The following is a 55,932-nucleotide window of genomic DNA, read 5'->3' on the forward strand; positions in this document are numbered from 1 at the left end:
GTCGTTAGCTCAGTTGGTAGAGCAGTTGGCTTTTAACCAATTGGTCATAGGTTCAAGTCCTATACGACCCACCACTTCTCCTTTCCCCTTTTGTATCTCCCTTTATTTCTTCTTCTGTAAGTTCCAGCGTCGGCCCTGCTTGTATCCGTGGGCCAGCGTATCGCCCTAGCGATAGCTGACCTCGACAATCTCGAACCACTCCTCAATCCCATCCGGCTTCTTCAACCAGATCTCGTCACCGGCCTGCTTCTTCAGCATCAGCCGGGCCAGTGGGGAATCAACACTGATATATCCCTTGGCATCACCGATCTCGTCGGCACCGACAATGCGGTATTCGCGCTGCTCGCCCTGCTCATCCTCCAGTTTGACCCAGGCGCCGAAGAACACCGTACTCCTGTCGTCGGGGATGCGGTCGACCACATTGATAGTTTCCAGCCGCTTGGACAGGTAACGGATGCGGCGGTCGATCTCGCGCAGCTGCTTCTTGCCGTAGATATACTCGGCGTTCTCCGAGCGGTCGCCCTGGGCAGCCGCCTCCTTGACCGCCTGGGTCACTTCGGGGCGTTTCTCCTTCCACAGGTACTTCAGCTCGGCATTGAGCCGCTCATAGCCTTCAAGGGTGATATACGGGGCGCTTCGGGGCGCGGGCGGTCTCCAGCGTGACATCGCAACTTCCTGAATCCACTAAAATATTTAAAGAATATATCGGTTGGGCCGATAGGGGAAAGGTACTCGGGAGATGGCATGCAAACGGAACGAATTCTACAGCGCATAGAGACCTACACGGCAGATCTGCCGCAGGCGGTGCAGTCCTCCAATGGCGCCCGTTTTGCGATGCTGCTCAGCCTGATCGCCTCCAATCAGGAGCTGTACTCGCCGGTCAGGCAACCGGCCAGCGGGGATGGCAGCTTCGAGCTGTTACAGGAATCGCTCAGCTATCCGGATCCCAACGAGTTTTACACCGAGCTGGTCGTCGATCGGCTCAACCGTTCGGTCAATGCCGGCCAGCGTGGCGAGTACGCATACCTGATCAGCCATGTCGATACCCAGGCGCATACCCCGCGTCAGGGTAGAATCGCCTCCGACAGCTTCGAGCAGGTTGCGCTCGCCTCCAGCGGCCGTATGATGATCGATCTGATCGACCGCTCACGTCACTCGATCGAGGTGCATGCCTGAGTACAGGCTCGGTGAGCGTTAAGCCCGTTAGTCTCCGCCAAGGATCTTTCCATGTCCGTTAAAAATCAGTCCCGCGCCATGTTGCTCGGCGGTGCGGCCGTACTGCTCTGGTCCACCGTGGCGACGGCGTTCAAGCTCTCGCTGCAGTGGCTGTCGCCGCTGCAACTGCTTGGCTGGGCCAGCCTGTTTTCGACCCTGGTGCTGGCGGTTGCGGTCAGTTGGCAGCATCAGTGGGGGGCGCTGTTTGCTACGCTGAAGGCGCGACCGGTCTATTACCTGCTGCTTGGTGCGATCAACCCGGCGATCTATTACCTGGTGCTGTTTCGCGCCTACGATCTTCTTCCGGCGCAGCAGGCGCAGGCGATCAACTACACCTGGGCGCTGACGCTGTCGCTGCTGGCGGTACCGTTGCTCAAACAGCCACTGCGGAAACGGGATATGATCGCGCTGTGCGGCGGTTACCTGGGTGCGCTGATGATCGCCACCCGTGGCGATCTGCTGGCGCTGGACTTCGACAGCGGCGAAGGGGTGGCGCTGGCGATGATCAGCACCCTGTTCTGGGCTCTGTACTGGATCCTGAACGCGCGAGGCACGGCACCGGCCACGGTGATGCTGCTGATCTGTTTTCTGGTCGGTACGCCGCTGGTGTGGGCGCTGATGGCCTGGCAGGGCGAACTGATGCTGCCTGAACCCCGGGCGCTGCTGGGGGCGGCCTATGTCGGCCTGTTCGAGATGGGGGTCACCTTCATGCTTTGGCTCGGTGCCATGCGCAGTGCCGTGCATGTGAGCCGGGTCAGTAACCTGATCTTCCTGTCGCCGTTTCTGTCGCTGGTGTTTATCCGCTATCTGCTGGAGGAGCCGATCGCACCGGCGACCTTTATCGGGCTGGCGTTGATCATCGCGGCGGTGGTCTATCAGCAGCGTGGAGAGAGGGAGGCGTAGGGGGCGGGGCCAGAAGGGGTAGTGCTTTCCGGGACACGCTGCAAGTACATCCCTGTAAGCTCGGCGCCGGCATTGACCGCCAAGGATGGCGGGAATGCCGAAAACGCAGGAGCATTTTTCGGCCCTGCCGGCGACGGTCCCGGAAAGCACTACCCCTCCCGGCCTTGGCGAGTCAGGAGGCTCAGAGCCAGCGCCGCCGCCGGAACAGCCAGATCTGTCCGGCGACCAGGATGCAGAGAAAGATCGAGAACAGCCCGAACGCATAGGGGGTGTCGGCGCCGGGTATGCCACCCACGTTGATCCCAAGCAGTCCGGTAAGAAAGCCCAGCGGCAGGAAGATCGCGGCGATCAGCGACAGGATATACATGCGCTGGTTGAGCTGGTCGGAGAGCTGGCTGATCAGCTCCTCCTGCGCCATGGCGGCGCGCTCGCGGATCATATCCAGATCTTCGATATGGCGCAGCAGACGGTCGCTGATTTCGCGCAGCAGCAGCTTCTGCTCGGCGCTGATCCAGGTCAGCCGCTCGCTCTGCAGCTGGTTGAACGCGTCGCGCTGAGGGCCGAAATAGCGGCGCAGGCGGATGGTCTGGCGGCGCAGGCCCGCTAACGACTGACGCAGCGTGGTATCGTGCTGCTCCAGTATATCCAGCTCCAGGGCGGAGAGGGTCTCCTCCGTTTCCTCGACCACGTCGCCCATCCGCATCACCAGACGATCGCTCAGCTCGATCAAAAACTCGGCTGTATCCTGTGGCGCGTTTCCGGCGCGGCAATCGGCGGCCAGGTTGGTGATCGATTGCAGCCGGCGCTTGCGAGTGGACACAATCAGCTTGGGCGTGACGTAGAGGCGAACCGAAACCATATCGTCGGGGTCGGCGCCCGGATTCAGGTTGACGCCGCGCAGGGCGATCAGCAGGCCATCGCCGATCTGGGTCGCGCGTGGGCGGGTGTTCTCGGTGAGCAGTGCTTCGGTGATCAGTTCCGGCAGTTCGGAGTCGTGCAGCAGCCAGTGCTGCGCGGAGGGGTCGGTGTAGTCCAGATGCAACCAGAGTATGCCCTGTTCCGGTGTCCAGGCTTGAATCTCGGCACCGCTTAGATCACGGGCGCCGCCCGTACCATCGAGCAGCAGGGCGTGCAGCGGATTCTCCGGATGGGTCATGGGGCCCGTCCTTCAGCTATTGGGCCACTGGATCTTTTCGGCAATGCCGTTCTCGACCCGCCACCACTCCTCTTCCTCGCTGTCGTTGCTCTCGGTCCAGCTTTCGGCGATGCAGCGGACCTGAGTATCGAGGGCTCTGGCGACTTCGTGGGCGCAATCGATATCCCGTGCCCAGGGGGTTTTGTCGGAGCGGAACCAGATGCTGATCCAGGCCTTGCCGACCGCTTTCTCGTGGATCATCACCGGGACGGTACAGCGATCGATACAGACCTCCAGCGCATGGGTGCCACCGACGCTGTTCAGCGTGCGCACCTCTTCGCAGCGCTCGCCGAGCCATTCAAGAATCGTCTCCAGTGGGCAGTTCTTGATATATACCTCGATATCGGGATGGCGCTGTTCACTCATGTTTTTTGTCCAGAAAGCTGAGGATGCGAAGTACGCTGAGGCTCAGATAGCCGAATGCAGCGAGTATGATACCGCCCCCGATCAGGATCAAGCCGGTCAAGGCGATGAGCTCGGCGTTCAGCCCGGGCGGGAGCAGGTACTGCCCGGCACCGACCAGGGTCAGGCCGAGCGCAAACAGGCTGAAGCCGGTCAGCAGCAGGGAGAAATTCTGCCTTGGGCTATTGGCACGTGTATGCAGCCAGTCACGTATACGCATAGTTTTTTGGGGCGGTCAGGTTGCCGTATCTGCTATGGGGCTCATCATATAGGAATCATATGGGACCCGAGTTTGTCCAACTGGTTCAGATTGCGTTGTCGTCCTGTCGACGACGGTAAACACCCAGTCGGATATCCGCATGGCAGTTTAGCTGCCCATGCTCGAGTATGGCAGCGTGTACGGCGGGTTTGATCCGCTGTCCGTGCGGGGTCATCGTCAGCAGATCATCGATCCCCTGGGCGCTGTCGATCTCGAAGTCGAAGGTCAGCGTCTCGGTACGCAGAGGCTCGAACAGACTGTCCAGCTCCGCGGTCGGATCGTATTCCCTCTGCCGTACCTCGTCGTAGATCAACTCGCGCAGTTCCATCAGGTGAGACGGTCCCGGCCAGACTACGATCAGCAGCCCGCCGGGCTTGAGCGCCCGGGCCATAGGGGCGGGCATGACGCGGCTGAACATCAGTGTCAGCGCATCCAGCGAGCCTTGTGGCAGCGGGATGTCGGCGCCGGTGGCGACCAGCCAGTCGATACTGTCGCTGCGTCTGCACGCGGCCTTGACCGCATGTTTGGAGATATCGAGTCCGGCGATCTGCGGGCTGAAACCGGCGGCGCTCAATGCTTCCTCGATCTGCACGGTGTAGTAGCCCTCGCCGCAGCCCAGATCGAGCAGGTGTGGATTCTGGATACCGGACAGCTCGGCGATCAGCAACTGATTGAGCTGTTCGGCGATCAGCCAGTAGTAGCCGGCGTCGAGAAAGCGGCGCCGGGCCTGGATCATCTCGCTGTTATCGCCCGGGTCCTTGGACTTCTTTCGTTGTGCCAGCAGCAGGTTCCAGTAGCCCTGGCGGGCGCGGTCGAAACTGTGGCCGGCGTCGCAGCGCAGGGATTTGACCTCGGTGTCGGCCTGCAGCAGGGCGTGGCAGACCGGGCAGCTCAGTTGCATCACGGGCTCAGTCCTTCGCCAACAGGCGGGCGAGGATGTTCTCGTACAGCGCCGACAGGGTGTCCAGATCGGTCACCTTCACCCGCTCATCGATCTTGTGGATCGTCGCGTTGACCGGGCCGAGCTCGACCACCTGGGCGCCGGTGGGGGCGATAAAGCGCCCGTCCGAGGTGCCGCCGGAGGTGGATAGTTCGGTTTCGAGACCGGTGATGGCGCGGATTGCACCTTGCGCTGCCTCAACCAAGCTGCCGGCGGCAGTGAGGAAGGGGTTGCCGGACAGGATCCAGTCGATATCCCACTCCAGGCCGTGGCGGTTGAGGATCTCGCAGACGCGCTGCTTCAGCCCTTCAGCGCTGCTCTCGGTGGAGAAGCGGAAGTTGAACGCCACCTCCACCTCGCCCGGTACCACGTTGGTGGCGCCGGTGCCGGCGTGGATATTGGAGATCTGGAAGCTGGTCGGCGGGAAGAATTCGTTGCCCTCGTCCCACACCGTGGCGGCCAGTTCGGCCAGCGCCGGGGCCGCCTCATGGATCGGGTTGCGTACCAGGTGCGGGTAGGCCACGTGGCCCTGGATGCCGCGCACCTTCAGCGTACCGCTCAGTGAGCCGCGACGGCCGTTCTTGATCACGTCGCCGATCTTGTCGGTGCTGGAGGGTTCGCCAACGATGCACCAGTCGATCTTCTCGTTGCGCGCTTCCAGATGGTCGATCACGCGGGTGGTGCCATTGATGAACGGCCCCTCCTCATCGGAGGTGATCAGCAGCGCGATGGAGCCCCGGTGGTTCGGGTGGTGCTCGATGAAACGCTCCAGGGCGGTCATGAACGCGGCGATACTGCCTTTCATGTCTGCCGCGCCGCGACCGTAGAGGTAACCCTCCTCGAGCGTCGGTTCGAACGGCGGGTGGCTCCACTTCTCGGCAGGCCCGGTGGGCACCACGTCGGTATGGCCGGCGAAGCAGAACAGCGGCCCCTCAGTGCCGCGACGTGCCCAGAGATTGGTCACCTCCTCGAACGGCAGCCGCTCGATATGAAAGCCGAGCTTCTCCAGGCGTTCGATCATCAGCTCCTGGCATCCGGCGTCCTCCGGGGTGACCGAGGGGCGGCGGATCAGTTCGCAGGTGAGTTCCAGGGTTTCCGAGCGTGTGGACATGTCAGATAGGGCCTCGCTGGAGGGGCGTGGCAGAGGCTACGCCCCATCCGGTTTAGTTATGCTTGTGCAGCTCTTCATTCAGCTCGATCGCGCTCTTGTTGGTTTTCACCTCGATGCGACCGTTCTGGGAGTTGCGGCGGAACAGCAGGTCGGTCTTGCCGGCCAGCTCGGACGCCTTGACCACGCCCACTTCCTGGTTCTGGTCATCCAGTACGGTGACCTTGGAGCCGCCGGTGACATAGAGGCCGGCTTCCAGCGTGCAGCGATCGCCCAGCGGAATGCCAAGACCGGCGTTGGCGCCGAGCAGGCAGTTCTCGCCCACCGAGATCACCACGTTGTTACCGCCGGACAGGGTGCCCATGGTGGAGGCGCCACCACCGATATCGGAGCCGTTGCCGACCACGACGCCAGCGGAGATGCGGCCTTCGACCATGCTCACGCCCAGGGTGCCGGCATTGAAGTTGATGAAGCCCTCGTGCATCACGGTGGTGCCTTCACCGACATGGGCGCCGAGGCGGATGCGGGAGGCATCGCCGATACGGGTACCGGTCGGGACCACGTAGTTGGCCATTTTCGGGAACTTGTCCACCGACAGCACATCCAGTACACGGCCCTGGGCGCGGGCGGCCAGTTGGCGACGGGGCAGATCTTCCAGGGCGATGGCGCCTTCGGAGGTCCAGGCCACGTTGGGCAGCAGGCCGAACATGCCGGTCAGGTTCAGGCCGTGCGGCTTGACCAGACGGTGGGAGAGCAGCGACAGCTTCAGGTACACCTCGGCGGTGCTGCCAGGCGCGGCGTCGGTTTCCAGGATGCAGAGCACCAGCGGCTGTTTGCTGCCTTCCAGTACTTCGGTGATGACGGCCTGATCTTCGGCACCGACGGAGAGGAAGGCCTCTTCGAGCTTTTTCAGCGCTGCCGCGTTGATCTCGATTGCCGCGTTGCCGCCGGTGTAATCCACCGCCTTGGACACGGCACCGATCAGCTTGTCGTCGGCAGCGAGCAGCGGTGCGTTGTAGTAGACCTCCAGCCAGTCACCGGCGCTGGATTTGGTTCCGACACCCAGGCCGAATGCGAAGTTTGCCATCTTGATATCCTCGTATCTCGTTTAACTGTTTATGCCACGCCGAACAGGGCGGCGTAGTCGTCAGCCTTGAAGCCGATACGGATCTCGCCGTTGTGCTCCAAAACCGGTCGTTTGATCAATGTGGGCTGCTCCACGAGCAGGGCACGCAACCCATCCTCATCCAGATTGTCGCGCTGCTCAGCGGGAAGTGCCCGCCAGGTGGTGCCGCGCTTGTTCAGAACGGTCTCCAGACCCAGCGCATCACACCAGCGATCCACCTGTGCCCGTTGCAGGCCATCCTTGCGAAAATCGTGAAACTCATACGCCTGACTGTTGGTTTCCAGCCATTTACGCGTTTTGCGTACCGTGTCGCAGTTGCTGATTCCGTACAGGGTAGTCATGAACTTTTTCCTTACAGCGATTCCACGTAGCGACGGATCCGCTCGGCGGCCTCGATCACCTCTGACACCGTGGCGACCAGCGCCATACGCACGAAACCGGCGCCGGGCAGGCGGCCGTCGGCCATCGGCCGCGACAGGTAGCGACCCGGCAGCACGGTCAGGTGCTGCTGCTCGAACAGGCCGCGGGTGAACTGGTCGTCATCGATCGGCGTTGGTGTCCACAGGTAGAAGCTGGCCTCCGGTGTCTTCACGTCGAGTACCGGCGACAATATCTTGATCGCGGCGTCGAACTTGTGCCGGTACTGGCTGCGGTTTTCCAGCACGTGATTCTCGTCGTTCCACGCGGCGATCGAGGCCAGCTGGTGCTGAATCTGCATCGCCCCGCCGTGGTAGGTGCGGTAGAGCAGGAACGGTTCGATCAACTCGGCGTCACCGGCGATAAAACCGGAGCGCAGACCGGGCAGGTTGGAGCGCTTGGACAGGCTGTGGAACACCACGCAGTTGCGGTAGTCGTGGCGACCCAGTTCGGCGCAGGCCTGCAGCAGCCCGACCGGCGGCTTGCTCTCGTCGAAGTAAAGCTCCGAGTAGCACTCATCGGAGGCGATGATGAAATCGTACTCGTCGGCCAGCGCGATCAGCTTCTTCAGCTGCGCCATGTTGTGTACCGCTCCGGTCGGATTGCCGGGAGAGCAGACGAACAGCAGCTGGGTGCGCTTCCAGACATCGGCCGGAATCGCATCATAGTCCGGGATAAACCCGTGTTCCGGCAGGCAGGGCAGATAGTAGGGCTCGGCGCCGGACAGGTAGGCGGCGCCCTCGTAGATCTGGTAGAAGGGGTCCGGCATCATCAACAGGGCGTCGGGGCTACGCTGGATCGCGGCTTGGGCGAAGGCGAAGATCGCCTCACGGGTGCCGTTGACCGGTAGTATGTGCCGTTCCGCACTGAGGCTGCCCGCTTGCAGCTTGAAGCGTCGGGTACACCAGTCCGCCATGCTTTGGCGCAGTTCAAGCATCCCCACCGTGGTGGGATAAACCGATACCTTGTCCAGACTATCGCGCAGCACATCAAGCACGAACGGCGGTGCCGGATGTTTCGGCTCGCCTATCCCCAATGAGATGTGTTCGAGAGCGGCCGGTGGCGTAACACCCTGCTTGAGCAGCGCGAGCTTTTCGAACGGGTAGGGCTGCAGGCGATCGAGATCGGGATTCATACGGCTCATGGATATGTCCTTCAGACTTTCCTTCTAACCCGCACCCGGCGTGCGGAAATGGCGGCGGTTTAACGCTAAATAGGGCCGCAAAGTATACCGGATGGCGGACCTTGGGCCAATTGGCGCAAAGGCCGGAGAGCGGCATCCACAGTCGGAAACACTGGCTTATACTCTGTCTAAGCTATCGAAAGGGAATAGAGATCATGCTGGAGAGCGGTATTCCACGCATCATCGGTCACCGCGGCGTACGCAAGCTGGCGCCGGAAAACTCGCTCAGCGGCGTGCGCGAGGCGGCGCGTCAGGGGGCGCGCTGGGTCGAGCTGGATGTCACCCTGCTCGGCGACGGCACGCCGGTGATCCACCACGATGATGATCTGGCCCGGTTGTGTGGCCGGCCACAGCCGCTGCGTAGCCTGAGCCTGGCGGATCTGCCGCGGATCGATATCGGCAGCCATTATCGTGATTCGCCGCCGGAGCCTTTGCCGACTCTGACCGAGATGCTGGCGCTGCTCGACGAGCTGGAGATGGGGCTGAATCTGGAGGTGAAGGATCACGGTGAGGACCCGCGCTATGTGATCCAGCAGATCGTACCGATTATCGAACGCTTCGATCCCGAGCGCCTGATCCTGTCCAGCTTCAGCAGCGAGCAGCTGCGTCAGTGCCAGCTGCTGCTGCCGGATCTGAGGCGGGGGCTTATCACCGCCCGCCTGCCACCGGACTGGCCGCTGCTGCTGGAGAATCTGGGGATCTACAGCGTGCACTATCGCTGGCAGGCGTTGCGGGACAAGGAGCTGGCACTGCTGACCGCCACCGGTCGACCGGTGATCTGCTGGACGGTGAACAACCGGATTGCGGGTGAGCGGCTGCTGAGGAAGGGGGTGACGGCGATCATTACCGATGATCCGCGGCCGTTTTCGCGGTTTCTCTGAGGATAGATTCAGGGTGGGGCGCCGTTGCCTCTTCTGTCTGACACGCCGTGAACCCATCCTTGGGGGCTCGCTGCCGCCATCCCTGGCGGCAGACGGTCAGCCAGAAGAGGCAACGACACCTCTCGACACTGTGCAGCCAATGTTAGGTCGTGCGGTTTAGCCCGGCCGTGTCAGCAGGTGCGGATCGAGCATCTGTTCCAGCTCCTCGCGGCTGAGGTCGGTCTCCTGCTCCACCACATCGATGATCGGCCGGCCTTCGGCATAGGCCTGCTTGGCCAGCGCAGCGGCTTTCTCGTAGCCGATCACCCGATTCAATGCCGTAACCAGGATCGGGTTGCGCGATAGCGCCTGTTCAATGCGATCTTGGCGCACGGTAAAGGGGTCGATCGCCTTGTCGGCCAGCGCGGTCGCAGCGTTGGCCAGTAGTGACAGGCTGTCGAGCAGGTTGTAGGCGATCACCGGCAGCATCACATTGAGCTGGAAGTTGGAGCGCTGGGCACTGAGCGCCACTGTGGTGTCGTTGCCGCACACCTGCATGCAGGTCATCAGTACCGCCTCGGGAATCACCGGGTTGACCTTGCCCGGCATGATCGACGATCCCGGCTGCAGCGGCTGCAGCTCGATCTCGCCGATCCCCGCCAGCGGGCCGGAGTTCATCCAGCGCAGGTCGTCGGCGATCTTGATCAGGGTGGTGGCACAGGTGCGCATCGCGGCGGAGAGTTCAAGTGCGGTGTCCTGGCTCGACAGTGCGGTGAAGAAGCTCTTCGCCGGCGTCAGTGTCATGCCGACCTGTGCGCTGAGATGGCGGCAGAACAGCCGCGAGAACGCCACCGGAGCGTTGATGCCGGTACCCACCGCAGTGCCGCCCTGGGCCAGTTGTGTCAGCCGCGATGTGGTCTGGTCCAGCCGCTCGATCGACGCGGCCAACTGGTGGTGCCAGCCGGTCAGCTCCTGCTCCAGGGTCAGCGGCATCGCATCCATCAGGTGGGTGCGTCCGGTCTTGACCACGTCATGTAGCGTCGACGCCTTGCGCCGGATGCGGTCATCCAGATGGCGCAGTGCCGGCAGCAGTCTCAGATGCAGCTCATTCAGCGCGCTCAGATGCAGTGCAGTGGGGATCACATCGTTGGAGCTCTGGCTCATGTTGATCTGATCGTTCGGGTGCAGCTTGAGTCTGGCGTCGCGCTCGACCAGGTGCGACAGCACCTCGTTCATGTTCATGTTGGTGCTGGTACCGGAGCCGGTCTGAAAAACATCCACCGGGAACTGGTCATAGAACTCGCCATCGATGATCCGCTTGGCGGCGGCGGCGATCGCCTTGGCGGCGTCGTTGTCGAGCAGGCCCAGCTCGGCGTTGGTCTTGGCGCAGGCGGACTTGATCTGGGCCAGGGCCTGGATGAACGCCGGTTGCAGACGACGCTCACTGATCTTGAAGTTGTCGACGGCGCGTTGGGTCTGGGCGCCGTAGAGCGCCTCGGCCGGTACTTCCACCGGGCCAAGGCTGTCGTGTTCGGTGCGTTTCATGCTGTCACCTGTGCAGTTCCCTATTCGGGTGCCGTGACCGCCTGATGCTCGATATGGGGCTTCAGGCCCAATCGTTCACGTACACCTTCCAGTATGGTCAACATCGACGGAACCACAACCAGGATCAGCAGGGTGCCGTAGGCCAGGCCGAACACGATGGAGGTGGCCATCGGGATCAGGAACTGCGCCTGCAGCGAGGTCTCGAACAGGATCGGGGTCAGCCCGCCGATGGTGGTCAGCGAGGTCAGCAGCACCGCGCGCAGGCGTTGGCAGGCGGCTTCGACCACCGCGTCGTGTACATTCATCCCCTGATGGCGCAACTGCTTGTAGAAGGTGATCAGCACGATGGAGTCGTTGATGACGATACCGGATAGGCCGAACAGGCCGAACAGCGACAACACCGTCAGCGTCTGCCCGGTGACGAAATGGCCGAGCAGGGCGCCGGTGATGCCGAGCGGAATCGCCAGCATCACCGCCAGCGGCCAGCTGTAGGAGGCGAACACCCAGGCCAGGATGATGTAGATCAGCGCCAGCGCGATCATCAGCCCCAGTTTCATGTCGGCGAGGGTCTCGCGCTGGTCGCGGTTCTTGCCCTCAAAGCTGGCGGTGACGCCGTAGCGGGCGCCGAGAGCGGGAATCACCTCCCGCTGCAGCGCCGCGATCACCTCGTTGGCGTTGGTCTGGTTCTCGTTCAGGTCGGCGGAGACGTTGATCGCCAGCTCGCCGTCGATCCGCTGCAGCGAGTCGAAGCCCTGCCGTGCCTGGAACTCGACCACGTTGGTCACCGGCGTCACACTGCCGTCGGGTAGCACGATCGGCAGGTGTTCCAGCGTGCTCATCAGGTTGCGTTCCCGCTCGGGCAGGATCACCCGCACCTTGATCTGGTCCTGACCCTCGTAGAACGACTGTACCTCGACGCCATCGAACGCCGCGCGCAGTTGGCGGCCTACCTGCTGCAGGCTCAGTGCGGCTGCCTCCCCGGCCGGAGTCAGGCTGTAGATCAGCTGCGAGGTGCCGAACGGCAGGTCGTCGTCCACATTGGACAGGCCGTTGTACGCCTTCAGCTCCCGCTGCAGCTGCAGAGAGGCGGCTTTCAACGAACTCAAGTCGTTGCCGGTGAGCTTGACCTCGATCGGTTTGCCCGGCGGTCCGCCCTGGGCCACGTCGATGGAGAAACGCTCGATGCCGGCCGGCAACTGGATTTGGGTCCGCCACTGGCGGATAAACTCGGAGGTGGGCATACCGCGGTCATCGGCGGGGTAAAGCTCCACCGACAGCAGGCCGAACTCGTCGCCGCTGGAGTTGCGCCGCTGATCGAACTGCGCCGTGCGCAACCGGGCCAGGCTCATCTTCACCTGGTTGCCGCCCAGCGCGGCGTCGGTTGCATACAGGCTGGCGCTGAGGTGGTCGATAAAGCGGGCCACGGTGTCGGCGTCGGTGCCGGCGACGAACTGGACGCTGGCGTCCATCGTGTCCTGCTCCACCGAGGGGAAGAAGGTGAACTTCATCCGTCCGCCGGCGACCAGGCCGACGCTGACGATCAGCAGGCCCAGCGCCAGCGACAGTACGGTCCAGCGCAGGCGGATTGCCCGTTCGATAAAGGGACGGAACAACCGGTCGCGGAAGTGGTTGAAGCCGCCGTCCAGGCGCTGGCGCAAACTGCTCGGGTGAACCGCATCGGTATTGCGCAGGGAGTGGAACAGGTGGCCGGGCAGAACCAGGAAGCACTCCACCAGCGAGGCGAGGATGACGCAGATCACCACGGTGGGGATGTCGGCCATGATGTTGCCGATGATACCGCCGATCAGCAGCAGCGGCAGGAAGGCGGCGATGGTGGTCAGCGACGAGGCGATCACCGGCGCTTTCATGCGCAGGGCGCCGCCGATGGCGGCGTGACGCGAAGCCTCGCCCATCTGGGCGTGGGTCAGGGTATCCTCGCCGACCACGATGGCGTCGTCGACGATGATCCCCAGCGCCATGATCAGGCCGAACAGCGAGATCATGTTGATGGTGCCGCCGATGGCATAGAGCACCGCCAGCGTGGCCATGAACGATACCGGGATGCCGACCGTGACCCAGAACGCGACCCGGCCGTTGAGGAACAGGAACAGCACCGCGACCACCAGCACCAGACCGCTGAGGCCGTTTTTCAGCAGCAGTTCGATACGGTCCTGGATCAGCTGCCAGCGCTCCTGATAGGGGATCAGCTGCAGACCGGCCGGCAGTTTCGGCCGTGCCTGCTCCAGCCAGCGGTGGAAGATCGCGGCGCCGACCAGGCTGTCGTCGTTCTCGGTGCGCTTGAGTTCGAGCAGGATCGCCGGCTGCCCCTGGTAGCTGAGCAACACCTGGTTGTCGGCGTCGCGGCGCTCGATCAGGGCGATATCGCCCAGGCGCAGCAGCTGGCCGTCACCGGAGGCAAGCAGCGGCAGCTGTTCGAACCCCTGCACGTCGCGCTGCTGACCCAGGCTGCGCAGCTGACGCGCGCCTTCGCCCTGGGCCGCGGTGCCGGCGGGCAGATCGACGCTGCGCTGCTGGATGTTGGCGACCACCTCGTTGAAGGTCATGCCCAGTTGGGTCAGCTGCTCGGGTGAGAGCTGAATCGCCAGCTCCTGCTCCGGCATGCCGACGAAATCTATCTTGCGGATCCCCTGTTTCAGCAGCTCCTGCTCGAACTGACGCGCCATGACGCGCAGCTCCTCGCGTGTGGCACGGTCGCTGGTCAGGATCAGGTCGGCGATCCCTTCATAGCGGGTGACCCGCTGCACCAGCGGCTCGTCCACATCATCGGGCAGCTCGCCGCGCACCGAGTCCACCTTCTGCTTCGCCTCGGACAGGGCGTAGTCCACGTCGGTGTCCTCGGTCAGCTCGATACGCACCGAGGCGGAGCCGTCGCGGGCGGTGGAGATCATCTCCTTGATGCCGTCCAGCGAGCGCAGCTCCTCCTCCAGCGGCAGCAGGATCGAGCGCTCCACATCCTCGGCGGTGGAGCCGCGCCAGGTGACGCTGACGGTGAGTACGTCCAGCTCGAAGGTAGGGAAGAACTGCACATTGAGCTTTTTCAGGCTGTAGAAGCCGCCGAGCAGCATCAGCACCATCAGCAGGTTGGCCGCGACCCGATGGGTGGTGAACAGCGTGATCATTCCGCTCAGCGGACCGGTGTCCCTCTGCTGCATGACCTACTCCGTGGCCTTTTTCACATCGACCAGAAGGCCGGCGATGGCGTTGGGCAACTGGGTGGTGATCACCTGCTGCCCCGCGGTCAGGGTTGCGCTGCGCACCAGCACCCTCGATTCGCCCCCGGTCGTGGTCAACTGGCCCACCCGCTCGACACTGACCGGGTCGAGCCGGGAGTCGATGACGCGGTAGATGCGGTCGGTACCGTAGAGGGCGGTAGGCGGCAGCGCAACCAGCGCCTCCTGCGGTGGCAACTGCAGTTGCAGGCGTAGCGAACGGCCAGGCTCCGGCGCGAGGGGCGGATCGACCAGGCGGAACAGGGCGTCGACGCCGGCCCTGCCGCTGCTGACGGTGGCGCCGAGCCGGTCGAGTTCAAGCCTGAGCGAAACACCGTCCAGGCTGGCGGAGGCTTGAATCCGCCCCGCGCCCTGCTGCATCGCCGGCCGCAACTGGCTCAGTAACCGCTCCGGTATCTGGGCGCGCACCTGCAGTTGCTCCAGCCCATAGAGATCGATCAGCGCGTCTCCGGCGCGGACACGGTCGCCCCGCGCTACATGCACGGCGGCGATGCGCGCGGCATAGGGTGCGCGGATCTCGGTCCGCTCAAGGTCCAGCTTCAGGCTGTCCAGCTGCGCGTCGATGCGCAGGCGTTCAGCTTGAAGCTGGGCCAGGCGGTTGGGGTGGTCGGCGATCGCTTCGTTCAGTGCATTCAGGTTCAACCGTTGCTGTTGCAGTGCGCTACGCGCGCTGTCGATCTGCTGCTGGCTGGCCATGTTGCGCTCAGCCAGGTTGGAGTAACGCGCCAGATCCTTCTCCTTCAGCGCCACCAGCTCCTGCTGCAGCCTGAGATCTTCGTTGTCGGCGCGGTAGCGCACCTGCTCGGCACTGATCTGGGCGTCGACACTGGCCAACTGCGCCTGCTGTTGGCGGATCTCGATCTCCACGTCGCGGCTGTCCAGGCGGGCCAGGAGCTGCCCCGGGCTCACCCTTTCACCCTCCTGGGCATGCAACTCGCTCAGATCCGCTTCCAGCACTGCACTCAGCGTCGCCATTTTCGGTGTTTCGATGGCGCCATACAGCTCCACTTCGGGGCGCAGTGGTGCCGGTGCGATGGTCTCGGCATGTACGTTCCAGCTGCGCTCCTCTATCGGTTGCGCCGGCGGTTGCGGGCGCGTTGCCTGCAGGGTGCGGAAGGTCAACACCGCCAGCAGGAAGATGAACAACGGAAGCAGCCACTTCATGTAGCGGAGAGTGAAGCGTTTAACAGACATTTTCACATCCTGTCGAGGTCGCTCGGATCCACAGCGTCTATATTAGAAACTTCTATATCTGGTCAGATTCTAACGGTGTGTGACAATGGATGTCGCGAAATTTGCAAAGCTTTACAAAGCTGTCTACAGAACAGCGTCTGAATCTTAGATACACAGGGGGTAGGCATGCGTCGAGGCGATATCGCGGTACTGGATTCCCAGGGGTTCCACCGCCTGCACTACAAGGAGTGGGGGAGTGCGGATAACGAACGGGTGCTGATCTGTGTCCACGGCCTGGCCCGTAACAGCCGTGACTTCGACGAGCTGGCACAGGCCCTCAGCCGCAACTACCGGGTGATCTGTCCCGATCTGCCCGGTCGTGGCGAGAGCGACTGGCTCGACAACCCGGAAGACTATGCGTTACCTCAGTATCTGCACGATATGGTAGCGCTGATCGCCCGTCTCGGTGTGAGCCAGGTGGACTGGGTCGGCACCTCGCTGGGCGGGCTGATCGGTATGGTGCTGGCGGCGCAGAAGGGAACACCGATCCGCCGGCTGGTGTTGAACGATATCGGCCCCTACGTACCGCGCACGGCGCTGGCACGGATCTGTGACTACCTGGGCGATCACCGCTTCAACTCCGAGGCCGAACTGGAGGGCTGGCTGCGCCAGACCTACACAGCCCTGGCCGGGCTAAACGATCAGCAGTGGAAACACCTGGCCAACCACGGCAAGCGACTGTGTGAAAATGATCAGTGGGGGCTGCACTACGATCCGGCAATTGCGCATAATGCGCGTAAGAGTGCCGAGACCGATCTCGATATCTGGCCGATATGGCAACAGGTAGGTTGCCCGCAAATGTTGCTGCATGGCGCCAGCTCCGATGTACTGGAGGCAGAGGTGGTGGAGCGGATGCGCGAAACAAGACCCGACCTGACCGTGCACGCGCTGCCGGGTATCGGCCACGCGCCGTCGCTGATGGAGAGCGACCAGATCGCGCTGGTGGTGGACTGGCTCAGAACCACGCAACCCCATTAACCTGGCGAACAGGAGAGCTATGAGCCTGCTGACCCGATGGCCCCATGAATACCTGTGTCTAACCGAAACCGAGCGGCGCAGGGCCGTTCAGGCGGTGGAGCAGGCGTTTGCATCCACCCTGGAATCGCTGCAGGTCGACATCGGCCTCAAGGAGCTGTTTGAGCAGATCTACGTGCCGCTGGCGGCCTGGCTGGTGGAGCGGCAACGGGGGCAGGTGCGGCCATTGGTGGTCGGCATCAACGGTGCGCAGGGGGCGGGCAAGTCCACCCTGTTCAACCTGCTTGAGGTGATTCTGGAGGAGGGGTTCGACCTCAGGGTGATCGGTTTTTCCATCGACGACCTGTACAAGACCCGAGCCGAGCGTGAGCGTCTGGCGCGGGAGATCCACCCGCTGATGACCACCCGCGGAGTACCCGGCACCCATGATGTGGAGCTCGGTATCGAGCTGCTTGATTCGCTGATCGATGCCGGCCCCGATACGCTGACCAAGATTCCGGTGTTCGATAAATCGATCGACGACCGCTGTCCGCCGACGGTGTGGCAGGAGTGGCTGGGACCGGTGGATATCATCGTGTTCGAGGGCTGGTGTGTCGGCGCGCTGCCGCAGCCGGAGCCGGCGTTGCAGGCGCCGGTCAATGCGCTGGAAGCGGAGGAGGACGCGGATGCGGTCTGGCGGCACCACGTCAACCGGCAGCTTGCCGGCCCCTATCAGCAGCTGTTCAGCCGCCTCGATCTGCTGTTGATGCTGAAGGTGCCGAGCATGCAGGCGGTATATGAGTGGCGAGCGTTGCAGGAGCAGAAGCTGGCCGAGCGGGTGCAGTATATCTACGATACCCAGCAGCCCACGGCCCACCTGCGGATCATGAACCCCTCCGAGATCAAACGCTTCATCGCTCACTACGAGCGGCTGACACGAGCGATGCTGGAGGAGTTGCCGGCGCGGGCCGACGTCTGCTTCCACCTCAATGAAAATCACAAAATCCGTGAAATTACGATCAATCCACTGCGCTCGCCCGCCCATGCAGTAAGGGCTTGAGCCCTCGGGTCAGATCGGCAGCAGCGCGGTTGAGGCGAAACCGACAACCACATTTTTGATCGCCCGGTTGGTCTTGTTGGCGACGATCTTCGCCATCATGTCCTGATAGGCGATCAGCTTGCCGAAGATCCGCTCGAAACTGAGGTTGCTGACGCCGGAATCTGCTATGCCGTTGGTGAGCAGGAACAGCTCGCCCTCGGGCGTGCGCAGGTTGTTCAGGCGCCAGGCCACCGCCTCCAGATTGCGGGCACTGTTATACAGCTTCTGCTGGTCGATCTCGTCGAGCAGGAAGAACTCGTTGCGGTAGCTGTAGGCGGCGTGCAGCATGCCGCTGATGCCGATCATCAGCGCAAATACCCGGTCGCCCTTGAACTCAGGGTCGAACACCAGCGGCATCGCGTCTACACCGTAGCGTGAGCCCAGCTCGGCATGATTGATCTGCCGTGGCGAATCCAGCAGCTGGTGCAGGCGGCGGTTCAGCGTCATGCCGGCAGGGGCCTTCTTCAGCTCGCGTGGGTTGCGTTTGTACAGCTTGATGGTCAGCTCGCGCACCAGCGCGTTGACCGCCAGGATATGCTGGTCGGTGACCATGTCGATATCGGACTTGGCCAGACTTTTCAGCTCAAACGGGCGCGCGCGTTCGTTGGTGGCGCATCCCTGCAGCAGCACCAGGGTCAGGGTGATCAGCAGTAGTCTCATCATGGTGTGTTTTTCCCGCTCACAGCCTGAATGATCGGTGTTTCCGCTTTCGGTTCGTCATGCAGCGCGAAGACGGCCCGTTCTTTGACACCCGGCGCATCCAGATCCTCCGTGATGAAGGAGACGCCGCCGCCGACCAGCGTTTCCAGGCTGGCCACATTGACGTCGACGCCGCTGAACAGGCCGCCCCTGGCCTTGATGCCGCTGTGGTTGAAGAAGCGGCTGGAGCGGCGTACCAGGGTTGCGTGGGAGGGTTGGATATGGGCATAGACCAGCACCCCGTCGCCGCGCAGGTTGATCTCGTAGCCGGTTACCCGGCCTACCGGTACTTCACGGTAGAGCACCGGGCTGCCGACGGCGATGGAGCCGAGTTGGTTGGCATGCAGTTCCACCGTCAGCCCCGGTTGTGGCCGATAGGCGGGCGCGCGACGCAGGGCGATAAAGGTATCGCCGGGCGCTCCGTCGCCAGGCAGCACCTCGACATGGTTGCCGAACAGCAGGTTGGAGGGGTTCTCGATCCCGCTCAGGCGAATGGTCGCCTCGCTGATCCAAAAGCGGGAGCCCTCCCGGGCCAAAAACTCCGCTTCACGGAACAGACTGGCACGGGCGATGCGCCCCCCACTGCTGTCGGCGATGCGGATAGTGTCGATGCGTCCCACCTGGGCACCGCGGTAACGAATAGGGGCACCGACCGCCAGATCGGCGCCGGGGGCAAAGTGGATCAGTATCCGGTGCACCTGCTCCCGGCTCGCCTGTTCGCTGGGGTAGAGATGGAACCGACTTGTTTTGGTTAACTTCTCGCCGCCGGTATCGGTTTCGAAGGCGATACCGCCTCTGATCAGCTGGGTTAGTGAGCCGGTCTGCACACTGACCCCGTCACGCAGGTTGGCCTTGGCGGTCACGCCCGAGTCAACCCAGAAGCGGCTGGCTGTGCTGACCAGATGGCGATAGGGAGCCTGGATCGAGATCCGGATCTCCACCCAGCGGCCATCCTCGGCCAACTGGTAGTGACGCACCTCGCCGACCTCGACGCCGCGATAGAGTACGGGAACACCTACCGCGATGGCTCCACGCGCCTCGGCATAGAGGCGGACACTGAGTTCGTCGCCGTTGTCGGTCAGTAGCCTGCCATCGTCGGTGGCCGCATCATAGTCGGCGTAGAGACTGAACTCGGGTTCGGCTTTTTGTAGTGGGGCCTGTTTGCCGCGAGGATTGAACAGGCTGATGCCGCCGCGCAGCAGCGTCTGCACGCTGCCGGTGTGTACCGAGATCCCCTCATCGAGATCGGCCTTGAACTCGATGCCGCTGCTGTTCCAGAACCGACTGCGGCTGCCGACCAGGTGACGGTAGCGCTCCTTGATCACCGCATGGATCAGCACTCTGTCGCCGTTGGTGCTCAGCTCATAGCCGGTGACGCTGCCGATCGGCAGTTGACGAAAGAGTACCGGGGAGCCGCGGCTGATAGAGCCCAGCGCATCGGCCGACAGGCGGATCGGCAGCCCCTCGCTGACCGGAGCCCGCGCCGGGGGCTCATCCAGGGCGTGGAAACTGAAGGTTTCGGCACCCTGCCCCGGTGCCAGTTCGATATGCTGGCCGCTGAGCAGCTCCTGCAGGCTGAAATCGGCCGAGGGCAGGCCGGGTTGTGCCAACCAGAACCGGGTTCCGGCGCGCAGCATGCTACGGGCGCGGGGGTCGATCAGCAGTTCGGCATGCAGCTCGCTGAAATCTTCAGTCAGTGACAGATCCCGTACCCGTCCGACCCGGACCCCCTGGCTGAGCACTTCGGTACCGACGCTGAGTCGGGTACTGCCGGGAAACACCAGTTGCACGGGCACGCCATCTTCGGCGGCTTCATAATCGGCGAACAGTGGGAACTGGTCACCATCCTCGGCGGCGGGGTTGTCGCGCGGTTCCGGGGTGTAGAAATGTACGCCGCCGGCGATGATCGTGGCCAATGACCCGATACGAATATCGATATCGGGCAGCTTACCCTTGATCTCCAGGCTGCCGGCGTTCCAAAAGCGGGAGTGTTTGCGCACCAGGTGGGCGTACAGCGGTTCGATGAACAGGTCGACCAGAATCTGGTCGCTGCTGCCGCTCAAGCGGTAATCCAGCACCTGGCCAACATCGATATCCCGGTAGTAGACCGGGGAGCCGCGATGGATCGAGGCGACGGAGTCGGCGTACAGGGTCAGATAGAGCCCCTCCCGGTCACGGGTAGCCGGAGGCGGCTCCTCCGCAGCGGTATAGCGGTAGGCGATCTCGCCCTCGCCTGGGCGAACGCCGATATAGTGGCCGGAGACCAGGGTTTCCAGGCCGCGGACCCCGGACAGGGAGATCTGGGGTTTGACCAACCAGAACAGCGTGCCTTCATGCAGCAGTGCCTGGGCGTTGGCGTTGATCTCGATCTCCGCGGTGACCGTCTGCAGATCCTCGTTCAGCGTCAGCGAACGCACCGTCCCGCTGGGCAGGCCGCGATAGATGACGCGGGTCTTGTTCACCTCCAGCCCCTCGGCGGAGTTGAATACCACCTCGATCATCACCCCGGCCTGGGAGTAGCTCTTGTATACCAGCCAGCCGGCGATCAGCGCTGCCAGCAGCGGCAGTATCCATACCGCCGACGGGCCTCGGTGTCGGCGAATCAGCGGTCTGACCGGGTCTGAGGCCGGGTGTTCAGGTTTCGGATCCAATGCTTGCCTCCTGCAGGTGACGATCCCAGATCAAACGAGTATCCAGCGTGTTGGCCGCGAGCATGGTAAAGACCACCACCCCGGCAAATGCCAGTGCACCGGTCTGGCCAACGATATAGGCGAGGTTACCAAACTGTACCAGCGCCACCAGTATGCCGACCACGAAGATATCCAGCATCGACCAGCGGCCGATCCAGTGCACGATGCGGAACATTACCATCTTCTGTTTCAGATTGGTGGCCTTGCCGAACTGAATCGCGATCAGCAGCGAGCCCAGCGCCAGGATCTTGCCGACCGGAATCAGAATGCTGGCCGCGAGTACCACGATGGCGATCCCCCAGAGTCCGTGCTTGGTCAGTTCGATCACGCCCCCCATGATGGTCGACGCGTCTCCCTGACTGCTCAGCATGGTGACCCGCATGATCGGTAGCAGGTTGGCCGGCAGCATCAGCAGCGCCGAGGTGATCAGCAACGCCCAGGTGCGGACCAGGGAGTTGGGTTCGCGGCTATGCAGCAGCGCGCCACAGCGTGGGCAGTGCTGCTCCTCCAGGGCCAGCGGCCAGAGGGCGGTACAGTCGTGGCAGCGCAGCAGGCCCTGTGCCAATGCACTGTGATGCCAGCTATTCATGCCTCGCCTCCGATGGACTCGGTTGGTGCCTGAGTTCATCGATCTGGTGCCAGAACAGGTCGGGATCCAGTTGCGAGGAACTCAGCGTGGTGACGGCGATCAACGCCCCCAGACTGTAGAGTCCGAGCCCGGGATGAACGTCGGCGATATCGACCAGCTTGACCACCGAGACCAGAACTGCGATCAGGTACACCTCCAGCATGCCCCACTGATCCAGGTGCTGGTAACTGCGCATCGCCAGCGGCAGCAGCGGCCAGCGTGCGCGCAGATGCAGGGCGGCGGACAGGTAGGTGAGCAGCAGCAGTTTGCATAGCGGCACCAGAATCGCAAACAGCAGGATCGTCAGCGCGACCAGGGCCAGTCCGTCCCGGTACATCACCATGGCACTGGAGAAGATGGTCTGCTCCTGTTGCCGGCCCAGAACCTCCAGCGTCAGTACCGGGAACAGGTTGGCTGGAATCAGCAAAATAAGCCCCGCCAGCGCCAACGCCAGGGAGCGCTCGGCGCTGTTGGGATGGCTCGAGATCAGGCGCGAACCACAACGGGGGCAGTGTACCACCTGGTCGCCCTCGATCAGCGGGCGCTGCATCAGCAGGTCGCACTCATGGCAGGCGATACGGTTATCGGGCTGTAGCGCATTCATTCCAGATATCCCGGTTTAGGCTTGTATCTCTCACGCGAGAAATTGCAGCTGAACTGATCAAGCGCAGAATTCATTCTTTCATATCGTATATAGTGGTCGCCTTTGAAGTGTCACACAGGAGAGCACAATGGCAAATCAGAATAGCGATGTTAGCGCACTGCGGCGTGAATATGTGGCCAGCGGTCTGCACAAGGCCGACTTGAGTGCAGACCCGTTCGAGCAGTTCCAACGCTGGTTTGGCACGGCGCTGGAGGCTCATCCTGACGACGCCACCTCAATGACCCTGGCCACGGCCGATGGCGAGGGGCGCCCGGCAGCGCGTATTGTGCTGCTCAAGCATTTCGACCACCACGGTTTCTGTTGGTTTACCGACTTCCGCAGCGAAAAGGGGCAGCACCTGGCGCAGAACCCTTATGCCGAACTGCTGTTCTATTGGTATGGGCTGGAGCGTCAGGTACGTATCCGCGGTCCGGTCGAACAGCTCGATTACAGCTTCGGTGAGCGCTATTTCCATGAGCGACCGGTAGGCAGCCGGATCAGCGCTGCCATCTCGCATCAGAGTGCGCCGGTGGACAGCCGTAGCACATTGGAGAGTGCGGTGGCGCAGCTGCGAGAGCAGTACGCGGATGGTGCGATTCCCTGTCCGGAAACCTGGGGTGGATATCGATTGGTCCCGGAGCGTTTCGAGTTCTGGCAGGGACGTGAAAACCGCCTGCATGACCGCTTCAGCTACGAGCTGAAGGATGGTCAGTGGCAGATCAACCGCCTGCAGCCTTGAGTGACCTGCGGTGGGCGCGAAGCCTTCGCAGGAATGAAGCTGCTTCGCGCCCGTCCGCAGGTGCAGATTAACGATCCTAGCGACCGGGGCGAGCGTTAATGCACCCGGAAAGCGCTGTTCTCCCCTCTGAGGTATTTTGAGCCGACAAGCCCGTCCTGCGCTCAGGATACCTTTTCACGCCATTTCAGATCACCGATCTGAACGTTCAACCATTCAAAGCCTATACGTTTCGCCACGGCAGCTGCGCCATCGAGGCTCTTGAACTCACGTTCACCTTTTGAGCGCTGAAGATTCAATACCACAACATCGTTATCCCTGGTGACGAACTTCAGCGTCCATCCCCGCGACATCGAGATCGGTATCGCCTGACAAGATTCAAATACGCCCGCCTTGAACAGTAGTTTGATTTCACGTTCCTGCATATCCAAATTCCTTTGCGAGTTATCGATAACTGCTTATTGATAATTCTATAACTAATAGTGACAAATCGCAAATTATTGAAGCAAAATTTTTGGTTGTAAGCCATTGATATTAAATGGCTTTTTTGGGCGGAAGAGGTTTTTTTCCGGTTTCTGTTTTTTGTATATAAGCTATTGAATTATAAGGACTATTTGATGCGTGTTTTTTTGTATCGAAAAGTAATAAAAGATGATCTATTTATATCAAATGACAAATCATTAAATTATATTTGAAATATCAAAAGCAATTTTTGATTGCTTTATCTCTATTTATGCCTCGCAGAGGCTCGTCAGAGGGGCATCGCGGTCATCGAGGAGTCTTCGAGCGGAGACAAAGGGGGCTTGTCGGGCGTTAATCGCGCGCTATGATTAGCGCGAATCAGCCAATACGAGGTGGTTATGCCGACATATGACTATCTTTGCCCGAGCAACGGTCGGGTGCTGGAGGTGCGTCACTCGATGAGCGAGCGCTTGAATACCTGGGCGGAACTATGCGAGTTGGCCGAGGTCGACCTCGGCGACACTGCACCGGAGGCGCCGATCGAACGCTTGGCCAATGGAGGACAGATTGTGAGCCGCGGCAGCTTGGGCGACAAGCAGCCACCCTGTCAGGTGGGGGGGGCCTGCTGCGGCGCCCGTGCCTGCGGTCTGGATTAGTTCTCTTTTTTGACGTCGAGCCGGGTGCGAAGCGCTTCTTCAACCCGGTTCAGGCAGTCGCGCATCGCCTTGACGGCATCATCGCTGTCGCTGAATTCCGGCGTAAACTTGAACATGTCGAGCATCTCGACCAGGAAGCGCTCTTCGTTCATCTGTTTAAGCTGATCGGCGTTCCAGGTTTTCATTTTGGTGGGCATCGTTTTCTCCTCTTGGCGCAGCTCGTGAGTGAGGCATCTGTCGAACCGTAAGACCTGCTGCGTATTCCTGATTCAGTAATGGGTCAGGGTGTCGAATTTTGCAAGCGGGGGCTTTCACTCGCTCGTTTGAGCTGAATCAATATTCGTCAACGGGAACGGCGTTACTCTTGTCTCAACGTTAAATGAGATAGAAAGGGTGAATGCTATGTTCGGTGTTGATGCTTACAGCCTCGAGGTTCTGGTACCCAGCGTGATCGGCGTTGTTGCGATGGCCGGCGTGATGGTATGGGCGTTCGTCAAGGTCCGTCATTTGATGAACGAAGAACCCAAGCACAAATAATCGATGGGAAGTGCCGTTGATGCCCCTCGTGAAAAGGCCTGCCGTGCGCAGGCCTTTTGCTTTGTCTTAGGCGCGGGTCAGGCGTTATCCGTGTGTGGCCGCAGCTGTTGATGCAGCCAGGCCAGTAGCAGCAGTACCAGTCCCAGGCCCATGAACGATGCGACGCGCAGCAGTCCATCCAGGCCCTGCATATCGATCAGGAAAATCTTCACGATCACCAGCACCAGAAGGGTCATCGCGCCCTGGTATAACCGGTGCCGCTCGCGACGAATCGCCCACCCCATGCCGACCGCGGCCAGCAATAGCCAGGTGGCCGAATAGGTATAGAGTTCCGGGTTCTCGGTGGGCAGTGCAATGTCCAGCGCACCCTGCCAGAGATGCCGTATCTCCAGCGATACAAACAGCAGCAGGTTGAGACCGCAACCCAGCGTCGCCCAAGGGCGAAAACCGAGCCGATAGTAGCGGGCGATGGCGAGCAGCAACAGGGTCGGTGCACCATAGGCCAGCAGCAGAAGGTTCCACACCGGTGTCGAGGCGATAGGCGTCTGCCCCCAAAGCGGGTTGTCGATCAGCACCACGACAAAGAGATGATTGGTCAGACTCATGGTCAGAAGCAGGGCGGCCAGTGTCCTGTATAGCCTGGCGACATACTGGCTCAGGGAGGCTCGCCAGTGGTAGACCAGAGAGGCCGCACCCCAGACCAGGGTATTGATCGCGGCTTCGGTAAAGCCGTAGTGGCGGTTGAATATCTCACCGTTATACAGCCAGTAGCGCAACTCAGTACCCAGTGTCAGTACCAATAGCGTTGCCGCGGCACCCTGCAGCCAGGCCTGCAGCGGGGGCGAGCGTCGACTTATCCTGGCTGCGATAAAGCAGCTCAGGGTTGAGCCGCCATAGGTCCACAGCGACCAGTGCACTTCGCTGGGGTAGCTTATCACCCAGGGGTTCAGTATCAGCCGGCAGCCTACCGCCAGGATCACCAGCCGGATCAGCCAGGGCAGCAGCGGCTGAGGGAAACGCTGATGGATAGCGGCCAGCGAGATCAACTGCAGGGCCAGCGCCAGGGTCAGGGTCGCTTCCTGAAACCAGATCACCACCGCCAGCGAGTAGGCGAGGTGGGAGGAGGCGATCAGCGTCAAGGTCAGAGCGGGGGTCTGCCTGTTCGTCGCCTGTCTGGCAAGAGCGAGATAGGCGATGCCGGCAGCCAGGGCGGCGCCGCCCCAGCGCCACTCATCATGCAGTTCCGCCAATAGCAGATAGGCGATCGCCAGCATCAGCAGCGGTGTCAGGCAGCCGATACTGGCCCAGATTCCCGGTAGCGGCGCGCGTGCGCGAAGGTTCCAGGTGGCATACGCGATCGCCAGCAGGGAGAGCAGAGCAAGCAGTGCGATCAGACTGTTCCTCTCGACAGGCGAAGGGGGGCGAATGATCACGTCGAACAGCTGCCAGGAGGTGAACTGAGCCAGCAGCGCAGCGCCCAGGGCGATCAGTGCCAGTCCCGGTAGCGGCGTCAGCAACGGTCGCCTGCCGGCGGCATGAAGCAGCAGCAGCGGCAGCAGTAGCTGACTCCAAACGGCGGTCAAATCCAGGGCGTCACGAAACAGGGTGTAGCTTTGGGCGGCGATTACCAGCAGCAACGCCAGCAGCATCGCATATTCGCTGCTGCCCGCGGCGCGCAATAGATCCGGGTAGACGTTCGAACGATCGTCCCGGTACTTGAGTGAGAGCAACCAGTCCAGCGTCGGCATGGCGAGCAGGCCCCAGGCGATGCCGAGCAGATACAGGGTGCGGCTGACCTCGGCGGTCGGTGGGGTGTGGAAGCTCAGTCCCCACCAGGCCAGTGCGCCGACTACCACACCGCACCAGAGCCAGAGACGCCAGACATAGCGTAGCAACAGCAGTACGGACAGGCTGAGGATGAAGGCGTACACCAGCGCGCCCTCGATCTGCTGACTCCCGGTGCTGACCAATATCGGCACCAGGTAGCCGCCGAGCATGCCGAGGGCGGCCAACAGTGGGCCGTGCAGGAGTGCCAAACCCAGGGTGGCAAAGGAGACCAGTGCCATGCCGGCGAACACCAAACCCGGCGGTACATAGTCGAGTTGGTGCAGGCTGGCGAGCAGCGCGGCATAGAGGATGATACTGGCGCCGCCGGCGAGGGCGGCAAAAACATCGCTATGGCCGCGGCGATAGCGCAGCCAGTTGGCCGCTGCGTGCAGACCGATACCGGTCAGCAGCGACAGCAGAATACGCGCACCGGGACCGAGCAAGCCCTGCTCGATCGAGTAGCGCACCATAAACACCCCGGCCAGGCCGACGCAGGTTCCGCCGAGCCAGATCATCCAGTGTCGGCGCAGGTGCTGAACCAGACCCGTGGTGGTGGAGCGCCCGGGCGGCTCGACAGGTTGAGGCTGCTCCTGTGGCGGGCGCGAGCCGATACCCCAGGGGTCGGCCGCAGTCGTCAGGGGCGCAGGTGTGGTCTCATCGGCAGCCGACGGAGTGGTGTCCTCGCTCTCGTCCTTATCGACCGCCGAGGGGGTAATTGGCTGCTGCCGGGTCGACCGCGTCTTGAGTTCCTCCCGTAGCCAGGCGATCTCCAGTTCGGCCTGGCGCAGCCGCTCGTCGACTCGCTTCTGACGTATAAAACTGACGAAGCCGAGCAGCGCACCGACCATCAGCGCCAGCAACAGTAATGAAAACAGCGACAGCAGAACTTCCATGCGACGATCTCCTCGGTCGGTTAGGCTGAAGCATAATCGAGTAGCTCAAGGCTTACCAAATCCGCTTCCTGGCGCCGCTTTCCGGTCGCGGAGCACTGTCTATACTGAAAGCGTCGGGCCGCTGTCGGTGGCTCTCAATCTATCAAGATCGACTGCGATCTACCGTCGAACGGTGGTGACCCAGGGTAAGTGAAAGGTAACAGAGATGATCAATCCAGTACTGCCGCAAGTGTTGCATGTGTTGCGCCAGCATCCGGACGGGATCAGCGAATATCGCTTAATGAAGACGCTGGACGAAGAGCACCTGTTCGAGGAGCAGAACAGGACGGACGGCGCGATGCTACCCCTATATCGCAAACACTTTCTGATCATGAATGCGCTTTACGACCTGCAGGATATCCTCTGGCAGGAGGAGGACAGGGTGCTCGAGATCTCGCCCATGCATATCGAGCTGCATGAGCGCCAGACCCGGAAACCGGAGAAGCAGGAGCCGGAATGGTATCCGCTGCTCAGTGAGTATTACCTGGATTGGGAGTACTACCGCAACACCACGGAGGAGGACATCAACAGAATGATGGAGGAGCTGAAAGCCCAGGCTTCTCCGCCGCAATGATCAACCGGTTCGGAAACGGCCGACCAGCTCGCCAAGTCGGTTGGCCATTGTGCGCAGCGCGAAACTCCAGATGGATATAGAGTGCCGGGGGGAGTCAGTGCTTGGCGCGTGCGATCAGCCTGTCCAGGTGCTGAGCGAAGGCGTGGCGGTCACTCTGGCTCAGTGCCGCCGGGCCGCCGGTCTGCACACCGCTGGAGCGCATGGTCTCGAGAAAGTCGCGCATGTTCAGTCGTGCGCGCACGTTGTCGGTGGTCAGCAGTTCGCCGCGCGGGCTCAGCGCCAGGGCGCCTTTCTCGATCACTTCGGCGGCCAGGGGGATATCGCTGGTGATCACCAGGTCATCCGCGGCGGCGCGCTTGACGATCTCGTTATCGGCGACGTCGAACCCCTGCTCGACCTGTATGGCGCGGATGAACTTCGACGGCGGGGTGCGCATCGGCTGGTTGGCCACCAGTGTGGTTTCGATACCGGCGCGCTCGGCGGCGCGGAAGATGATCTCTTTAATGACGACCGGACAGGCATCGGCGTCGACCCAGATTTTCATAGTATATCCCGGCAGAGCATGGAAAAATGCCACTCTAGGGCAGCACGGCGACAAACGCCAGCGTCAGTCGGCCCAGCCCGACCCGATCGCACGCCAGGGCAGTTCAAGGCCGAGCTCGGGGACCTGCAGCGCAACCCAGGCCGGAAAGGTGTTGCTGTTGGGGCCGGGGAAGAGTCGGTATTCCTGTTTCCAGGGGTAGCTTTCCACCGCTTGCCGGATCTTGTCGATCAGTTCGTCGACCCCGGGGCCGCGTTTATCCAGCAGCAGTTCCGGGCGCGAGCCATACCAGTAGCGATCCGGCAGATCCTGGGTGCTGCGTAACACCGGCAGCCCCTGGCGTGCACGCCAGCCGACCACCTCGAACACGGTGTAGCTGTCGGCCTGACGGGGTTTGACCGCGATCCAGGTATGTACCGCGAAGATGCCGCGCCACCCCCAGGCGTCAGCCGCGTATACCTGAATGATCGGCTCGGGATTGCTGGCCGGATCCGGCGCAATGCCGGCCGATTCGCGGCTGGCCGTGCGCCAGCCGTCGCCGGAGCAGCCGATGATCAGCAGCGAGGCCATAAGTGTGAGAAGTGATCGACGCATGGTCGGCACCTCCGCTGATTCAAGAGTGGTGCAGGGTGTTTCGCTCACGTTTGAGAATAGCACCGGCATCGAGGGTGCGGATCGGGATATCGGTTCTGCGCGGAATCTCGCCGGCCAGCTGTAACCTCAGGTAGCGCATCGCGCACACCCGCAGGAAGGAGGTGAAGTTGTTGATATCGTGGCCGTTGTCCAGCGCTTCGTGGTAGAGCTTGGTGACCAGTTGCGGCACGTTCATCTCGTCGCGCCGGGCGATCTCGGTCAACACATGCCAGAAGTAGTTCTCCAGGCGCACGCTGGTGACCATGTCATTGATGCGCAGGGAGCGGGTTGAACTGTCCCAGAGAGCCGGGTCGGCACTGATGAATAGCTTGCACACGCGGACACCTCACCTTCTTGTTATAAGCGGTGGTCAGCTGCTCACAGGACCGAACAGGCCCAGAGGGCCGGTCCGGTCGGCACAGATCACTCTCATCCGTTGAGCAGTGCCATGAATTGAGCGAGCCAGGCCGGGTGGGCCGGCCAGGCGGGCGCAGTCACCAGATTACCATCGGTTACCGCTTGATCAACCTCTATCTCGGCATATTCGCCGCCGGACAGCTTTACTTCCGGTGCACAGGCCGGATAGGCGGAGCAGCGCCGCCCCTCGAGTACGTCGGCTGCGGCCAGCAGTTGGGCGCCGTGGCAGATCGCGGCCACCGGTTTGTTGGCGGTGAAAAAGTGGCGCACCATCTCGATTACCCTCGGATTCAGGCGCAGGTACTCGGGCGCGCGCCCGCCGGGGATGACCAGGGCATCGTACAGAGCAGGATCGATCTGGTCGAAGCTGGCGTTAAGGGTAAAGCGGTGTCCCGGCTTTTCGCTGTAGGTCTGGTCACCCTCGAAGTCGTGGATCGCCGTGGCCACGCTGTCGCCGGCACGTTTGTCGGGACAGACGGCGTCGACCTGGTGGCCGACCGCCTGTAGCGCCTGGAACGGCACCATGGTTTCGTAGTCTTCGGTGAAATCGCCGGTGATCATCAGAATCTTCTTGCTCATGACGGCACTCCTTTTTATATACAGGATGTATGGTATGCCGCGAGCGCATGGATGCGCAGGAGCGGCGATATACAGGATGTATGGTACGCCGCGGGCGCATGGATGCGCAGGAGCGGCGATGAGGTCAGTCATGTTGTAGCAGTTCGCATGGCCCAGCGGGTAATAACCGGCTACTACACCGGCGACTACAGGGCGTTAGCTGAACAGGGATAGGTCGAATCGGTCCAGCAACAGTTTGGCCGACATCAACAGGGTGATGGTGACGATCAGCGGTCTGATCAGCCGGGTGCCGCGAGTTACCACCAGGCGCGCGCCGAGTTGGCCGCCGATTAGTTGACCCAGCCCCATGGCCAGTCCCGCGAGCCAGAGGATATGGCCACTGAACAGGAAAAACAGCAGCGCGGCGAAATTAGAGGTGAAATTGAGCACCTTGGTGTGCGCGGTGGCACGGGCCAGACCGAATCCGGCCAGGGTAACGAACGCCAGCATGAAAAAGGTGCCGGTGCCGGGTCCGAAGAAGCCGTCGTAAAAACCCACGGCGCTGGAGATCCCCACCGCAAACAGGGTGGTGCCGATACGCCGTTCGCGGTCCAGGTCGCTGATCTTGGGTGAGAACGCGAAGTAGAGCGCAATCAGGATCAACAGCGCCGGCATGATGCCGGCGAGAATGGAGTTGTCGATATGTTGCACCAGCAGCGTACCGGCGGCAGAACCGAGAAAGGTGCACAGAATCATGCCGCGCATCTCGCCCAGGTTTACCTGGCCCCTGCGCACGAAGTAGGCGCTGGCCGCAAAGGTGCCGAAGCTGCCCTGCAGCTTGTTGGTGGCCAGTGCCTGAACCGGACTCAGACCGCTGGCCAGCAGTACCGGCAGAGTGATCAGGCCACCGCCACCGGCGATGGCATCGATGGTGCCTGCCACCAGACCGGTGAAAAGGAAGGTGAGTATCAGCAGCAGGTCCAGTTCCAAGCTTGTCACTCCGATCGGCAAAGCCGCTACTCTGGCGCCGGTCGATGAGGCGGTCAAGTATTGTGATGCGATGGAGTGTGGGCTCGTTTCGTTACTCGGATGCAGCTGTCGTATCGGACCAGTTATTCGGCATAGATCAGACAAGTCTATTTATTAGATTTTTTTAATATAAATAAGGATTAATTGGCATCGGCTGCTAGTCTGATATTGAAAGATCGATACCGCCGGCCCCTGATGAACCGGCTCCAAGGGTAATACCGATAACAATATGCCCGATGAGCAGACGTGACGAACACTGGAATCTGTAATCGGGCCCCAGGAGTTTTCGTTATGTCAAAGAAATCACCTGAAACACGTGGCTTGCATCAACTTTACGGCGAAGATCCTGAAAAGGCGGATCGCCTGATATGGGGGCGAGAGGTGGATCCCGAATCCCGCCGGGGCTTCCTGAAAAAGAGTGGACTGGCGGCGATGACCGCGGCGCTTGGTGCCGTCGCCATCCCCTATGCGGCCAAGATGCCCGGCGGGCTGATTCCGGCGGCCTTCGCCCAGAGTGAAATGCCGTTCATGCTTGAGGGCAAAGACGGGTTGACCCTGCTCAACGACCGCCCGATCAACGCGGAAACGCCCCCCCATCTGCTTGACGACGAGATAACCCCCGCCAATCGCATGTTTGTGCGTAACAACGGCATACCGCCGGCGATAGAGAATATTGATCCGGCGACCTGGCAGTTACGCATTGAGGGCGAGTCCTGCGTCACGCCGATGACCTTTACCATCGCCGAGCTCAAGGAGAAGTTCAAACACTACACCTACCAGCTGACCATCGAGTGCGGCGGCAACGGCCGTGCCGAGTATGTACCCTCGGCCAGCGGCAACCAGTGGACCACCGGTGCCGTGGCCTGCCCCACCTTTACCGGCGCACGGCTGCGTGACGTGCTGGAGGCCTGCGGTATCAAGAATGACGCGGTTTATATCGGTTACTATGCGGCGGACAAGCATGTCAGTGGTGATGCGAGCAAGCACCCGATCTCCCGCGGGGTGCCGATGAGCAAGGCGCTGGAGGATGAATCGCTGATCGCCTGGGCGATGAACGGCGAAGATATCCCCCTGCTTAACGGCTATCCTCTGCGCCTGGTGTGTGCCGGCTGGGCGGGCTCGGTATCGGGCAAGTGGCTGCAGAGGATCATGATTCGCAACAAGAAACATGATGGCGCCAAGATGAAGCCACCCTCCTATGCGATGCCGAAGTATCCGGTGGCGCCGGGTACCGAGGTGCCTGACGAGGATTTCGTGACCATCGAGGCGATGCCGGTGAAGTCGTTGATCACCTTTCCCGAATCGGGCCTGACCCAGGCCAAGGGGGAGAAACTGGTGGTTCGTGGTCATGCCTGGGCCGGGGATCTCGCGGTCGACAAGGTTCAGGTCTCGATCGACTTCGGCGCTACCTGGCATGAGGCGAAACTGATGGCACCGGCCAACCGTCTGGCCTGGCAGCACTGGAGCACGGTGCTCGATTTCCCCGAGATCGGCTATTACGAAATCTGGGCCAAGGCAACGGACTCCGCGGGCCGTTCTCAACCGATGGTCGTGCCGGGCTGGAACCCGAAAGGTTATCTCAATAACGCCTGCCACCGCATCGCGGTTCAGATAGCGTGAGGAGGCTGAGATGTCTGCACGAATAGTGCGTCGGCTATTGCCGGCGCTGGTGCTGGCGTTGCTGGTACCGTTGAACGCTGCGGCTGAAACCGACCCGGACACCGGCTTTGTAATTGGCCCCGGGTGGGAAACGGTGAAAAATAACTGCACGGCCTGTCACTCCGCCAAACTGGTCACCCAGAATGCGGGGTCGCGCAACCGCTGGCAGTACATCATCCGCTGGATGCAGGAGACTCAGGGGCTCTGGCAGTTCCCGGCCGAGACCGAAAAGGTCATTCTCGACTATCTGGCGGAACATTATGGGCCGAAGAAGGGCGCGCGCCGGCCCCCGCTGCCGCCGTCCATGCTGCCGGATAATCCCTATAAGAAGAAGGAGGCCGGTGCCGACGCCGGTTGAGCAATGAGCATTGAGGGCTGCCCACCCCGGCTTAGCGGGTGGGCAGCCCTGAGGTGTCAGACGCTCTCCCGTTCGGCCTGCTCGAGCAACCGACCCAGCTGCTGGAGCATCAGGTCGATCTCCTCGTCGCTAACATTCAGTGCCGGCATCAGACGCAGGCTGTTGGAGCGGGGCGCGTTAAGCAGCAATCCCGCCTCCAGCGCGCGCTTGACCAGCGAAGGCGCATCGAAGCTGCCGGTATCTACCGCCAGCAGCAAACCGTTGCCGCGCACCTCACTAAGGCCAAACCGCTGGCCGAGTGCGTTCAGGCCATCCCGTATCCTTTGTTCCGCCGCGCCGACGCGGGCCAGAAAACCGCCAGCGCACACCTGATCGAGCACCGCCAGTGCCGCCGCGCAGACCAGCGGATTGCCGTTGAAGGTACCGCCCTGATCGCCATACTCGAAACAGCAGGCATGGTTTTTAGCCATCAGTGCCGCGATCGGCACGCCACCGCCAAGCCCCTTGCCCAGGGTCACCACGTCCGGCTCGATGGCGTGCTGCTGGTAGCAGAACAGAGTGCCGGTACGGCCGATGCCTGTCTGTACCTCGTCCAGCATCAGCAGCAGGTCCTCGCGGTCGGCCAGTGCGCGCAGCCCCTGCAGAAACTCGGTGGTGGCTGGGATGACACCGGCCTCGCCCTGGATCGGCTCGAGCAGGATCGCCACGGTCTGCTCGTCGATGGCAGCGGCGACCGCCTCAAGATCGCCATAGGGCACCTTGGTAAAACCCGGCACCTTGGGGTTGAACAGAGGCTCGAATGCGGGCTTGCCGGTGGCCGACATAGTAGCCAGAGTGCGGCCGTGGAAGCCGTTGTGGAAGGTGATGATCTTCCAGGCGCCGTTGCGATGTGTCTGGCCCCATTTACGCGCCAGCTTGATCGCTCCCTCGTTGGCCTCGGCGCCGCTATTGGCGAAGAACACCTGATCCATGCCGCTCAGCGCGGTCAGGCGGTTGGCCAACTGCACGGCCTGATCGTTGTAGAACGCGGGACTCGGGTTGAGCAGGCGCCGACTCTGGTTGCAGATAGCCTTGGCGATCGGTTCCGGGCTGTGGCCCAGGGTGTTGACCGCCCAGCCCTGGACAAAGTCGAGCCAGGCGTTGCCGTCGCTGTCATACAGGTAACTGCCTTGCCCCTCGGTGAAGGTGATGTCGGGTTTGGCCGCGATCTGCATCAGCGCGCGGTATTCGGATTTCATCTTTTTCTTCCTATGGTTTTGCTCTATGGCAGCTGGTACAGGATGCTGTGCCATCCTGACGGCCCCCTCTCCTGCGCGTCCATGCGCCCGCGGGGTACCGTACATCCTGCACATAAAAAAAGGCCACCGGGGGTACCGGTGGCCTTCGTGATCTGTATTGCCTGAATGGGTTCTGGCGATTAACAGCGTCTTCGTCGGACAGGGGCGATCCCGCAGTGTTCTGCGTCGAAAGCGGTCTGTCGTCGGTTCAGTGCTGTGATATTCATGGACCCGAGTATTTCAGAGAAATGGAAGCTTGAGAATAACGGCGCGATATTTTTTTACCTGCACTGAGATGAACCCTGATTCGGGTTAAACTCTGGATAATTTCGGTTTGAAGGGTCGAGAGGGAGAGGACTGCCGATGTCTGACAGGGAGAGAGCGATGAATGAGCGGCAGGTGAAGCGGGCGCAGCTGCAGTGGCTGGATGATCTGGGCTGCAACCTGAGGTCGGGGTTGGGGCTGGTATTCTGGCGCCGGGTGCGCAGCGACAGTCTGAAGGTCTCGCTGGGGCAGCTGATCACCCTGGCGTTGCTGCTGTTCGCGCTGGAGTTCGTCGTCGCCTTTGCCCAGGTCGATCCGCCCCGCGAGTTCAATCTCTATGGAATCGATTATCTCGCCGCCAGTTACCTGGTCCAGCTGCTGCTGATTCTGGCAGCGTCGCGGCTGGCCGGCGCGGATAACACGCGCTTCGGCAAGATACTGGTCGGCATGACCAGCGCGTTGCTGCCGCTGATGCTGGTCGGCCAGACCGTGCTCTGGCTGATGATGCGCTGGCAGCAATCGGCGCTCGCCTACTGGCTCTATTTTGGACTCATCTTCGGCTGGCAGCTGTTTATCCTGCTGCGACTGCTACGGGGGCTGGTCGGCGTTCGCCTGCGTCGCGGGTTGGCCACCACATTGCTCTATGGGGCTGGGACACTGGCGGCGCTATGGACGCTACCGAATATCGATCTCTGGTATACCGATTACCGGCAGATCGAGCGTGCTGAGAACCCGTTAAGCCGGCTCGATGTGGAGGATATCTACTACGCCCAGCCGCAGCTGATGCAGGAGGGCTTGGCGGCGCTGGAGCCACAGCGCCCGGGTGTTGTAGATCTGTACCTGCTCGCCTTCGGCAGCTACGGCCCGGAGGATGTATTTCTGAACGAGGTGGAGTATGTGCGCGAGCAGTTCGACCGCCGTTATGCCACCGAGGGGCGCTCGCTGGTGCTGGCCAATAACCCCGGTACCCTGAAGCATTACCCGCTGGCCAGTGGCCACAACCTGCGCACCGCTCTCGAAAGCATCGGCCAGCGGATGGACCGGGAGGAGGACGTGCTGTTCCTGTTCATGACCTCTCACGGCAGTGCCGACCACCGCTTTTCGGTGGAGATGGGGCCGTTACGGCTGGATGACCTGACCGCGCCTGAACTGCGTGAGGCGCTGGATGAGGCGGGGATCCGCTGGCGGGTGATTCTGGTATCGAGCTGTTACTCCGGTGGTTTTGTTAAGACACTGGAATCGCCGCAAACACTGGTGATCACCGCTGCCGCAGCGGACCGCACCTCGTTCGGTTGCGGATCGACCAGCGACTTCACCTATTTCGGCACTGCCTATTTCAAGCAGGCGCTGATGCAGGAGCCCCGCTTTATCGAGGCGTTCGCGCTGGCCAGGGAGTGGGTGACGAAACGGGAGCTTGAGGACAACTTTACCCCATCCAATCCGCAGCTGTTTGTCGGCGATGCGATTGCCGGAAAACTGGAGACGCTGTACGCGCAGCCGATGATGCAGCGTGCCCTGGCGAGTGCGGAGGCGGTTGAACCGACCTGCTCGACGGACAGCGGGGAGGAGAGCTGCCGCACCGAGGTACAGCAGGATCAGTAGGGGAGCCGTCGGCATCGTCTGCAACCAGATTTATGGCAGAGTGTCGATTTCAGGAATGCGGCGTGGAGTGTAAGGTTGCGCGTGCGCAACTGACTAACAGGTAAGATTGCAGCAAGATAGGTTGAACAGGAGGCCCCATGTCCTACAAAAAACTGACCCCGGAAGAGCAGTGGGTCATCATCAACAAGGGTACCGAACGCCCCTTTACCGGCAAGTACAACGAGTTTTTCGAGACCGGTGTCTACACCTGCAAGCAGTGCGGCGCGCCGCTGTACCGCTCCGAGGACAAGTTTCCGTCCCACTGCGGCTGGCCCAGCTTCGACGACGAGATCGAGGGCGCAATCCGTCGCGAGGTGGATGCGGATGGACGGCGTACCGAGATCCTCTGCGCCAACTGTGGTGGTCACCTGGGGCATGTGTTCGAGGGCGAGATGCTGACCGCGAAGAACGTGCGCCACTGCGTCAACTCCATCTCGATGGATTTCGTCAGCGCTGACGAACTGGCGGCCAACAGGGGCAGTGAGCTGAAGCGCGCTTACTTTGCCGGCGGCTGCTTCTGGGGTGTCGAGCATCTGCTGCAGCAGGTGCCGGGCGTGGTATCGGTGGAGTCCGGCTATATGGGTGGCCATGTGGAGAGCCCGAGCTACCAGCAGGTGTGCGGCAAAACCACCGGCCATCTGGAAACCGTCGAGGTGTTGTACGACCCGGACCAGGTCGATTTCGAGACCCTGGCCAAACTGTTCTTCGAGATCCACGATCCGACTCAGGACGACGGCCAGGGGCCGGATCTGGGGCCGCAGTATGCCTCGGCGATCTTCGTCAACGATGACCAGGAGCGCGGCATCGTCGACAAGCTGATCGCTCTGTTGGAGAACAAGGGTTACGACGTGGTCACCCGTGTATTGCCGATGCAGCGGTTCTGGCGTGCCGAGGAGTACCACCAGGACTATTACGTCAAAACCGGCAAGACCCCCTACTGCCACCGATACCAGAAGCGGTTCTGATGCTGGAGATCTCCCACAGCGTGCAGATTCCGGATGAGGAGATCGAGCTGACCGCCATCCGCGCCCAGGGGGCGGGCGGTCAGAACGTGAACAAGGTGTCCAGTGCCATCCATCTGCGCTTCGATATTCGTGCCTCGTCACTGCCCGAGTTCTACAAGGAGCGGCTGCTGGCGCTCTCGGACAGTCGCATCACCCAGGAGGGGGTGGTGGTGATCAAGGCGCAGCAGTTTCGTACCCAGGAGAAGAACCGGGCCGATGCGCTTGAGCGCTTGCGCGAGCTGATCCAGAGCGTGGCCAGGGTGCAGAAGGCGCGCCGGGCCACCAAACCGACGCGCAGCTCGCAGAAGAAACGGATGGACTCGAAGAGCCAGCATGGCAAGACCAAGTCACTGCGTGGCAAGGTGCGTGACTTTTAACCCCTGGCCGGCATTTAAAACGGCACAGCTACCCCGCGTTCGTGGAATAGCCGCCGGCAGCATCAGCGGATGTCCAGTCTGTCGGCCGGGGCCGGTCGGCCAACGCCGTAGCCCTGTACGTACTGCACCCCGAACGCCTTCAGCTTTTCCAGCGTTTGTCGGTCTTCCACAAACTCGGCGATCATCGGGATGCCGAGGCCGTGGGCGAAGCTGATCACGGCCGCGACCAGTGCCTGGGCCTTGCTGCTGGAGTGCAGGCGACGCACCAGTTCGCCGTCGATCTTCAGGTAGTCGGCGTCGATCTTCAGCATCTGGTCGAAGTTGGAGTAGCCGCTACCGAAGTCGTCGATGGCGATGCGGATACCGGCCTGCTTGCAGCGCTGAAGAACCTGCAATACTTCATCCTGATAATCGATCGATTCCGATTCGATCACCTCGATAATCACCCGTTCCTCCATGCCGTATTGGGAGACCGAGTGGACCAGGTGGTCCATCGTCTGATGGTCGAGCAGGTCGAATCGGGTCAGGTTGATCGCCAGGCTGGACTGACGATTGGAGAACAGCGCAAAGCTTTGCTCGATGATCGCGGTGGTCAGTTGACGGTAGAGGTGGCTCTTGCGGATCGCCGGCAGGAAGGCATACGGCGTATGGATGGTGCCGTCGGTATCGATCAGCCGCGCCAGCGCTTCGTAGTGGCAGATCTTGCCGGTACGGGTATCGAGAATCGGCTGAAACCAGGGCACCACACGCCCCTGGCGGAAGGCGTCGTTGACCGTATTGAGCCAATGCAGATTCTTTTTGTAACGCTCCTGCGGCCGCATGTCGTCGGTGTACAGCTGCATATCTTTGCCGCTCTTGCGTGCCTGGTCCATCGCTTCGCGCGCATAGTTCAACAGGTCCAGTGCGCGCGGAACCTGCAGGGCGATACCGGCCCGGGCCGTTACGGTAATCTGACGGTTATCTTCGGCCTCTATGGGCTCGAAGATCGAGTCCAGCAGTTGCTGGGTCAGGTGCATGCTGCTTTTGGGCTGGGCGGATTCGAGCAGGACGAAATACTCATCCACCTGCGAGCGGAACAGGCGGGCGCCGGACGGCAGCTGGCGGCTGATGGTATCCGCCACCTGTACCAATAGCCGATTCCCGGTTTCATAGCCAAACAGCGTGTTGATCGCATGAAACTCGTCCAGATTGATCAGTATGCCGCTGAAGGGCCCCGGCTGATCCTGCAGTTCATGCTCCATCAGGGCGACTCGAGGCAAGCCGGTGATCCGGTCGTAGTACAGCTCTCTTTCCAGCTCCTGTTCTCGATCGCGCTGCAAGCGCCGGTACAGCCACAGCAGCGGGTAGAGAGGCAACAGACCTGCGAGCGCGGTAAAGGCGGAGATCTTCAGGCTGTTGATGAACAGCCTGTCGGTGCCATCCACCTTGATATCCGCCGCCATGATGTAGCGGGTGCCGTCCGAGCGCTGCGTGGGTACGAAGGCGGAGCGGAAGCTGCCCCACTCGTTGGTATAAACCGGGGTGAAGATCGGCTCGCCGCTGCTCTTCGCCTCGAACAGCAGATCAGGGGCGGAGCGGTAGGGGTTGTAGAACAGGCTGGGCGTGTGGCGCTCAAGATCCTCTTGGGTTTCATTGCTGGCAATGAAATAGGCTTTGCCGTCGACCACATCCATAGAGTAGACGTACTCCACCCCAGGCAGATCCTCTACCAGACGGTTCAGCGATTCTACGATCAGGCGGTAATGCACTTCACCGGGGGCGTGGCTGCGATCGTAAATATCATGGAAGTAGACGCCGATGATGTGACCGCCGGCACGCGCGGCGGTTAACAGGGTGGAGCGGGTTTGAGCCAGCTGTTCATCGCGGCTGGCGCGAAAACTGAACAGTGTCAGCGCGGATGTGGCGATCAGGTAGAGCACGAAAAGGGTGACGAACAGGCCGCGTTCGCTGGCTAGAAACCGATGCTCATGCTTAGGATCCGACATCCATTGACCTTATTGGAGGGCGGTTATTTTGGTTTGGGGCAGGTACCGGGGCTGCTCGAAGACCTCTGGGTATTCACTGCGCTCCCGCCTATTTAACTGTATGTATATACCTTAGCGCGCCTGGATGGCTAGTCGAGATTCGCCATCTTTTGCAAACCGGGCGGCTCGGAACAGGCCCGGTTACGCCCGCTACTCTTGGCACGGTACATCGCCTGATCCGCCCTTTGCACCATCGTCACCGGGGAATCATCCTCCGCCAAAAAACTACTGACACCCAGGCTTATGGTGAGATATTCCACCGCAGGGAAGCGCTTCATCTGCACCGATTGCCGCAGCTTCTCGGCGCAGGCCAGTGCTGAATCACCCGTGGTACCGGGGCAGATGACCATGAACTCTTCCCCACCCCAACGTCCGGCCAGATCGGTGGCGCGGATCTGGAGTTGCAGTGCCGTTGCCAGCTCTTTCAATACCGTATCGCCGGCCAGGTGTCCATGTTGGTCGTTGATCGACTTGAAGTGATCCACGTCGAGCAGAATGACGGAGAAGGGCGTAGCGTAGCGCTTGGAACGGGCAAACTCCTGCTCCAGCACCTGATCCAGCTTGAGCCGGTTGGCAAGTCCCGTCAGCGGGTCGGTCGCGGACTGAATCTCCAGTCGCTTGCGGTCGGTGATATCCTCGGACACGGCCCGGTAGCCGGTAATCCTGCCGTCAAAATCGCGAATTGGCTCTATATGACTGTGGATCCAGTAGGGGTTGCCCTGTTTGTCGATATTTTTCAGGTCGCCGTCCCAGCTGTTACCGGCACTCAACTGCGCCCATAGTTGAGAGTAAAACTCGGGAGGGCGCTCCGGATGGCGCACGATGTTGTGATTTTTACCCAGCAGCTCCTCTTCTGCATGCCCGGTACGGCGGCAAAACGCCTGGCTGGCCGCGGTTATGTTGCCCTCAAGGTCGGTTTCCGAAATGATCACGTGCTGGTCCACCATCCGCTTCTGCCGGGTCAGCTCGTGGGTGCGTGCTGCGATAATGTTTTTCAGACGGCTGTTGACCAGCAGCACGGCGAGTACCCCGAGTACCAGTACACCGACCAGTACAAACGCAATATTCAGGTAGTGCAGCGACCTGAGCATCTGCTCATCTGGATCCCATATCAGGGATTTCAGTGCCTTGTCGGCATGTTGTTTGTTCAGTTTGCCCAGGGATTGGTAGATCTCGGCGATACGATAAAAGCGACTGGGGCTGGTATAGCCGATCTCGACCAGGCTGGGGGCGATCATTCGGCGGGTCATCTCGGCTTCGTACTCCAGGTGCTCCCTGGAACTCTGGGGATGATAGTTGGCGATCAAGGTGCCGATGGTTTCGTTGGGGTGCTCCAGCGCATATTGCCAGCCCTTGATCGAGGCCTGCATAAATCGCTCGGAGCGTTCAGGAGACTCGTCGAGGGTTTTGTCGGTAGCGAACAGAATATCGCCGTAGAAATCGATACCGTAGTTGTGCGGATTCAGAATGGTGAAGTCGATACCGAGCTCTCGCATACGGAACGGCTGATCGCTGAGGTAGGCGCTCATCGCGTCTACCTTGCCGTCGATGAACGCCTGGCCGCTGAAATCGAGCGGCACATACTCGATATCTTCCGCCCCAATCCCCGCTTCCTGCAGCATCGCCAGCAAGGGGGTGTCATCCAGTCCCTTCTGGTAGGACACCCGCTTACCGCGCAGTTCTCCCAGGTCGACAATGTCGGAAGCGCCGCGGGCGATCAGGACGAGCGGGGAGTGCTGGAAAATCGGCGCCATGACGCGCACCGGTTTCCCGTCTGCACGGTACAACAGCAGTGCGGAATCAGCGACACCGTAATCGGCCTCGCCGTCGATCACCTGCTGGATGTTGTTGCGTTTGGGGTCGCGTTCGATGATCTCGACGTTAAGTCCCACGTCGGCATAGAAGCCCTTCTCCTTCGCCATGTAGTACCCGGCGAACTGAAAGGCGTGGAACCATTTGAGCTGCAGCCGAACGGTCTCCAGCGTGCGATCTGCTGACCTCTCTGCATGGACCAGCCCGCTCAGTAACAGAAAAAGCAGACACAGGCTGTATCTGGTCTTGGTTGGCACATGAACTCCTCGCGTCTGGTTTCGATCCATTGACCCCTCTATCCCGACCTGTGTGCTCTAAGGTAGAGCACAAACCGGTGCGATAGCGCGATTAGGTTTAACGATAGCACCTATCCTCTGATATGAAACTCATCGTTGTGCTTGCGCAGCAAATACAGGCCAGATGTGGCATACTGCGCACTTTGTGAACGGCAGCTCGCGCAGTCGACACTGCCGCATCCTCCACAGTACGAAATCCGGGAACTCTCTTGCTTACCACAGCCAACATCACCATGCAGTTCGGCGCCAAGCCGCTGTTCGAAAACATCTCCGTCAAGTTTGGCGACGGCAACCGTTACGGCCTGATCGGCGCTAACGGCTGCGGCAAATCCACCTTCATGAAGATCCTCGGCGGCGATCTGGAGCCGAGCAGCGGTAACGTCTCCAAGGATCCGAACGAGCGTCTGGGCAAGCTGCGTCAGGACCAGTTTGCCTACGAGGCATTCAGCGTCGTCGACACCGTGATCATGGGCCATGAGGAGCTGTGGGCGATCAAGTCCGAGCGCGATGCGATCTACGCCAAACCCGAAATGACCGAAGCCGACGGCATCCGCGCCGGCGAGCTGGAGGCGGAGTTTGCCGAGATGGACGGCTACACGGCCGAGTCACGCGCCGGCGAACTGCTGATCGGCGTCGGCATCCCGGTGGAGCAGCACTACGGTCCGATGAGCGAGATAGCACCGGGCTGGAAGCTGCGTGTGCTGCTGGCCCAGGCGCTGTTCGCCGACCCCGATATCCTGCTGCTCGACGAGCCGACCAACAACCTGGATATCAACACCATCCGCTGGCTGGAGGGGGTGCTGAACCAGCGCAACTGCACGATGATCATCATCTCGCACGACCGCCACTTCCTGAACAGCGTCTGCACCCATATGGCCGATATCGACTACGGCACGCTGAAGGTCTATCCGGGCAACTACGATGACTACATGACCGCCTCCACCCAGGCGCGCGAGCGGATGGTCGCCGACAACGCCAAGAAGAAGGCACAGATCGCCGACCTGAAATCCTTTGTCAGCCGCTTCTCGGCCAACGCCTCCAAGTCGCGCCAGGCGACCTCGCGGCTGAAGCAGATCGACAAGATCCAGCTTGAGGAGATCAAGCCCTCGAGCCGCCAGAACCCCTTTATCCGCTTCGATCAGGCGAAGAAGCTGCACCGCACCGCGCTGGAAGTGGAGGGGCTGGCCAAACACTTCGACGAGGAGCTGTTTTCCGGCCTCAATCTGCACGTGAACGTTGGCGAGCGAATCGCCATCATCGGCCCCAATGGTATCGGCAAGTCGACACTGCTCAAATGCCTGGTCGGTGATCTGGAGCCCAACGCCGGTACGGTGAAGTGGTCCGAGAACGCCGAGATCGGCTACTACGCCCAGGACCATGCCCACGAGTTCGAGGAGAACAAGAACCTCTTCGACTGGATGGCGCAGTGGGGCCAGGAGGGCGACGACGAGCAGGTGATCCGCGGCACCCTGGGGCGGATGCTGTTCTCGCAGAAGGAGATAGGCAAGTCGGTGAAGGTGATCTCCGGCGGTGAGCAGGGCCGTATGCTGTTCGGCAAGCTGATCCTGCAGAAGCCCAACATCATGCTGCTCGACGAGCCCACCAACCACCTGGATATGGAATCGATCGAATCGCTGAACCTGGCGCTGGAGAACTACCCGGGCACACTGCTGTTCGTCAGCCACGACCGTGAGTTCGTCTCCTCGCTGGCCACGCGCATCATCGAACTGACTCCCACCGGCATCGTCGACTTCCACGGCGATTACGAAGAGTATCTGCGCAGCCAGGCGCAATAAGCGCGGAAACTTGACCATGAGCAGTTTTACCGATCTGAACCTCTGCCCGGAACTCAACGCCACGCTTGAGTCTCTGGGCTATCGCGAGCCGACCCCGATCCAGACCCAGGCGATCCCGCTGGTGCTGGCCGGGCACGACCTGATCGCGCAGGCGCAGACCGGCACCGGCAAGACCGCGGCCTTCGCACTGCCGATGATCGAGATGCTCAGCAAACAGCCGGTCGATCCGGAGTACCACCAGATCCGTGGCCTGGTGTTGGTGCCGACCCGCGAACTGGCGATCCAGGTCGGCGACAATACGCTGGAGTACGGCCGCCTGCTCGGCATGCGTGTCACCTCCATCTTCGGCGGTGTACGCTTCGACAACCAGATCCGCAAGATGAAGCGTGGCGCCGATATCCTCGTTGCCACCCCCGGGCGTCTGCTCGATATGCTGAAGCAGAACAAACTCACGCTTGAGCATCTGCAGATTCTGGTGTTCGACGAAGCGGACCGCATGCTCGACCTGGGCTTCATCAACGAGATCAAGGCGCTGCTGGCGTATATGCCGGCGCAGAAGCAGACCCTGCTGTTCTCCGCCACGCTGGATGAGAGTGTCGAAGCGCTGGCCGATAAGCTACTCGACAATCCGAAGCGGGTCAGCGTTGCCGCCCGCAACGCCAGTGCCGCCACGGTACAGCAGCGCGCCTATGCGGTGGATAACCGCGACAAGGCTGACGTGCTCGCCTACCTGATCAACGGTGCACGCTGGCGGCAGACCCTGGTGTTCACCCGTACCAAGCGCCGTGCCGACGAGCTGACCGCAAGTCTGCAACACGAGGGCATCGATGCTGCTGCGATCCACGGCGACAAGCACCAGCGCGAGCGTATCGCGGTGCTCAACGCCTTTGCCGACGGTGAGATCAATGTCCTCGTCGCCACCGACGTCGCCGCCCGTGGCCTGGATATCGACAACCTGCCGCAGGTGGTCAACTACGACCTGCCCAACCAGCCCCAGGACTACGTCCACCGCATCGGCCGCACCGGCCGCGCCGGACAGAAGGGGCTGGCGGTGTCACTGGTGGCGCCGGAAGAGCGCCGCTTCCTGCAAGCCATTGCCGAACTGATCAACAAACCCTTGCAGCTTCAGCCGGTGCCTGTGGCGGAAAACGGTAAGCTGATCGAGGGTAAGGCGCTGTCGGAGAAGGGCAGTGGCGGCAGGTCGAAACCGAAAGCAAAACCGGGAAATGGATTCAAGCAACCTCAGGCGCGCAAAGCTCAATCCCCGCGTGAACCTCAGGAGAAAGCGCCAGCCAGATCGGCCGGGCGGCGTTCGCTGTTTTCGAAGTAACGGGTATATACCGATCTGACCGGTTGCGGATGTTCAGCCGCGTTCCGTACGCCTGTGCTTCGTTCCAAACGCGACTAGACTTAGATGTCAGGTGTACTTGATTGAGTCAATAAATGGACCGCTATATGACTATTCGGAGCATTATCCTCAGCACCATGCTGGTCAGTTTTAATCTGTTGGCCGGCAGCGCATTCGCTGAATCGTCTGTCTGGAAAGTCAGCAAGGATAACAACTACTTCTATATCGGCGGCACCATTCACCTGCTATCGGAACAGGATCATCCACTCCCCGCTGAGTTTGATCTGGCCTATAACGATGCCGGCAAGATTTTTTTCGAAACGGATCTGGCCGCGACAGAAACGCCGGAGTTTCAGTCGAAGTTCATCGCCGCAATGACCTATAGCGACGACCGTACCCTGGAGGGCGAGCTTGAGCCGGCGATCTATCGAAAGCTTGAGAATTTTATGACTTCACGTCAGATGCCTATCGCTCAGTTTTCGAAATTTCAGCCCTGGGGCGTGTCGCTGATGATCGTTATTTTGGAGTACCAGCGACTGGGGATGATGCCGAACTATGGTGTCGATGCGTACTTCAACGGTCGCGCGCTGTCCGATCACAAAAGGATTATGGGGCTGGAAACAGCGGATGAGCAGCTCAACTTTCTTAAATCGATGGCCGGGATGGACCCGAATGCCGGTATCGAATACACCCTGCGGGATCTGAAGCGGCTGCCCGAGTCTATGGCGGCGATGAAGGAAAGCTGGCGTAGCGGTGATCTTGATGCACTGGCGGAAAGTGCTTTCATGCTTCAGATGCAGGAGGAGTTTCCGCAGATCTACAACACCATCGTGACAAACAGGAACAACGCCTGGATGGCACAGCTGGTCAGGCTGACCGAGGATAGCGCAAAAGAGTTTGTCCTGGTGGGTGCGATGCATCTGTACGGCAAAGAGGGGATATTAAATCAACTTGCACTACAGGGTTTTACCGTAGAGCAGCTTTAAGCATCCGTGCCGCCATCCATCATCAACCTTTGGCGCGTCTGCCTGCAGCGGACAGCCAACGACTGCAGAGAGTCCCATGACCCAATCATTAAAAATCGATTTCGTCTCCGATGTGGTCTGCCCCTGGTGCGCCATAGGTCTGCATGCACTGCTGCAGGCGTTGCGGCAGTTGGAGGGTGAGGTCAGCGCGACGATCCGCTTCCATCCTTTCGAGCTGACGCCGGAGATGCCGGCGGAGGGGGAGTTGGTGATCCCCTACCTGTGCAGAAAGTACGGCATGGACGAGAGCCAAGTGGCGCGCAATCAGGCCTATATCACCGAGCGTGGCGCCGAACTGGGGTTTCGCTTTGACTTCCGTACTGACAGCAAGAAGTGGAACACCTTCGACGCTCATCGCCTGCTGCACTGGGCGGCGGAGCAGGGGGCGGATAAGCAACTGGCGTTAAAGCTCGGTTTGCTGGAGGCCTATTTCTCGCACAACGAGAACCCGGGCGATCGCGCTCTGCTCTGCCGGTTGGCAGAGCAGGCGGGCCTGGACGCAACCGCAGCGGGTGAGGTGTATGACTCCGGCCGTTACACCGACGAGGTATTGAGCGAGGAGCAACTCTGGGTGCGCCAGGGCGTCAGTTCGGTACCGACGATCCTGTTCAACGAGCGGTACGCAGTCAGCGGTGGCCAGCCGGTGACGACCTTTATCGGCGTGATCCGCGAGGTGATCGCCAAATCATCCTGAACCGGCCGGTTTTAGCGTTTACCTCCCGCCCAGCTGTATGACCCGGTCGCAACGTTTGGCGATCAGGTGTGGATCATGGCTCACCAGCATCACGGCACAGTCTGTTTCGCGGGCGATCTCGACCAGCAGTTGGCTGACCGATTGTGCGGTGATCGGATCGAGCCGCGAGGTGGGCTCATCGGCAAACAGGAATACCGGATCGAGCAGCAGTGCCCGCAGCAGGCAGAAACGCTGGAGCTCTCCGCCGGATACGCTCTCGGCACGGCGTTCGAGCAGTGTCGAGGCGAGTCCCAGGCGGGCCATCAATGGCGCGATGCGGCGGCGCTCTATCTTGTGCCGTTTGACCAAATCCTCCAGCAGCGTACCGAGCGTGGCCGCATGGGATACCGCTGCCGTCGGGTCCTGGTACAGCTTCTGCCAGCGGTGAGGCGCGGTGCTAACGTGGCGCTTCAGTCGACCGGTATGGGGTTTTTCCAGGCACAGCAGGGTGTCGCCGAGCGTGCTTTTGCCGCAGCCGCTGTCACCCACGACGCCGAGGACCTCACCCCGACGGATCCGTAGCGAGAGGTTGTTGGCCAGCATCTGGCTACCCCGTCCGATGGTGAGCGCCTCGGTTTCGAGCAGAATCGCCCCGCCCGGCGACGACTCGGCGTTGCGCTCTGGCCAGCTTGCGGGATCGGCCGCGATCAGTTCGCGCGTATAGGGATGGCTGGGTGCATTCAGCACGGTATCACTGAGCCCCGACTCAACGAGCTTTCCCTCCTTGACCACCATGACCCGCCCCCCGATTTGACGGGCAACCGCCACATCATGGGTGATGCAGAGCAGCGCACCGTTTTCGGCCTGGGCGATCAGTTGCTGCACCACCTGGTCGCGACGGTTAACGTCAAGCCCCTTGGTTGGCTCATCCGCCAGTAGCAGGGGGGCTCCCCCGGCCATGGCGCAGGCGATGGCCACCCGTTGCGCCATGCCGCCGGAGAGCTGATCGACCCTTTTATGGCCGCTGGAGGAGAGCCCTTGGAGTGCGAGGGTGTAATCGGCGCTCTGTCGGGCGGCTTCGGCTTCGTCGCCTCTGACCCGATGGTAAGTTTCCGCCAGCTGGTTGCGCGCCGACATGAGCGGGTTCAGGGCGTTCCACGGCTCCTGCGGCAACATGCTCAGGCGGCGCCCCCAGAGCTTGCGCCGCGACGCCCGTGTGGCTTTGGCGCCGAACAGTGCAAGCTCGCCACCGCTGCTCAAGCCGTCCGGCAGGTTGCCCATGATCGCCTGCGCCAACAGGCTCTTTCCGGAGCCGGTCTGACCCAGGATGCAGAGCCGTTCGCCCACATCGAGGCTGAAGCTGATCGGTTCCAGCAGACCGGTGTCCGCGGTTGAAACCGACAGATTGGTGACCTTGAGCAGACTCATCGTGCGGTTCTCCCGGCCAGTAGATGACAGCTGAGCACCAGCAGTGCCAGTGCGATTAAGGGTTGCGCCAGCAGCCAGGGAGCATCGGCGTAATAGGGAAAGTGTTCGACGATCATCAGCCCCAGCTCGGCCAGCGGCGGTTGGATACCCACATAGACGAAGCCGAGTGATGCCATCATCAGGATGGCGTTGGCGGCGCCGAACGCGGCGATGGTGGTCAGCTGCGGCGCGATTGCCGGCCAGTAGTGGCGACGAACCAGGTAGAGGGCGCCAAAGCCCATCAGCCGCGATGACTGTACGGCGGGTGAGCGGGCGACCTGGCGGGTGATGGCGCGGGTAACGCGAAAATACTCGATCCACTGCACCAGAGAGATCGCGACATAGAGCATCCAGAACGATCCGGGCAGGATGGCGGCGAAGATCAGCACCAGTACCAGTCCCGGCAGCGCCAGGATGACCGTGGTCATGCCATCCAGCACGCGATCGGCCCAGGCGGGGCCGGTCGCCGCGAGAATGCCGAGGGTGACCCCGATCAGCGCGGATGTCAGCACGCAGAGCGCAGCCATCAACAGGGAGAGCTGAAGCGCATCGGCGAGCCGGACCCACATGTCGCGGCCGAAATGGTCGGTGCCCAGCCAGCGGGTACTGTCCGGAAGCCGCAATATGCTGGAGAGATCCTGGGTGGCCGAGTCCTGGCTACTCAGGATCGGTGCTGCAAACGCGTAGAGGCAGAGGGTAAGCAGGATCAGCGCACCCCAGAACCTTGTTGAAGTGAAATCTATGCCCTTCATGCCGGATCTCCTGCGCGCGGGTCGAGAGCATGGCAGGCCAGATCGACCAGGGTATTGAGCACGACGAAAAGCACCCCCATCGTCAACGCGGCGCCCTGTATCAACGGGATATCGCGGGCAAAGATGGCGTGCGCGAGGCCGTGGCCGATACCGGGCCAGGAGAACAGCGATTCGATCATCACCACCCCTTCGATAACGGTGATCAGCTGGACACCGAAAAATGCCACCACCGGTACCGAGATGTTGCGCACGCCGTGACGCAGGAACGCCTGCCAGGGTGAGAGCCCCTTGATCTGGGCGAATTCGAAAAACGGGGCGCTGAACACGCGCTGTGCCTCGGTGTGAACCACCCGGTTGGAGATCGCCGCCAGACTCAACGCCAGGGTCAGCGCCGGCAGCACCAGATGCGCGGCAGAGCCGAACCCGGCCACCGGCAGCCAGGCGAGTTCGAGCGCGAACAGCACCACGGCGAGCAATCCGATCACGAAAACGGGCAGTGCATGCATCGCCGTGGATAGGGTTAGCGTCAGCCGATTCAACCAGCCGCCCCAGTAGGCACTCGCCAGGCCAAGCGGGATGGCGATCAGCGCGGCGATCAACATGCCGGTCAGGGCCAGCAGCAGCGAGTGTCCGAGCATGTGCCAGAGGGTATCGACAACCGGTAGGCCGCTGACCAGAGAGTTACCCAGGTTCCACTGCATCAGATCGCCCAGCCACTGCCAGTAGGCGCTCCAGCCGCTCTGGTCGAGCCCCAGCTCCTCGCGCACCATCGCTGCCGCGTTGGAGTCCACGCCATCTATACCGTAGCGACTGGCGGCGATGCGATAGGCCATATCCCCCGGTAACGCCCGCATCAGGATGTAGGTCAGGGTGCCGACGCCCCAAGCGACGGCAAGCAGCTGTAACAGACGTTTTATCAGCAGGTCGCGCAACATCATCTCCAGCTCAGCTCGTTCAGGAAGTAGGAGCGCTCATACGGATCGAAGCGGAAGCCTGTAAGCCGGCTGTTAACGGAGGTCTGCTGCACGTAGTAGGCGATCGGGATCAGCGGACGTTCGGTGTAGATCGCTTCGGCGATCCGTTGTGCCTGCCGGCGGTATAGACCGGGGTCGTTCTCGGCGACAAGTCGGGTCAGATCGCTCCTTACCTGAGCATTGGCCCAGTCCATGCTGCCCCAGTCACCGCCGCGCTCGCTGCCGAAGTCCTTGATCAGCACGCCCAGAGGGTCGGCGATTACACCGTAGTTACGGGCGATCAGGGCGACTTCGAGCGAACCGTCGCTGTGACCGGCCGGGATGGCGCTGGAGTTGGTGATGCTGACGTTGAGCTTGACCCCCAACTGCTTCCATTGATCCTGAATTGCGGTGGCGACGCTGGTCAGTTCGGGGCGGTCGGCATAGGTGATCAGATTCAGCTCGAACGTTTTGCCATCCCGTTCCAGCCATCTCTCGCTGTTTTTCCGCCAGCCCAGTTCGGCGAGCAGTTCGGTAGCCCTGTCCGGTGAGAATTGTGCTTTCCGGTTCGGCAGATGCCAGTCGGACATGTAGCTCGGCAACAGCTGGTCGCTGGCCGCTTCCGGGGCATGCAGAATGGCGGTGGCGATACCCGTGCGGTTGATCGCCAGGCTCAACGCTTCCCGGGCGCGGGCGTCGGCGAGGTAGGGATGCCCGGCGTTGAGTTTCAGCGCCAGCGAGCGGGGCAGATCCGAACGCACGATATCGAGGTTGGGCAGGCGCTTGAGCATCGGCACCGAGGCGGGATCGAGACCGAACACGATATCGGCCTGTCCGCTGCGGGCTTGCAGCACCCGCGCTTCGGCGCGGTGTCCGGTCAGGTAGCTGGCATACTCAATACCTGCGGTTCGGCCCCAGTAGGCGTCGAACCGTTCTACTACCAGCTTGTGCGGCACGGTGATCTCGTGAACCGCGAAGGGTCCGGTGCCGATCAGGGCCGTTACCTGCTGATTCGCGTCGTAGGCTGAGGGTGCGAGCAGTGCGGTGGAGTAGTGTGCCAGTACAGCCCCCAGCGGGCGGTAGGGTTCAGACAACTCGATACGCAGGGTGCGGGCGTCAGTGGCGACAATCGCGCTGATCGGTACCCCCTGCAGTGCGCTGGGCTTGGCGGCTGCGCGGTTGAGTTCAGCCGCCGCGATCTGCGCGTTGAGCGGTGTGCCGTCGTGAAACAGCACGCCCTCGCGCAGGGTCAGCTGCCAGGCTTTGCCGCCATCTTCGACGCTCCAGGCCTCTGCCAGTCCGGGCAGCAGAGCACCGCGGTCATCGACGTTGAGCAGTGTTTCCAGTATCTGCATGCGGGTATAGACGTAGCCGCTACTGCTGGGATCCAGACTGGAGAACTCGAACGCGGCCTGGATCTTGACGGTGTTTTGCGGCGTGGGTTCGGCATGAGCCGTGCCTGCAAGTGCCAGCACAGCGACCACTCCGGCCGACAGCAAGGGTTTCAACATCATCAACCACCTTATTGCTAATCCAATTAAAGGTGGTAAATGTTATGTTATAAAGTAACATTTAATCAATAATAGGCACTCAGGAATCGAACGCTGGCGGGGGGATGCGTGATTCAGCTCGACCGAATTGTGCGGAAACGTAGCCGGTAGCGTGCCGGGGTGACACCGGTCATGCGTTTGAACAGGCGACGGAACGAGGCCGGGTCCTCATAACCCACCTCGACACCGATATGGTCGGTGGCCATGTCGGTGGACTCCAGCAGCTGCTTCGCCTCCTCGATGCGCAGCGTCTGAATGTATTCGATCGGGGTATATCCGGTGGCGGCAGTGAAACGGCGCTTGAAGGTGCGCTCGGCAAGTCCCGAGTAGGCGACCATCCGGGCCACCGGGTTTGCCAGCTCGTAGTGGTTGGCGATCCACGCCTGGCAGCGGTCGATGACCGCATCGCTGTGATGGCGTGGTCGGGTCATGGTGGCAAAGGGCAGTTGGCCGTCACTGCGGTCGCCGAGCAAAAACACTTTGGAGGTACGGGTCGCCTCCTCCGCTCCGCAATAGTGGGCAATCAGATAGAGCGCCAGTTCGACCCAGGAGGACGCCCCACCGGCGGTAATGACCCGATGCTCGATGCCGGTCAACGCCAGGACCTTCTCAGGCGTCAGTTTCACCCCGGGATAGAACTGCTCGAACAGAGCCGTGATGCTCCAGTGTGTGGTGGCCTCAAGACCGTCCAGCAGGCCCGCTTCCGCCAGCAGCAGACCGCCTGTGCATACCGATGCGACCAGTGCGCCCTGGTCGTACTGGCGGCGTATCCAGCCCGTGGCCTTGGGCCAGCGTCCTCGCGGATCGGTCTCCGCTTCCAGCAGCAGGTCGGTAGCGATGATCAGATCGTAGCGATCGGGGGAGTCGAAGGTCGCATCGGCGCGCACCGGCGTACCCATGGCGCACTGGAACAGATCGCGGGTGTGGGCTACGAGTTGCGGCTGCATACGCACCTGTCCGGCCGGTTTGCCGGTCATCGCTTCCCAGGCGCCCCCTACGGTAGCGAATATCTCCTGCAGGCTGTAGAGCACCGCGGGGGCGGTATCGGGCAGTACGATCAGGGCAACCTGGACGGTGGCGCTGGTGGATCTCTGATTCATGATCCAATGATGGCACAAATGCCACCTTTTCGTCTTTTTTCCCGCTCGAGCGGCTTGCCCGCTGAGCGTACTGTTCATTCCGTACCCACTCAATAAGACAGGAAAAACGAATGAACAGTGTAGTGTCTACCTCGGCAACCGCCGTGTTTGATGAACAGCGTGCCAACGAGTTTGCCGAACGCATCGCCGGAACCCTGGATGCCGGTGCGGTCGCCGTGATGCTGTCGATCGGGCATCGTACCGGCTTGCTCGATCGCATGGCCGGCATGCCGCCCGCGACCAGTGCCGAGATCGCCGATGCCTGCGATCTGAACGAGCGTTATGTACGCGAGTGGCTTGCTTCGATGGTAACCGGAGGGATCGTCGAATACCGGCCGCAGGGGAAAGCCTATCAGCTGCCGGCGGAGCATGCAGCCAGTATCACGCGTCAGGGCTCCCTGGGTAACCTGGCGGTGTATAGCCAGCATATCGCACTGCTCGGTGCGGTGCAGGATCAGATCCTGGCCCGTTTCGAGAGCGGCGAAGGTACCCGGTACGGTGACTACCCCTGTTTCCACGAGATCATGGCCGAAGACAGTGGCATGACAGTGCTGAGCCAGCTGTTCGACACACTGCTGCCCCTGGTGGAGGGGCTCGGTGAGCGTCTGGAGCAGGGCATCGACGTACTGGATGCCGGCTGTGGTCGAGGGCGTGCACTGACCGCCATGGCGCGGCGGTACCCTCGCAGCCGGTTCGTCGGCTACGATCTGTGTGCTGAGGCAATCGAGTATGCCAACCGGGTGGTTGAGCGTGAGGGGCTGGATAATATCCGGTTCGAGGTGCGCGATCTGACCGACTTCGACGATCGCGACTGCTTTGACCTGATCACCTCGTTTGATGCCGTGCATGACCAGAAAGACCCGGGCACGTTGATCGGTTCTTACTTCAGGGCGTTACGCCCGGGCGGCCACTACCTGATGCAGGATATCGGCGGCTCGGCCTACCTGGAGAACAACCTGGAGTTCCCGTTGGCGTCGATGCTCTATGCGGTCTCCTGTTGCCACTGCATGCCGATCTCGCTGGGGCAGGGCGGCAAGGGACTGGGCACCATGTGGGGCTGGGAGACCGCCGAGGCGATGCTGATAGACGCCGGTTTCAACTCGGTCGAGCGCAACACCCTGCCGCACGATCCCACCAATGTGTGGTTCGTGTCCACCAAGGAGTAACATGAGCGTAAGGTGCCGTGCAGTGCTACCCCAGCTGCGCGGTACCGTTCAGATCACATGAGCCCACAGGATATGGCGCCATATTCCGTGCGGGGGCGTTGATTCAGGGGTGGCGAGGAGGCGGTGATGCCGGCAGATGAGCAGTTAGTATGGATACTGCTACCGCTGTTTGCGACGGTGGGGCTTTACCTGATCTGGTATGCACGGCGGCGCCGAAGAATGATGGCGCGCTTTGCGCGCGAGAAGGGGCTGTCGATACGGCGGGACTATCGTAAACCGCTGCAGCGTTGCCTTGATAACGCTTTTGCGCTGCCGCAGACGGAGGCGACACGCAGCTTTGGTCAGCTGGCCGCTATCGTGGATGCTGAAAAAGCCTGGCTGTTTCTGGCGGTGGAGCTGCTGGATCTGAGCCGCTACGGGCAGGCACAGTCGACGCACTTTCCCCGCCTGGCGGCCCTGTTCAAGGTTCGGCCTGAACTGGAAGGTTTTTTCCTGATCGACACCTTAGGCCGGGTGGAGGATCTTGTGCCGGAGATCCCGCCAGCCAAGCCCGGTGTGGTCACCGCGGCGCATGAGGCGATGAAAGCGCATGGCGCGGGACATACGCTCAGTGTCACCCTGTCCAACGGTTATGGCCTGATCTATTTCGAGCCCAGGATTACCGGTGCTGGGGACAGGGCGGATCTGGAGTCGCTGTATGGCATCGCCATTGAACTGAATAAACGCCTTTTTTAACCCCGGCAGAGGGGCAGGAACCGCGTTGAGTTTTATCTGAATCAAGCTTTTCGCTCCGGAGCCAATAATCTACTAATGAACTATGAACAAACGGCCGCCGTTGATGGATAATCGTCCCTGTCGGATCGGTTAGGTTTGGTCGTAGTTGGTATGGCCGGCATCCGGCGTTAGCGGTTTCCCTGCTTTTCATGTTGTACGGCAAAGGACGATGCCGGTGTGGGAGTTGCCTATGGCCGCGTTGTTTAAAAGGCACAATAACTAGAAGGTTCGGTCGTCCGGATGAACTATCCCCTCCCTGACGCTGCGTGGTTTTGTCTACGCTTTTCGCTGCTGTTGATCGCCTACTACGTGACGGGCCTTATCGGGCTCTCAATCCCTTTCGTAGAAACCCATATCACCCTGATCTGGGCGCCCAGTGGCATCGCGCTGGCGGCCCTGTTGTGCTGGGGACTCAGGTTTGCACCTGCGGTCTGGCTCGCCGCGTTCGCGGTGAACCTGTCGGTGGACAGCTCCGTGCCATTGGCCTTTGGCATCGCCTGTGGCAATACGCTGGGACCCGCGGTGGCCGCCTGGCTGCTCGGGCGCATGGGGTTCGACCCCGTGATGGGGCGAAGGCGTGATCTGACGCTCTATCTTGTGCTGGGCGTCGCCCTCGGCATGTTGCTGACCTCAAGCAACGGTGTATTTCAGCTCTGGTTGGCCGATGTTGTGACGGGTCAACAGGTCGCGGCAGCCTGGGCTACCTGGTGGCTCGGTGATGCCATGGGGGTGCTGGTGTGCGGTATACCTCTGCTGACGGTCAGGCCCGCTCAGGTAAGCGATCTGCTGTCCGGTAGCCGAGGACTGGAGTTGGTAACGGGCGTGGTGCTGGCTTTGATCGCCGGTGCCCTCATCTTCCTGGTCGATGCGGGGAGAGAGTCGCTGTTTCTGCCGATCCTCTACCTGCCGTTTTTCCTGCTCTCCTGGCTGGCGATTCGCGGCGGTGTCGGGGTGGCGTCCAGTGCCGCATTACTGCTCTCTATCGAGGCGGTTTGGGCGACTGCCAACGGGGTCGGGCCATTCCTGTCCGATAACGTGCACCTCAGTCTGGCGATGCTTTGGGGCTACATGGCCACGGCGACGATTATCACGGTGTTGATTACGGTGCTGGTGGGGGAGCTGCGCGTCAGTGAGCGGCGGCTGACGCTGGCGTCCGTGGGGGCCGAGTTGGGGATGTGGGAGTGGCACCTGCCAACCGATACGCTGTCTTTTGCGCGTCATGCTTTGCAGCTGGAGGGGCTAGGGCCGATGAGCTCCGGGCGAGCACTCAAGGCGGTTATGCATCCCGCGGATGTCGAGGGGTTCGAGCGGGAGTATGAGAAGCA

The 55,932-nt window shown here is 61.4% G+C and carries 53 protein-coding genes (1 of these 53 only partly in view); 21 read left to right on the forward strand and 32 right to left on the reverse strand.

Annotation, left to right across the window (positions count from 1 at the left end):
- Positions 1–165 precede the first annotated feature (165 nt).
- Positions 166–666: a transcription elongation factor GreB gene (gene greB / locus KQ940_RS17050; protein WP_217415001.1), complete on the reverse strand. Its 501-nt coding sequence runs from the start codon at positions 664–666 to the stop codon at positions 166–168.
- Between the two features lie 78 nt (positions 667–744).
- On the opposite strand from greB, the gene KQ940_RS17055 reads away from it, so the two are divergent.
- Positions 745–1,176 (forward strand): hypothetical protein, encoded by a 432-nt coding sequence (locus tag KQ940_RS17055; RefSeq protein ID WP_217415002.1) that lies wholly within the window; start codon positions 745–747, stop codon positions 1,174–1,176.
- A 51-nt stretch (positions 1,177–1,227) separates the two neighbouring features.
- The gene (locus KQ940_RS17060; RefSeq protein ID WP_217415003.1) at positions 1,228–2,118 is read left to right on the forward strand and encodes a DMT family transporter; all 891 of its coding nucleotides are present in this window, start codon (positions 1,228–1,230) and stop codon (positions 2,116–2,118) included.
- Positions 2,119–2,299: 181 nt separating this feature from the next.
- Here KQ940_RS17060 and zntB read toward each other — a convergent pair whose 3' ends face one another.
- From zntB to dapC, 8 genes are all read right to left on the reverse strand, one after another.
- Positions 2,300–3,274, reverse strand: coding sequence for a zinc transporter ZntB (gene zntB / locus KQ940_RS17065; RefSeq protein WP_217415004.1), 975 nt, complete (start codon positions 3,272–3,274; stop codon positions 2,300–2,302).
- A gap of 12 nt (positions 3,275–3,286) precedes the next feature.
- Positions 3,287–3,679 carry a hypothetical protein gene (locus KQ940_RS17070; RefSeq protein ID WP_217415006.1) on the reverse strand — a complete coding sequence of 131 codons (393 nt, stop codon included), beginning with the start codon at positions 3,677–3,679 and terminating at the stop codon, positions 3,287–3,289.
- A complete protein-coding gene (locus tag KQ940_RS17075; protein ID WP_217415007.1) occupies positions 3,672–3,935 on the reverse strand; it encodes a hypothetical protein in 264 nt (87 codons plus the stop codon). The genes KQ940_RS17070 and KQ940_RS17075 overlap by 8 nt, the downstream gene beginning before the upstream one ends.
- An 85-nt stretch (positions 3,936–4,020) precedes the next feature.
- Positions 4,021–4,875, reverse strand: a complete 855-nt coding sequence (locus KQ940_RS17080; RefSeq protein ID WP_217415008.1) for a putative RNA methyltransferase — start codon at positions 4,873–4,875, stop codon at positions 4,021–4,023.
- Between the two features lie 7 nt (positions 4,876–4,882).
- Positions 4,883–6,025: a succinyl-diaminopimelate desuccinylase gene (dapE, locus tag KQ940_RS17085; RefSeq protein ID WP_217415009.1), complete on the reverse strand. Its 1,143-nt coding sequence runs from the start codon at positions 6,023–6,025 to the stop codon at positions 4,883–4,885.
- Between the two features lie 52 nt (positions 6,026–6,077).
- Positions 6,078–7,109 (reverse strand): 2,3,4,5-tetrahydropyridine-2,6-dicarboxylate N-succinyltransferase, encoded by a 1,032-nt coding sequence (dapD, locus tag KQ940_RS17090; RefSeq protein ID WP_217415010.1) that lies wholly within the window; start codon positions 7,107–7,109, stop codon positions 6,078–6,080.
- Positions 7,110–7,138: 29 nt separating this feature from the next.
- Positions 7,139–7,489 (reverse strand): ArsC family reductase, encoded by a 351-nt coding sequence (locus KQ940_RS17095; RefSeq protein WP_217415011.1) that lies wholly within the window; start codon positions 7,487–7,489, stop codon positions 7,139–7,141.
- Positions 7,490–7,500: 11 nt separating this feature from the next.
- Positions 7,501–8,700 (reverse strand): succinyldiaminopimelate transaminase, encoded by a 1,200-nt coding sequence (gene dapC, locus KQ940_RS17100; protein ID WP_217415079.1) that lies wholly within the window; start codon positions 8,698–8,700, stop codon positions 7,501–7,503.
- A 203-nt stretch (positions 8,701–8,903) separates the two neighbouring features.
- Between dapC and KQ940_RS17105 the strand changes: the two genes are divergently transcribed.
- Positions 8,904–9,629 (forward strand): glycerophosphodiester phosphodiesterase, encoded by a 726-nt coding sequence (locus KQ940_RS17105; RefSeq protein WP_217415012.1) that lies wholly within the window; start codon positions 8,904–8,906, stop codon positions 9,627–9,629.
- A 156-nt stretch (positions 9,630–9,785) separates the two neighbouring features.
- Here the strand turns inward: KQ940_RS17105 and KQ940_RS17110 are convergent, their stop codons facing one another.
- The 3 genes from KQ940_RS17110 to KQ940_RS17120 are packed head-to-tail and all read right to left on the reverse strand — an operon-like array spanning position 9,786 to position 15,598.
- Entirely contained in the window at positions 9,786–11,153 is a 1,368-nt protein-coding gene (locus KQ940_RS17110; RefSeq protein WP_217415013.1) for a class II fumarate hydratase, read from the reverse strand.
- Between the two features lie 20 nt (positions 11,154–11,173).
- Positions 11,174–14,326 carry an efflux RND transporter permease subunit gene (locus KQ940_RS17115; RefSeq protein WP_217415014.1) on the reverse strand — a complete coding sequence of 1,051 codons (3,153 nt, stop codon included), beginning with the start codon at positions 14,324–14,326 and terminating at the stop codon, positions 11,174–11,176.
- 3 nt (positions 14,327–14,329) lie between these two features.
- Positions 14,330–15,598: an efflux RND transporter periplasmic adaptor subunit gene (locus KQ940_RS17120; RefSeq protein WP_217415016.1), complete on the reverse strand. Its 1,269-nt coding sequence runs from the start codon at positions 15,596–15,598 to the stop codon at positions 14,330–14,332.
- Positions 15,599–15,763: 165 nt separating this feature from the next.
- Between KQ940_RS17120 and KQ940_RS17125 the strand changes: the two genes are divergently transcribed.
- Together KQ940_RS17125 and KQ940_RS17130 are read left to right on the forward strand one after the other, a co-directional pair.
- On the forward strand, positions 15,764–16,615 hold the full coding sequence (locus KQ940_RS17125; RefSeq protein WP_217415017.1) for an alpha/beta fold hydrolase: 852 nt from the start codon (positions 15,764–15,766) through the stop codon (positions 16,613–16,615).
- A 19-nt stretch (positions 16,616–16,634) separates the two neighbouring features.
- Complete coding sequence (locus KQ940_RS17130; protein WP_217415018.1) at positions 16,635–17,651, forward strand: hypothetical protein; 1,017 nt, start codon at positions 16,635–16,637, stop codon at positions 17,649–17,651.
- A 9-nt stretch (positions 17,652–17,660) separates the two neighbouring features.
- Here the strand turns inward: KQ940_RS17130 and KQ940_RS17135 are convergent, their stop codons facing one another.
- The 4 genes from KQ940_RS17135 to KQ940_RS17150 are packed head-to-tail and all read right to left on the reverse strand — an operon-like array spanning position 17,661 to position 22,311.
- Positions 17,661–18,353 (reverse strand): hypothetical protein, encoded by a 693-nt coding sequence (locus KQ940_RS17135; protein WP_217415019.1) that lies wholly within the window; start codon positions 18,351–18,353, stop codon positions 17,661–17,663.
- On the reverse strand, positions 18,350–21,040 hold the full coding sequence (locus tag KQ940_RS17140) for a PqiB family protein (protein ID WP_217415020.1): 2,691 nt from the start codon (positions 21,038–21,040) through the stop codon (positions 18,350–18,352). Before KQ940_RS17140 ends, KQ940_RS17135 begins: the two co-directional genes overlap by 4 nt.
- Complete coding sequence (locus KQ940_RS17145; protein WP_217415021.1) at positions 21,024–21,668, reverse strand: paraquat-inducible protein A; 645 nt, start codon at positions 21,666–21,668, stop codon at positions 21,024–21,026. The genes KQ940_RS17140 and KQ940_RS17145 overlap by 17 nt, the downstream gene beginning before the upstream one ends.
- Positions 21,661–22,311 (reverse strand): paraquat-inducible protein A, encoded by a 651-nt coding sequence (locus tag KQ940_RS17150; RefSeq protein ID WP_217415022.1) that lies wholly within the window; start codon positions 22,309–22,311, stop codon positions 21,661–21,663. Before KQ940_RS17150 ends, KQ940_RS17145 begins: the two co-directional genes overlap by 8 nt.
- A 127-nt stretch (positions 22,312–22,438) precedes the next feature.
- Between KQ940_RS17150 and pdxH the strand changes: the two genes are divergently transcribed.
- Positions 22,439–23,089, forward strand: coding sequence for a pyridoxamine 5'-phosphate oxidase (gene pdxH, locus KQ940_RS17155; protein ID WP_217415023.1), 651 nt, complete (start codon positions 22,439–22,441; stop codon positions 23,087–23,089).
- Between the two features lie 161 nt (positions 23,090–23,250).
- Here the strand turns inward: pdxH and KQ940_RS17160 are convergent, their stop codons facing one another.
- On the reverse strand, positions 23,251–23,511 hold the full coding sequence (locus KQ940_RS17160) for a hypothetical protein (RefSeq protein ID WP_188750623.1): 261 nt from the start codon (positions 23,509–23,511) through the stop codon (positions 23,251–23,253).
- 435 nt (positions 23,512–23,946) lie between these two features.
- Between KQ940_RS17160 and KQ940_RS17165 the strand changes: the two genes are divergently transcribed.
- On the forward strand, positions 23,947–24,204 hold the full coding sequence (locus KQ940_RS17165) for an FmdB family zinc ribbon protein (protein ID WP_217415024.1): 258 nt from the start codon (positions 23,947–23,949) through the stop codon (positions 24,202–24,204).
- Here the strand turns inward: KQ940_RS17165 and KQ940_RS17170 are convergent.
- A complete protein-coding gene (locus KQ940_RS17170; protein WP_217415025.1) occupies positions 24,201–24,401 on the reverse strand; it encodes a hypothetical protein in 201 nt (66 codons plus the stop codon). The genes KQ940_RS17165 and KQ940_RS17170 overlap by 4 nt on opposite strands.
- A gap of 196 nt (positions 24,402–24,597) precedes the next feature.
- Between KQ940_RS17170 and KQ940_RS17175 the strand changes: the two genes are divergently transcribed.
- Positions 24,598–24,741 carry a hypothetical protein gene (locus KQ940_RS17175; protein ID WP_217415026.1) on the forward strand — a complete coding sequence of 48 codons (144 nt, stop codon included), beginning with the start codon at positions 24,598–24,600 and terminating at the stop codon, positions 24,739–24,741.
- 77 nt (positions 24,742–24,818) lie between these two features.
- On the opposite strand, the gene KQ940_RS17180 is transcribed toward KQ940_RS17175, so the two are convergent.
- Entirely contained in the window at positions 24,819–27,461 is a 2,643-nt protein-coding gene (locus tag KQ940_RS17180) for a DUF2339 domain-containing protein (protein ID WP_217415027.1), read from the reverse strand.
- Positions 27,462–27,666: 205 nt separating this feature from the next.
- Between KQ940_RS17180 and KQ940_RS17185 the strand changes: the two genes are divergently transcribed.
- The gene (locus KQ940_RS17185; protein WP_217415028.1) at positions 27,667–28,074 is read left to right on the forward strand and encodes a DNA-J related domain-containing protein; all 408 of its coding nucleotides are present in this window, start codon (positions 27,667–27,669) and stop codon (positions 28,072–28,074) included.
- 94 nt (positions 28,075–28,168) lie between these two features.
- Here KQ940_RS17185 and KQ940_RS17190 read toward each other — a convergent pair whose 3' ends face one another.
- The 5 genes from KQ940_RS17190 to KQ940_RS17210 form a co-directional block, all read right to left on the reverse strand.
- Positions 28,169–28,618 (reverse strand): YaiI/YqxD family protein, encoded by a 450-nt coding sequence (locus KQ940_RS17190; protein WP_217415029.1) that lies wholly within the window; start codon positions 28,616–28,618, stop codon positions 28,169–28,171.
- A 63-nt stretch (positions 28,619–28,681) separates the two neighbouring features.
- On the reverse strand, positions 28,682–29,209 hold the full coding sequence (locus KQ940_RS17195) for a DUF3750 domain-containing protein (RefSeq protein WP_217415031.1): 528 nt from the start codon (positions 29,207–29,209) through the stop codon (positions 28,682–28,684).
- A 19-nt stretch (positions 29,210–29,228) separates the two neighbouring features.
- The gene (locus KQ940_RS17200) at positions 29,229–29,585 is read right to left on the reverse strand and encodes a ribbon-helix-helix domain-containing protein (protein WP_217415032.1); all 357 of its coding nucleotides are present in this window, start codon (positions 29,583–29,585) and stop codon (positions 29,229–29,231) included.
- 92 nt (positions 29,586–29,677) lie between these two features.
- Positions 29,678–30,244 carry a DJ-1/PfpI family protein gene (locus KQ940_RS17205; RefSeq protein ID WP_217415033.1) on the reverse strand — a complete coding sequence of 189 codons (567 nt, stop codon included), beginning with the start codon at positions 30,242–30,244 and terminating at the stop codon, positions 29,678–29,680.
- Between the two features lie 195 nt (positions 30,245–30,439).
- Positions 30,440–31,222: a TSUP family transporter gene (locus tag KQ940_RS17210; protein ID WP_343222675.1), complete on the reverse strand. Its 783-nt coding sequence runs from the start codon at positions 31,220–31,222 to the stop codon at positions 30,440–30,442.
- Positions 31,223–31,543: 321 nt separating this feature from the next.
- Between KQ940_RS17210 and KQ940_RS17215 the strand changes: the two genes are divergently transcribed.
- Complete coding sequence (locus tag KQ940_RS17215) at positions 31,544–32,872, forward strand: molybdopterin-dependent oxidoreductase (RefSeq protein WP_217415034.1); 1,329 nt, start codon at positions 31,544–31,546, stop codon at positions 32,870–32,872.
- 10 nt (positions 32,873–32,882) lie between these two features.
- The gene (locus KQ940_RS17220) at positions 32,883–33,269 is read left to right on the forward strand and encodes a hypothetical protein (protein ID WP_217415035.1); all 387 of its coding nucleotides are present in this window, start codon (positions 32,883–32,885) and stop codon (positions 33,267–33,269) included.
- Positions 33,270–33,325: 56 nt separating this feature from the next.
- Here the strand turns inward: KQ940_RS17220 and KQ940_RS17225 are convergent, their stop codons facing one another.
- Positions 33,326–34,507, reverse strand: a complete 1,182-nt coding sequence (locus KQ940_RS17225) for an acetylornithine transaminase (RefSeq protein ID WP_217415036.1) — start codon at positions 34,505–34,507, stop codon at positions 33,326–33,328.
- A 423-nt stretch (positions 34,508–34,930) separates the two neighbouring features.
- Here KQ940_RS17225 and KQ940_RS17230 point away from each other — a divergent pair, with 423 nt between their 5' ends.
- The 3 genes from KQ940_RS17230 (at position 34,931) to arfB (ending at position 37,832) form a co-directional block, all read left to right on the forward strand.
- Entirely contained in the window at positions 34,931–36,412 is a 1,482-nt protein-coding gene (locus KQ940_RS17230) for a C13 family peptidase (RefSeq protein WP_217415037.1), read from the forward strand.
- 137 nt (positions 36,413–36,549) lie between these two features.
- Entirely contained in the window at positions 36,550–37,416 is an 867-nt protein-coding gene (locus KQ940_RS17235; RefSeq protein WP_217415039.1) for a bifunctional methionine sulfoxide reductase B/A protein, read from the forward strand.
- Positions 37,416–37,832, forward strand: coding sequence for an alternative ribosome rescue aminoacyl-tRNA hydrolase ArfB (gene arfB, locus KQ940_RS17240; protein WP_217415040.1), 417 nt, complete (start codon positions 37,416–37,418; stop codon positions 37,830–37,832). Before KQ940_RS17235 ends, arfB begins: the two co-directional genes overlap by 1 nt.
- A 62-nt stretch (positions 37,833–37,894) precedes the next feature.
- Here the strand turns inward: arfB and KQ940_RS17245 are convergent, their stop codons facing one another.
- The gene (locus tag KQ940_RS17245; protein WP_217415041.1) at positions 37,895–39,817 is read right to left on the reverse strand and encodes a bifunctional diguanylate cyclase/phosphodiesterase; all 1,923 of its coding nucleotides are present in this window, start codon (positions 39,815–39,817) and stop codon (positions 37,895–37,897) included.
- 128 nt (positions 39,818–39,945) lie between these two features.
- Positions 39,946–41,925 carry a diguanylate cyclase gene (locus KQ940_RS17250; RefSeq protein ID WP_217415042.1) on the reverse strand — a complete coding sequence of 660 codons (1,980 nt, stop codon included), beginning with the start codon at positions 41,923–41,925 and terminating at the stop codon, positions 39,946–39,948.
- A gap of 248 nt (positions 41,926–42,173) precedes the next feature.
- Here KQ940_RS17250 and KQ940_RS17255 point away from each other — a divergent pair, with 248 nt between their 5' ends.
- The 4 genes from KQ940_RS17255 to KQ940_RS17270 all read left to right on the forward strand — a co-directional run bounded on the left by KQ940_RS17255 (position 42,174) and on the right by KQ940_RS17270 (position 46,827).
- Positions 42,174–43,760 carry an ABC-F family ATPase gene (locus KQ940_RS17255; RefSeq protein WP_217415043.1) on the forward strand — a complete coding sequence of 529 codons (1,587 nt, stop codon included), beginning with the start codon at positions 42,174–42,176 and terminating at the stop codon, positions 43,758–43,760.
- A 16-nt stretch (positions 43,761–43,776) separates the two neighbouring features.
- Positions 43,777–45,090, forward strand: a complete 1,314-nt coding sequence (locus KQ940_RS17260) for a DEAD/DEAH box helicase (RefSeq protein WP_217415044.1) — start codon at positions 43,777–43,779, stop codon at positions 45,088–45,090.
- Between the two features lie 125 nt (positions 45,091–45,215).
- On the forward strand, positions 45,216–46,094 hold the full coding sequence (locus KQ940_RS17265) for a TraB/GumN family protein (RefSeq protein ID WP_217415045.1): 879 nt from the start codon (positions 45,216–45,218) through the stop codon (positions 46,092–46,094).
- 76 nt (positions 46,095–46,170) lie between these two features.
- A complete protein-coding gene (locus tag KQ940_RS17270) occupies positions 46,171–46,827 on the forward strand; it encodes a DsbA family oxidoreductase (protein WP_217415047.1) in 657 nt (218 codons plus the stop codon).
- 18 nt (positions 46,828–46,845) lie between these two features.
- Here the strand turns inward: KQ940_RS17270 and KQ940_RS17275 are convergent, their stop codons facing one another.
- The 5 genes from KQ940_RS17275 to KQ940_RS17295 all read right to left on the reverse strand — a co-directional run bounded on the left by KQ940_RS17275 (position 46,846) and on the right by KQ940_RS17295 (position 52,628).
- Positions 46,846–48,234: an ABC transporter ATP-binding protein gene (locus KQ940_RS17275; protein WP_217415048.1), complete on the reverse strand. Its 1,389-nt coding sequence runs from the start codon at positions 48,232–48,234 to the stop codon at positions 46,846–46,848.
- A complete protein-coding gene (locus KQ940_RS17280; protein WP_246590154.1) occupies positions 48,231–49,025 on the reverse strand; it encodes an ABC transporter permease in 795 nt (264 codons plus the stop codon). The genes KQ940_RS17275 and KQ940_RS17280 overlap by 4 nt, the downstream gene beginning before the upstream one ends.
- Entirely contained in the window at positions 49,022–49,963 is a 942-nt protein-coding gene (locus tag KQ940_RS17285) for an ABC transporter permease (RefSeq protein ID WP_343222676.1), read from the reverse strand. Before KQ940_RS17285 ends, KQ940_RS17280 begins: the two co-directional genes overlap by 4 nt.
- Positions 49,960–51,489, reverse strand: a complete 1,530-nt coding sequence (locus KQ940_RS17290; RefSeq protein ID WP_246590155.1) for an ABC transporter substrate-binding protein — start codon at positions 51,487–51,489, stop codon at positions 49,960–49,962. The genes KQ940_RS17285 and KQ940_RS17290 overlap by 4 nt, the downstream gene beginning before the upstream one ends.
- Before the next feature lie 113 nt (positions 51,490–51,602).
- The gene (locus tag KQ940_RS17295) at positions 51,603–52,628 is read right to left on the reverse strand and encodes a GlxA family transcriptional regulator (RefSeq protein ID WP_217415050.1); all 1,026 of its coding nucleotides are present in this window, start codon (positions 52,626–52,628) and stop codon (positions 51,603–51,605) included.
- A 110-nt stretch (positions 52,629–52,738) separates the two neighbouring features.
- Here KQ940_RS17295 and KQ940_RS17300 point away from each other — a divergent pair, with 110 nt between their 5' ends.
- From KQ940_RS17300 to KQ940_RS17310, 3 genes are all read left to right on the forward strand, one after another.
- A complete protein-coding gene (locus KQ940_RS17300; protein ID WP_217415051.1) occupies positions 52,739–53,833 on the forward strand; it encodes a class I SAM-dependent methyltransferase in 1,095 nt (364 codons plus the stop codon).
- A gap of 126 nt (positions 53,834–53,959) precedes the next feature.
- Positions 53,960–54,568 carry a hypothetical protein gene (locus KQ940_RS17305; RefSeq protein ID WP_217415052.1) on the forward strand — a complete coding sequence of 203 codons (609 nt, stop codon included), beginning with the start codon at positions 53,960–53,962 and terminating at the stop codon, positions 54,566–54,568.
- Positions 54,569–54,847: 279 nt separating this feature from the next.
- Positions 54,848–55,932: the 5' portion of a sensor domain-containing diguanylate cyclase gene (locus tag KQ940_RS17310; RefSeq protein ID WP_217415053.1), read on the forward strand. Its footprint extends 1,960 nt past the window's final position; 1,085 of the gene's 3,045 nt are visible here — the first part of the coding sequence; the start codon lies at positions 54,848–54,850; its stop codon lies off the right edge, out of view.

This window comes from Marinobacterium ramblicola, from assembly GCF_019084545.1.
Taxonomy (GTDB): domain Bacteria; phylum Pseudomonadota; class Gammaproteobacteria; order Pseudomonadales; family Balneatricaceae; genus Marinobacterium_D; species Marinobacterium_D ramblicola.

What these genes read in the sequence shown, in the direction of transcription:
- dapE (WP_217415009.1), bottom strand. Translation starts at nt 6,025, where the DNA reads ATGTCCACACGCTCGGAAACCCTGGAACTCACCTGCGAACTGATCCGC.
- KQ940_RS17195 (WP_217415031.1), bottom strand. Translation starts at nt 29,209, where the DNA reads ATGCGTCGATCACTTCTCACACTTATGGCCTCGCTGCTGATCATCGGC.
- KQ940_RS17075 (WP_217415007.1), bottom strand. Translation starts at nt 3,935, where the DNA reads ATGCGTATACGTGACTGGCTGCATACACGTGCCAATAGCCCAAGGCAG.
- KQ940_RS17265 (WP_217415045.1), top strand. Translation starts at nt 45,216, where the DNA reads ATGACTATTCGGAGCATTATCCTCAGCACCATGCTGGTCAGTTTTAAT.
- pdxH (WP_217415023.1), top strand. Translation starts at nt 22,439, where the DNA reads ATGGCAAATCAGAATAGCGATGTTAGCGCACTGCGGCGTGAATATGTG.
- KQ940_RS17105 (WP_217415012.1), top strand. Translation starts at nt 8,904, where the DNA reads ATGCTGGAGAGCGGTATTCCACGCATCATCGGTCACCGCGGCGTACGC.
- KQ940_RS17190 (WP_217415029.1), bottom strand. Translation starts at nt 28,618, where the DNA reads ATGAAAATCTGGGTCGACGCCGATGCCTGTCCGGTCGTCATTAAAGAG.
- KQ940_RS17295 (WP_217415050.1), bottom strand. Translation starts at nt 52,628, where the DNA reads ATGAATCAGAGATCCACCAGCGCCACCGTCCAGGTTGCCCTGATCGTA.
- KQ940_RS17165 (WP_217415024.1), top strand. Translation starts at nt 23,947, where the DNA reads ATGCCGACATATGACTATCTTTGCCCGAGCAACGGTCGGGTGCTGGAG.
- KQ940_RS17135 (WP_217415019.1), bottom strand. Translation starts at nt 18,353, where the DNA reads ATGATGAGACTACTGCTGATCACCCTGACCCTGGTGCTGCTGCAGGGA.
- KQ940_RS17215 (WP_217415034.1), top strand. Translation starts at nt 31,544, where the DNA reads ATGTCAAAGAAATCACCTGAAACACGTGGCTTGCATCAACTTTACGGC.
- KQ940_RS17280 (WP_246590154.1), bottom strand. Translation starts at nt 49,025, where the DNA reads ATGAAGGGCATAGATTTCACTTCAACAAGGTTCTGGGGTGCGCTGATC.
- KQ940_RS17170 (WP_217415025.1), bottom strand. Translation starts at nt 24,401, where the DNA reads ATGCCCACCAAAATGAAAACCTGGAACGCCGATCAGCTTAAACAGATG.
- KQ940_RS17160 (WP_188750623.1), bottom strand. Translation starts at nt 23,511, where the DNA reads ATGCAGGAACGTGAAATCAAACTACTGTTCAAGGCGGGCGTATTTGAA.
- KQ940_RS17180 (WP_217415027.1), bottom strand. Translation starts at nt 27,461, where the DNA reads ATGGAAGTTCTGCTGTCGCTGTTTTCATTACTGTTGCTGGCGCTGATG.
- KQ940_RS17225 (WP_217415036.1), bottom strand. Translation starts at nt 34,507, where the DNA reads ATGAAATCCGAATACCGCGCGCTGATGCAGATCGCGGCCAAACCCGAC.
- KQ940_RS17125 (WP_217415017.1), top strand. Translation starts at nt 15,764, where the DNA reads ATGCGTCGAGGCGATATCGCGGTACTGGATTCCCAGGGGTTCCACCGC.
- KQ940_RS17145 (WP_217415021.1), bottom strand. Translation starts at nt 21,668, where the DNA reads ATGAATAGCTGGCATCACAGTGCATTGGCACAGGGCCTGCTGCGCTGC.
- KQ940_RS17130 (WP_217415018.1), top strand. Translation starts at nt 16,635, where the DNA reads ATGAGCCTGCTGACCCGATGGCCCCATGAATACCTGTGTCTAACCGAA.
- KQ940_RS17205 (WP_217415033.1), bottom strand. Translation starts at nt 30,244, where the DNA reads ATGAGCAAGAAGATTCTGATGATCACCGGCGATTTCACCGAAGACTAC.
- KQ940_RS17055 (WP_217415002.1), top strand. Translation starts at nt 745, where the DNA reads ATGCAAACGGAACGAATTCTACAGCGCATAGAGACCTACACGGCAGAT.
- dapC (WP_217415079.1), bottom strand. Translation starts at nt 8,700, where the DNA reads ATGAATCCCGATCTCGATCGCCTGCAGCCCTACCCGTTCGAAAAGCTC.
- KQ940_RS17220 (WP_217415035.1), top strand. Translation starts at nt 32,883, where the DNA reads ATGTCTGCACGAATAGTGCGTCGGCTATTGCCGGCGCTGGTGCTGGCG.
- zntB (WP_217415004.1), bottom strand. Translation starts at nt 3,274, where the DNA reads ATGACCCATCCGGAGAATCCGCTGCACGCCCTGCTGCTCGATGGTACG.
- KQ940_RS17080 (WP_217415008.1), bottom strand. Translation starts at nt 4,875, where the DNA reads ATGCAACTGAGCTGCCCGGTCTGCCACGCCCTGCTGCAGGCCGACACC.
- dapD (WP_217415010.1), bottom strand. Translation starts at nt 7,109, where the DNA reads ATGGCAAACTTCGCATTCGGCCTGGGTGTCGGAACCAAATCCAGCGCC.
- KQ940_RS17110 (WP_217415013.1), bottom strand. Translation starts at nt 11,153, where the DNA reads ATGAAACGCACCGAACACGACAGCCTTGGCCCGGTGGAAGTACCGGCC.
- KQ940_RS17275 (WP_217415048.1), bottom strand. Translation starts at nt 48,234, where the DNA reads ATGAGTCTGCTCAAGGTCACCAATCTGTCGGTTTCAACCGCGGACACC.
- KQ940_RS17290 (WP_246590155.1), bottom strand. Translation starts at nt 51,489, where the DNA reads ATGTTGAAACCCTTGCTGTCGGCCGGAGTGGTCGCTGTGCTGGCACTT.
- KQ940_RS17260 (WP_217415044.1), top strand. Translation starts at nt 43,777, where the DNA reads ATGAGCAGTTTTACCGATCTGAACCTCTGCCCGGAACTCAACGCCACG.
- KQ940_RS17235 (WP_217415039.1), top strand. Translation starts at nt 36,550, where the DNA reads ATGTCCTACAAAAAACTGACCCCGGAAGAGCAGTGGGTCATCATCAAC.
- KQ940_RS17185 (WP_217415028.1), top strand. Translation starts at nt 27,667, where the DNA reads ATGATCAATCCAGTACTGCCGCAAGTGTTGCATGTGTTGCGCCAGCAT.
- KQ940_RS17230 (WP_217415037.1), top strand. Translation starts at nt 34,931, where the DNA reads ATGAATGAGCGGCAGGTGAAGCGGGCGCAGCTGCAGTGGCTGGATGAT.
- KQ940_RS17245 (WP_217415041.1), bottom strand. Translation starts at nt 39,817, where the DNA reads ATGTCGGATCCTAAGCATGAGCATCGGTTTCTAGCCAGCGAACGCGGC.
- KQ940_RS17120 (WP_217415016.1), bottom strand. Translation starts at nt 15,598, where the DNA reads ATGTCTGTTAAACGCTTCACTCTCCGCTACATGAAGTGGCTGCTTCCG.
- arfB (WP_217415040.1), top strand. Translation starts at nt 37,416, where the DNA reads ATGCTGGAGATCTCCCACAGCGTGCAGATTCCGGATGAGGAGATCGAG.
- KQ940_RS17095 (WP_217415011.1), bottom strand. Translation starts at nt 7,489, where the DNA reads ATGACTACCCTGTACGGAATCAGCAACTGCGACACGGTACGCAAAACG.
- KQ940_RS17300 (WP_217415051.1), top strand. Translation starts at nt 52,739, where the DNA reads ATGAACAGTGTAGTGTCTACCTCGGCAACCGCCGTGTTTGATGAACAG.
- KQ940_RS17270 (WP_217415047.1), top strand. Translation starts at nt 46,171, where the DNA reads ATGACCCAATCATTAAAAATCGATTTCGTCTCCGATGTGGTCTGCCCC.
- greB (WP_217415001.1), bottom strand. Translation starts at nt 666, where the DNA reads ATGTCACGCTGGAGACCGCCCGCGCCCCGAAGCGCCCCGTATATCACC.
- KQ940_RS17070 (WP_217415006.1), bottom strand. Translation starts at nt 3,679, where the DNA reads ATGAGTGAACAGCGCCATCCCGATATCGAGGTATATATCAAGAACTGC.
- KQ940_RS17150 (WP_217415022.1), bottom strand. Translation starts at nt 22,311, where the DNA reads ATGAATGCGCTACAGCCCGATAACCGTATCGCCTGCCATGAGTGCGAC.
- KQ940_RS17285 (WP_343222676.1), bottom strand. Translation starts at nt 49,963, where the DNA reads ATGATGTTGCGCGACCTGCTGATAAAACGTCTGTTACAGCTGCTTGCC.
- KQ940_RS17305 (WP_217415052.1), top strand. Translation starts at nt 53,960, where the DNA reads ATGCCGGCAGATGAGCAGTTAGTATGGATACTGCTACCGCTGTTTGCG.
- KQ940_RS17060 (WP_217415003.1), top strand. Translation starts at nt 1,228, where the DNA reads ATGTCCGTTAAAAATCAGTCCCGCGCCATGTTGCTCGGCGGTGCGGCC.
- KQ940_RS17115 (WP_217415014.1), bottom strand. Translation starts at nt 14,326, where the DNA reads ATGCAGCAGAGGGACACCGGTCCGCTGAGCGGAATGATCACGCTGTTC.